The sequence below is a fragment of the Vibrio sp. R10-SG3-ISO3 genome (genome assembly GCF_059834225.1).
Window position 1 is genome coordinate 1 of record NZ_JCBDHE010000043.1, and the last position, 57,671, is coordinate 57,671.

The 57,671-nt window shown below is 49.0% G+C and carries 49 protein-coding genes and 1 other RNA gene (1 of these 50 running past the window's edge); 19 read left to right on the forward strand and 31 right to left on the reverse strand.

What is annotated here, in order from left to right:
• Positions 1–274: 274 nt before the first annotated feature.
• Entirely contained in the window at positions 275–2,179 is a 1,905-nt protein-coding gene (gene htpG, locus AC6R1A_RS11870; protein WP_500633587.1) for a molecular chaperone HtpG, read from the reverse strand.
• A gap of 287 nt (positions 2,180–2,466) precedes the next feature.
• On the opposite strand from htpG, the gene AC6R1A_RS11875 reads away from it, so the two are divergent.
• From AC6R1A_RS11875 to AC6R1A_RS11885, 3 genes are read left to right on the forward strand one after another with little or no spacing between them, the layout of a single operon-like run.
• Positions 2,467–3,321, forward strand: a complete 855-nt coding sequence (locus AC6R1A_RS11875; protein ID WP_500633586.1) for a winged helix-turn-helix domain-containing protein — start codon at positions 2,467–2,469, stop codon at positions 3,319–3,321.
• Positions 3,322–3,330: 9 nt separating this feature from the next.
• Positions 3,331–3,846 carry a regulatory protein ToxS gene (locus tag AC6R1A_RS11880; protein ID WP_500633585.1) on the forward strand — a complete coding sequence of 172 codons (516 nt, stop codon included), beginning with the start codon at positions 3,331–3,333 and terminating at the stop codon, positions 3,844–3,846.
• 41 nt (positions 3,847–3,887) lie between these two features.
• On the forward strand, positions 3,888–4,166 hold the full coding sequence (locus AC6R1A_RS11885; RefSeq protein WP_487903508.1) for an Rdx family protein: 279 nt from the start codon (positions 3,888–3,890) through the stop codon (positions 4,164–4,166).
• A 41-nt stretch (positions 4,167–4,207) separates the two neighbouring features.
• Here the strand turns inward: AC6R1A_RS11885 and yfcE are convergent, their stop codons facing one another.
• From yfcE to AC6R1A_RS11910, 5 genes are read right to left on the reverse strand one after another with little or no spacing between them, the layout of a single operon-like run.
• A complete protein-coding gene (yfcE, locus tag AC6R1A_RS11890; protein ID WP_500633584.1) occupies positions 4,208–4,753 on the reverse strand; it encodes a phosphodiesterase in 546 nt (181 codons plus the stop codon).
• 45 nt (positions 4,754–4,798) lie between these two features.
• A complete protein-coding gene (locus tag AC6R1A_RS11895; RefSeq protein WP_487903715.1) occupies positions 4,799–5,209 on the reverse strand; it encodes a CBS domain-containing protein in 411 nt (136 codons plus the stop codon).
• The gene (locus tag AC6R1A_RS11900) at positions 5,206–5,556 is read right to left on the reverse strand and encodes a P-II family nitrogen regulator (RefSeq protein ID WP_334551262.1); all 351 of its coding nucleotides are present in this window, start codon (positions 5,554–5,556) and stop codon (positions 5,206–5,208) included. Before AC6R1A_RS11900 ends, AC6R1A_RS11895 begins: the two co-directional genes overlap by 4 nt.
• Entirely contained in the window at positions 5,546–6,340 is a 795-nt protein-coding gene (locus AC6R1A_RS11905; RefSeq protein ID WP_334551264.1) for a DUF1538 domain-containing protein, read from the reverse strand. The genes AC6R1A_RS11900 and AC6R1A_RS11905 overlap by 11 nt, the downstream gene beginning before the upstream one ends.
• Positions 6,337–7,071, reverse strand: coding sequence for a DUF1538 family protein (locus AC6R1A_RS11910; protein ID WP_334551266.1), 735 nt, complete (start codon positions 7,069–7,071; stop codon positions 6,337–6,339). Before AC6R1A_RS11910 ends, AC6R1A_RS11905 begins: the two co-directional genes overlap by 4 nt.
• Before the next feature lie 223 nt (positions 7,072–7,294).
• On the opposite strand from AC6R1A_RS11910, the gene AC6R1A_RS11915 reads away from it, so the two are divergent.
• Entirely contained in the window at positions 7,295–8,215 is a 921-nt protein-coding gene (locus AC6R1A_RS11915) for a TIGR01777 family oxidoreductase (protein WP_500633583.1), read from the forward strand.
• A 24-nt stretch (positions 8,216–8,239) separates the two neighbouring features.
• Positions 8,240–9,067 carry an SDR family oxidoreductase gene (locus tag AC6R1A_RS11920; RefSeq protein ID WP_500633582.1) on the forward strand — a complete coding sequence of 276 codons (828 nt, stop codon included), beginning with the start codon at positions 8,240–8,242 and terminating at the stop codon, positions 9,065–9,067.
• A 298-nt stretch (positions 9,068–9,365) separates the two neighbouring features.
• Here AC6R1A_RS11920 and dnaJ read toward each other — a convergent pair whose 3' ends face one another.
• From dnaJ to grpE, 3 genes are all read right to left on the reverse strand, one after another.
• Positions 9,366–10,508, reverse strand: coding sequence for a molecular chaperone DnaJ (gene dnaJ / locus AC6R1A_RS11925; protein WP_500626178.1), 1,143 nt, complete (start codon positions 10,506–10,508; stop codon positions 9,366–9,368).
• 196 nt (positions 10,509–10,704) lie between these two features.
• Positions 10,705–12,615: a molecular chaperone DnaK gene (gene dnaK / locus AC6R1A_RS11930; protein WP_500626179.1), complete on the reverse strand. Its 1,911-nt coding sequence runs from the start codon at positions 12,613–12,615 to the stop codon at positions 10,705–10,707.
• 266 nt (positions 12,616–12,881) lie between these two features.
• Positions 12,882–13,478 carry a nucleotide exchange factor GrpE gene (grpE, locus tag AC6R1A_RS11935; RefSeq protein WP_334551275.1) on the reverse strand — a complete coding sequence of 199 codons (597 nt, stop codon included), beginning with the start codon at positions 13,476–13,478 and terminating at the stop codon, positions 12,882–12,884.
• A 142-nt stretch (positions 13,479–13,620) separates the two neighbouring features.
• Between grpE and nadK the strand changes: the two genes are divergently transcribed.
• The 3 genes from nadK to bamE all read left to right on the forward strand — a co-directional run bounded on the left by nadK (position 13,621) and on the right by bamE (position 16,884).
• Positions 13,621–14,505 carry an NAD(+) kinase gene (nadK, locus tag AC6R1A_RS11940; protein ID WP_334551276.1) on the forward strand — a complete coding sequence of 295 codons (885 nt, stop codon included), beginning with the start codon at positions 13,621–13,623 and terminating at the stop codon, positions 14,503–14,505.
• A gap of 161 nt (positions 14,506–14,666) precedes the next feature.
• Positions 14,667–16,331: a DNA repair protein RecN gene (gene recN / locus AC6R1A_RS11945; RefSeq protein WP_334551278.1), complete on the forward strand. Its 1,665-nt coding sequence runs from the start codon at positions 14,667–14,669 to the stop codon at positions 16,329–16,331.
• 193 nt (positions 16,332–16,524) lie between these two features.
• Complete coding sequence (bamE, locus tag AC6R1A_RS11950) at positions 16,525–16,884, forward strand: outer membrane protein assembly factor BamE (protein WP_334551279.1); 360 nt, start codon at positions 16,525–16,527, stop codon at positions 16,882–16,884.
• Positions 16,885–16,956: 72 nt separating this feature from the next.
• Here the strand turns inward: bamE and AC6R1A_RS11955 are convergent, their stop codons facing one another.
• Together AC6R1A_RS11955 and AC6R1A_RS11960 are read right to left on the reverse strand one after the other, a co-directional pair.
• The gene (locus tag AC6R1A_RS11955) at positions 16,957–17,313 is read right to left on the reverse strand and encodes an RnfH family protein (RefSeq protein ID WP_500633766.1); all 357 of its coding nucleotides are present in this window, start codon (positions 17,311–17,313) and stop codon (positions 16,957–16,959) included.
• Positions 17,303–17,746 (reverse strand): SRPBCC family protein, encoded by a 444-nt coding sequence (locus tag AC6R1A_RS11960; protein ID WP_500629248.1) that lies wholly within the window; start codon positions 17,744–17,746, stop codon positions 17,303–17,305. The genes AC6R1A_RS11955 and AC6R1A_RS11960 overlap by 11 nt, the downstream gene beginning before the upstream one ends.
• A 117-nt stretch (positions 17,747–17,863) precedes the next feature.
• On the opposite strand from AC6R1A_RS11960, the gene smpB reads away from it, so the two are divergent.
• The 4 genes from smpB (at position 17,864) to AC6R1A_RS11980 (ending at position 20,943) form a co-directional block, all read left to right on the forward strand.
• Complete coding sequence (gene smpB, locus AC6R1A_RS11965; RefSeq protein ID WP_500633765.1) at positions 17,864–18,349, forward strand: SsrA-binding protein SmpB; 486 nt, start codon at positions 17,864–17,866, stop codon at positions 18,347–18,349.
• 67 nt (positions 18,350–18,416) lie between these two features.
• Positions 18,417–18,784: a transfer-messenger RNA gene (gene ssrA / locus AC6R1A_RS11970) on the forward strand.
• Positions 18,785–19,114: 330 nt separating this feature from the next.
• A complete protein-coding gene (locus tag AC6R1A_RS11975; protein ID WP_500633764.1) occupies positions 19,115–20,476 on the forward strand; it encodes a type II toxin-antitoxin system HipA family toxin in 1,362 nt (453 codons plus the stop codon).
• Positions 20,461–20,943, forward strand: coding sequence for a helix-turn-helix transcriptional regulator (locus AC6R1A_RS11980; protein WP_500633763.1), 483 nt, complete (start codon positions 20,461–20,463; stop codon positions 20,941–20,943). The genes AC6R1A_RS11975 and AC6R1A_RS11980 overlap by 16 nt, the downstream gene beginning before the upstream one ends.
• Before the next feature lie 16 nt (positions 20,944–20,959).
• Here AC6R1A_RS11980 and recQ read toward each other — a convergent pair whose 3' ends face one another.
• Positions 20,960–23,140: a DNA helicase RecQ gene (gene recQ / locus AC6R1A_RS11985; RefSeq protein ID WP_500633762.1), complete on the reverse strand. Its 2,181-nt coding sequence runs from the start codon at positions 23,138–23,140 to the stop codon at positions 20,960–20,962.
• Positions 23,141–23,357: 217 nt separating this feature from the next.
• Here recQ and AC6R1A_RS11990 point away from each other — a divergent pair, with 217 nt between their 5' ends.
• Together AC6R1A_RS11990 and AC6R1A_RS11995 are read left to right on the forward strand one after the other, a co-directional pair.
• The gene (locus tag AC6R1A_RS11990; RefSeq protein ID WP_500633761.1) at positions 23,358–25,091 is read left to right on the forward strand and encodes a sodium:solute symporter family transporter; all 1,734 of its coding nucleotides are present in this window, start codon (positions 23,358–23,360) and stop codon (positions 25,089–25,091) included.
• Positions 25,092–25,391: 300 nt separating this feature from the next.
• Positions 25,392–26,348 (forward strand): L-threonylcarbamoyladenylate synthase, encoded by a 957-nt coding sequence (locus AC6R1A_RS11995; RefSeq protein ID WP_500633760.1) that lies wholly within the window; start codon positions 25,392–25,394, stop codon positions 26,346–26,348.
• A gap of 23 nt (positions 26,349–26,371) precedes the next feature.
• Here the strand turns inward: AC6R1A_RS11995 and AC6R1A_RS12000 are convergent, their stop codons facing one another.
• Together AC6R1A_RS12000 and AC6R1A_RS12005 are read right to left on the reverse strand one after the other, a co-directional pair.
• Complete coding sequence (locus AC6R1A_RS12000) at positions 26,372–27,340, reverse strand: ion channel (protein ID WP_500633759.1); 969 nt, start codon at positions 27,338–27,340, stop codon at positions 26,372–26,374.
• A gap of 111 nt (positions 27,341–27,451) precedes the next feature.
• Entirely contained in the window at positions 27,452–28,345 is an 894-nt protein-coding gene (locus tag AC6R1A_RS12005) for a LysR substrate-binding domain-containing protein (RefSeq protein WP_500631494.1), read from the reverse strand.
• A gap of 103 nt (positions 28,346–28,448) precedes the next feature.
• Here AC6R1A_RS12005 and AC6R1A_RS12010 point away from each other — a divergent pair, with 103 nt between their 5' ends.
• Together AC6R1A_RS12010 and AC6R1A_RS12015 are read left to right on the forward strand one after the other, a co-directional pair.
• Complete coding sequence (locus AC6R1A_RS12010; protein WP_500633758.1) at positions 28,449–29,699, forward strand: D-amino acid dehydrogenase; 1,251 nt, start codon at positions 28,449–28,451, stop codon at positions 29,697–29,699.
• Positions 29,700–30,022: 323 nt separating this feature from the next.
• Positions 30,023–31,567 (forward strand): alanine/glycine:cation symporter family protein, encoded by a 1,545-nt coding sequence (locus tag AC6R1A_RS12015; protein WP_500629239.1) that lies wholly within the window; start codon positions 30,023–30,025, stop codon positions 31,565–31,567.
• 142 nt (positions 31,568–31,709) lie between these two features.
• On the opposite strand, the gene guaA is transcribed toward AC6R1A_RS12015, so the two are convergent.
• Together guaA and guaB are read right to left on the reverse strand one after the other, a co-directional pair.
• Positions 31,710–33,263, reverse strand: coding sequence for a glutamine-hydrolyzing GMP synthase (gene guaA / locus AC6R1A_RS12020; RefSeq protein WP_500633757.1), 1,554 nt, complete (start codon positions 33,261–33,263; stop codon positions 31,710–31,712).
• A gap of 111 nt (positions 33,264–33,374) precedes the next feature.
• Positions 33,375–34,838: an IMP dehydrogenase gene (gene guaB, locus AC6R1A_RS12025; RefSeq protein WP_500633756.1), complete on the reverse strand. Its 1,464-nt coding sequence runs from the start codon at positions 34,836–34,838 to the stop codon at positions 33,375–33,377.
• 245 nt (positions 34,839–35,083) lie between these two features.
• Here guaB and xseA point away from each other — a divergent pair, with 245 nt between their 5' ends.
• Positions 35,084–36,415 carry an exodeoxyribonuclease VII large subunit gene (gene xseA / locus AC6R1A_RS12030; protein WP_500633755.1) on the forward strand — a complete coding sequence of 444 codons (1,332 nt, stop codon included), beginning with the start codon at positions 35,084–35,086 and terminating at the stop codon, positions 36,413–36,415.
• Here xseA and AC6R1A_RS12035 read toward each other — a convergent pair.
• The 12 genes from AC6R1A_RS12035 to AC6R1A_RS12090 all read right to left on the reverse strand — a co-directional run bounded on the left by AC6R1A_RS12035 (position 36,402) and on the right by AC6R1A_RS12090 (position 48,562).
• The gene (locus tag AC6R1A_RS12035; RefSeq protein ID WP_334551304.1) at positions 36,402–36,638 is read right to left on the reverse strand and encodes a zinc ribbon domain-containing protein; all 237 of its coding nucleotides are present in this window, start codon (positions 36,636–36,638) and stop codon (positions 36,402–36,404) included. The two genes, xseA and AC6R1A_RS12035, sit on opposite strands and share 14 nt — an antisense overlap.
• A gap of 424 nt (positions 36,639–37,062) precedes the next feature.
• Positions 37,063–38,547: a ribosome biogenesis GTPase Der gene (gene der / locus AC6R1A_RS12040; RefSeq protein WP_500631499.1), complete on the reverse strand. Its 1,485-nt coding sequence runs from the start codon at positions 38,545–38,547 to the stop codon at positions 37,063–37,065.
• Between the two features lie 149 nt (positions 38,548–38,696).
• Positions 38,697–39,857, reverse strand: a complete 1,161-nt coding sequence (gene bamB / locus AC6R1A_RS12045; protein ID WP_500633754.1) for an outer membrane protein assembly factor BamB — start codon at positions 39,855–39,857, stop codon at positions 38,697–38,699.
• An 8-nt stretch (positions 39,858–39,865) separates the two neighbouring features.
• Entirely contained in the window at positions 39,866–40,480 is a 615-nt protein-coding gene (locus AC6R1A_RS12050; RefSeq protein ID WP_334551310.1) for a YfgM family protein, read from the reverse strand.
• Between the two features lie 61 nt (positions 40,481–40,541).
• Entirely contained in the window at positions 40,542–41,810 is a 1,269-nt protein-coding gene (hisS, locus tag AC6R1A_RS12055) for a histidine--tRNA ligase (RefSeq protein ID WP_334551311.1), read from the reverse strand.
• Positions 41,811–41,841: 31 nt separating this feature from the next.
• A complete protein-coding gene (ispG, locus tag AC6R1A_RS12060; protein WP_334551312.1) occupies positions 41,842–42,960 on the reverse strand; it encodes a flavodoxin-dependent (E)-4-hydroxy-3-methylbut-2-enyl-diphosphate synthase in 1,119 nt (372 codons plus the stop codon).
• Positions 42,961–42,968: 8 nt separating this feature from the next.
• Positions 42,969–43,976 carry a cytoskeleton protein RodZ gene (gene rodZ, locus AC6R1A_RS12065; protein ID WP_500633753.1) on the reverse strand — a complete coding sequence of 336 codons (1,008 nt, stop codon included), beginning with the start codon at positions 43,974–43,976 and terminating at the stop codon, positions 42,969–42,971.
• A gap of 345 nt (positions 43,977–44,321) precedes the next feature.
• Positions 44,322–45,446, reverse strand: coding sequence for a dual-specificity RNA methyltransferase RlmN (rlmN, locus tag AC6R1A_RS12070; RefSeq protein WP_487901679.1), 1,125 nt, complete (start codon positions 45,444–45,446; stop codon positions 44,322–44,324).
• Positions 45,447–45,579: 133 nt separating this feature from the next.
• Positions 45,580–46,011 (reverse strand): cysteine desulfurase sulfur acceptor subunit CsdE, encoded by a 432-nt coding sequence (gene csdE / locus AC6R1A_RS12075; RefSeq protein ID WP_500633752.1) that lies wholly within the window; start codon positions 46,009–46,011, stop codon positions 45,580–45,582.
• Between the two features lie 14 nt (positions 46,012–46,025).
• Positions 46,026–46,832 (reverse strand): tRNA cyclic N6-threonylcarbamoyladenosine(37) synthase TcdA, encoded by an 807-nt coding sequence (gene tcdA, locus AC6R1A_RS12080; protein WP_500631505.1) that lies wholly within the window; start codon positions 46,830–46,832, stop codon positions 46,026–46,028.
• Positions 46,833–46,972: 140 nt separating this feature from the next.
• Positions 46,973–48,076: a murein transglycosylase A gene (gene mltA, locus AC6R1A_RS12085; protein ID WP_500633751.1), complete on the reverse strand. Its 1,104-nt coding sequence runs from the start codon at positions 48,074–48,076 to the stop codon at positions 46,973–46,975.
• 69 nt (positions 48,077–48,145) lie between these two features.
• Positions 48,146–48,562 (reverse strand): DUF2850 domain-containing protein, encoded by a 417-nt coding sequence (locus tag AC6R1A_RS12090; RefSeq protein WP_334551322.1) that lies wholly within the window; start codon positions 48,560–48,562, stop codon positions 48,146–48,148.
• Between the two features lie 190 nt (positions 48,563–48,752).
• Between AC6R1A_RS12090 and argA the strand changes: the two genes are divergently transcribed.
• Both argA and AC6R1A_RS12100 read left to right on the forward strand, forming a co-directional pair.
• The gene (gene argA, locus AC6R1A_RS12095) at positions 48,753–50,090 is read left to right on the forward strand and encodes an amino-acid N-acetyltransferase (protein WP_500633750.1); all 1,338 of its coding nucleotides are present in this window, start codon (positions 48,753–48,755) and stop codon (positions 50,088–50,090) included.
• Positions 50,091–50,364: 274 nt separating this feature from the next.
• Positions 50,365–50,541, forward strand: coding sequence for a hypothetical protein (locus AC6R1A_RS12100; protein ID WP_334551325.1), 177 nt, complete (start codon positions 50,365–50,367; stop codon positions 50,539–50,541).
• Positions 50,542–50,609: 68 nt separating this feature from the next.
• Here the strand turns inward: AC6R1A_RS12100 and recD are convergent, their stop codons facing one another.
• From recD to recC, 3 genes are all read right to left on the reverse strand, one after another.
• Positions 50,610–52,709, reverse strand: a complete 2,100-nt coding sequence (gene recD / locus AC6R1A_RS12105) for an exodeoxyribonuclease V subunit alpha (protein WP_500633749.1) — start codon at positions 52,707–52,709, stop codon at positions 50,610–50,612.
• Between the two features lie 2 nt (positions 52,710–52,711).
• A complete protein-coding gene (gene recB, locus AC6R1A_RS12110; RefSeq protein ID WP_500633748.1) occupies positions 52,712–56,359 on the reverse strand; it encodes an exodeoxyribonuclease V subunit beta in 3,648 nt (1,215 codons plus the stop codon).
• 373 nt (positions 56,360–56,732) lie between these two features.
• Positions 56,733–57,671, reverse strand: the 3' end of a protein-coding gene (gene recC, locus AC6R1A_RS12115) for an exodeoxyribonuclease V subunit gamma (protein ID WP_500633747.1). Its footprint extends 2,520 nt past the window's final position; only the last 939 of its 3,459 coding nucleotides appear in the window; the start codon falls outside the window, past its right edge — the gene reads right to left on this strand; the stop codon is at positions 56,733–56,735.

The window sequence follows — 57,671 nt, forward strand, 5'->3', positions numbered from 1 at the left end:
ACAAACACGGTTTACAATAGATACTGTCATAATAAACAGTAAAACAGGCGTGCACATTACACGCCTGTTTGATCGGTTTCAAGTTGGCATTCTATCATACAATTTAGGCGCAACGCGCCTATTACGACTAAAGAATGCTTAAACACTCACATTCGCCTGCAACATCATGAGTTTTTATGCATTTTGAGTGCAAGGTCCTCACCATTTCCTGCAGGTTCGAACCAATAGACGTAAAAAGCCCGCAAGATACGGGCTTTTGCACGACGTTATGCCATTATCCTTTAGTCAAAAGGGTATTGATGGCGCCAAGGAACTGCGACGGGTCCGCCATCGAACCACGCTCTGCCAGCATGGCTTGACCAAGCAGTACCTCGACCCAACGGCCAAAGGCTTCCTCATCGGCCTCATCCGCCATACGCTTAACCAGCGCGTGCTCTGGGTTAAGTTCAAAGATGTACTTCACTTCTGGCGCGGCTTGACCTGCGGCTTCCAGCAGTTTGGCCATCTGTGTCCCCATTTCGAAATCATCGGTAACAACGACCGCTGGCGTCGATGCGAGTTTAAAGGTGGTGCGAACCTCTTTCACGCGATCGCCTAAGTAAGCCTTAGTGCGCTCGACAACCGACTTAAACTCTTCCTCGGTCTCTTTTTGTTTCTCTTTCTCCGCTTCGTCTTCGAACTGGCTAAGATCGAGACCCGCTTTCGTAATGGACTGGAACTGCTTACCATCGAACTCAGTTAAGTAGTTCATCAGCCACTCGTCGATGCGGTCATACATCAAGATAACTTCAATGCCCTTGGCTTTAAACTGCTCAAGGTGAGGGCTGTTCTTCGCCGCCGCGTAGCTGTCTGCGGTGAGGTAGTAAATCTTATCTTGGCCCTCTTTCATACGCTCAACGTAAGAAGCGAGGTCAACCGTTTGCTCTGCCGAGTCCACTTCCGTGGACGCAAAACGCAGCAGACCGGCTACTTTCTCTTTGTTCGCCATGTCCTCAGCTGGGCCCTCTTTGAGCACCAAGCCAAACTCTTTCCAGAATGACTGATATTTCTCGCTGTCATTCTTAGCCATGCGTTCAAGCATGGTCAAAACACGTTTGGTACACGCATTACGCAGGGATTGAGTCACCTTGTTGTCTTGAAGAATTTCACGTGACACGTTGAGTGGCAAATCGTTGGAATCGATCAAGCCGCGTACAAAGCGCAGGTATGACGGCATGAATTGCTCAGCATCATCCATGATAAACACACGCTGCACATACAGCTTAAGACCCGATTTGTGGTCACGGTTCATCATATCCCAAGGTGCTTTTGATGGAATGTAAAGTAAACTGGTGTAGTCGTTTTTACCTTCCACTCGGTTGTGGCTCCACACCAGTGGATCGGCAAAATCGTGCGATACGTGCTTATAAAACTCTTGGTACTCTTCCTCTGAGATGTCCGACTTATTACGAGTCCATAGTGCTTGCGCTTTGTTGATCTGCTCCCACTTCTTCTCGTCGGTCTCTTTGCCTTCGTCATCACGAACGGCCGTTTGGATTGAGACTGGAATACCGATGTGATCGGAGTATTTGCTGATCACATCGCGTAAACGCCATTCGTTTAGGAACTCTTTACCCTCTTCACGCATATGAAGAATGATATCGGTACCACGCTGTTCTTTTACGATGTCTTCGATGGTGTACTCACCTTCACCTGCTGAGTGCCATTGCACCGCCTGTTCGGCAGCCAGGCCAGCTGCGCGAGTGCGCACGGTCACGGCATCTGCGACGATAAAGGCGGAGTAGAAACCCACACCAAATTGACCGATTAATTGCGAATCTTTGCTTTGCTCTTCCGACAGCTTAGAGAAAAACTCTGCAGTGCCCGACTTAGCGATCGTACCTAGGTGTTCAATCACGTCATCACGACTCATACCGATGCCGTTATCGGAAATGGTCAGAGTGTTTGCCTCTTGATCAAAAGAGAGCTTCACTCCCAATTCGGCGTCACCTTGATATAAATCGGGATTGGACAAGGCTTGGAAACGCAGTTTATCCGATGCGTCTGAAGCATTAGAAATCAACTCACGAAGAAAGATCTCTTTGTTTGAGTAGAGAGAATGGATCATCAGGTGAAGCAGTTGTTTGACTTCAGACTGAAAACCACGAGTTTCTTTGTTATTCGTTGCTGTTTCGCTCATGATAACTCCACATTTGGTGCTTTTTATTCCAAGGCCACCTGCCTGTTCGCAGGAATATTGGCGCTAAATCTGACAGTTAAGATGAGGGTGGAGAGTGTAAATTCAAGGTCAAAAAACATAAAAACAGTGTTTTTTTGGTTTTATTTTGATTATTCTTACACATCTAAAAATGAATAAATCATAAAGAGACGCCAAGATTTGCGCGGTTTTGTTCAATCAGCACAGCTTGGTGGCGAATGGATGCGCATTACGTTACTTGAACCTTTTTATAGAAATGGCCAACCTCAATGAGCAACATAGGTACTAAGTTCAACCTCGCGAACCGCTTCACGTTTGACCCAAACACCAACTCTCTGACCGATAAAGAGAGTGACAACGAGGTGATTCGTCTGGGCAGCAATGAAAGTCGCATTCTCCTTTTATTGGCAGAAAAACCCAATGAAGTTGTCTCCCGCAACGAGCTGCACGATTTCGTCTGGCGAGAGCAAGGGTTTGAAGTTGACGACTCTAGCCTTACTCAAGCCATTTCTACACTAAGAAAGCTATTGCAAGACTCCACCAAGTCGCCTCAATACGTTAAAACAGTGCCTAAACGCGGCTACCAGTTGATCTGTCCGGTTGAAAGAGCGTTGCCTCAAGTCACCAGTGACGATCTCGACGAGATGGACGACAGCCAAGATACTAACTTTTCAGGGTTCGACACCAACGAGAATGTAACAGCGTCATTGTCCCAGACCGTTGACACCACTGCCGGCACGGTGGACACCAAGAAACCTAAAACCAACAACAAGCCCTTGATGATGGTATTGCTTGTCATTACCGTCATGCTGCCTATCCTTGCCATCCTGCTAGCAAAACCGGCGCAAACGCAGTTTCGTGAGCTGACAGTGGTCGATAGCACACCGGTGAGAACGCCGCTGAACCACCCAGATTTAAGCGTGTGGATGCCCTCTATCGAGCAGTGCGTCAAACGCTACAACGAAACACGCCAAGGGGATTTAGCGCCTGTAGAGGTGATCGCTACGGGTGGTCAAAACAATCAGTTAGTCTTGAACTACATTCACTCTCTTCAACAATCAGGTGAAAACATCACCTTGCGCATTGTTGCCGAGCAAGACGATCTCTCTCGAGTATGCCAGTAGGAGTTACCCATGAATCATAGAATCGCCGCTGGCCTCGCCATTATCTCTGCTGCGTTAAGTAGCTGGCTCTACTGGGGCAGTGATATAAAAATTGAGAAAATCCTCACCTCAAGTGAATGGCAATCGAAAATGGTCACCCTAATTGACCAAATGCGCCATGAACAAGATATCGGTCCTTTGCGTAAAGTGGACGTGGTTTCAAACGTTAAATATTTACCGAATAACACCTACATCCGCGTCTCTACCGTCCGCCTTTTTCCAGACACCGACTCACTGGAAAGCATCATCAATATCTCGGAAAGCGGTAAGTGGGACATCAGTGACAATTACTTGCTGATCTCTCCAAGTGAGTTCAAAGATGTCTCGTCTGCGCAAACGCGAGACTTTTCCGAGCAGCAGTTAGAGCTTATCACACAGATCTTCAGGATGGATGCTCAGCAAAGCCGCCGCATAGATATTGTCAATGAGAAGACCTTGCTTCTGACCAGCCTCAGCCACGGCTCGACGGTGCTGTTCACCAATTAATACCTCTAGGGAGCTTCGGCTCCCTTCTTTGTGGAGAACATATGCTAAAAGCACACATTGATATTTACTACTGTCGCCAATGTAATTGGATGCTGCGTGCCACTTGGCTCAGCCAGGAGCTACTGCACACCTTTAGTGAAGAGATCGATACGCTGTCGTTACACCCAGACACCGGTGGCCGATTTGAAATTCACTGCAATGGCGTGATGGTGTGGGAAAGAAAGCGCGATAGTGGCTTCCCAGAAGCAAAAGTGTTGAAACAACGAGTGCGCGACATCATTGATCCACAAAGAGATTTGGGCCACAGTGATACCAAGTAGCCCAAAAAGGTGTACTAGCCTTATTCTCACATATTCCGTGTTTAAAGCTGACAGCTCACGATGCACTCATCGTCAAAAGTGACGGTTTTCAGCTCGCCATCGTCATAAAGTCCGTAGCTAGGCGAAAAACCGTTACGAGGGAAGGTCACCGAACCTGGGTTAAAGACGAAGTGTTCACCATCTCGCTGCGCCACTGGGATGTGAGTATGACCATGAACCAGCACATCATTGGGGCTTAGAGCTGGACGCTTGTCCGCGTTGTACAGATGACCGTGGGTTAAAAACAGTCGAGTGCCCGACTCCAAGACCAGCCAGGCGTAATCGGCCATAATAGGGAAATCGAGCAACATCTGATCCACTTCACTGTCGCAGTTGCCACGCACGGCAATGATCTGCGCGGCAAACTCATTGAGCCGACTGGCAACCTCAGCCGGGTTGTACCCCTCAGGAATCGGGTTTCTTGGTCCGTGATTCAGTATGTCCCCAAGCAGCACCAAAGTCTTAGCACCCGATGCTGAAAAGGCTGATAACAGTGCTTCGGTGGCAGGAAGGCTGCCGTGTATGTCTGACGCGATAAAAATAGTCACCTAATGCTTACCCTTAACGTAAATAAGGCTATTGTACGCACTGAGCTACACATCGTCATCATTGAGCATGCCGTTAATCACAATGTTGTTGTAACTGACCATCCCAATAATCTGGCCATGCTCGATCACAGGGGCTCGGCTGATACCAAAACGCTCAAAGAGGCGCGCGCAATATTTCACATTCATATCAGGGCTGACGGAGAGTGCAGGCTTGGTCATAATTTCATAGATGTTCGTCCGCTCTGCCGAGCGATTCTGCGCCAACACTTTTTTCGCGATGTCGTTCATCAGCACAATGCCGTACTCATCCCCTTCATGCCGCTTATCAACCACCAACGCTTTGACTTGGTGTTGGCGCGCAAGCTGGATTCCCTCTTTGACGGTCGTTAAGCCATCAATGATGACATAAGTATTGGCCATCACATCCCGCACTTGCACTCTATCATGACTATTCATAACTCATCCTCCACCACTTTGGTCAATGTTTCTACTTGGTGGGCGACCCCCACCGCATCTTCAATATCAATTTGAATCGCGATGCCTTGTCCAGAGGTTTGATCAAACTCTCCAACCTCGTTGATCGTCTCCAGTATGTGTCGCGATAAGTGCTCCTCGACCACAAACAACAGCACATCCTTTTGCACATCGAGCGTCAGACCAAAAAAGGTTTTCTTCTGTTTTAATCCTTCGCCACGGGCATTGTTAATAACCGTGGCCCCCGTAGCGCCCGCAGTTCGCGCCGCATCAAGCACCACGTCGGTTTTGCTGTCTTCGACAAACGCAATAATGAGTTTAAAGCGCATTAGTTTCATCCTCCTGATTGGCGCGTTTATTCAGCCAATCTGTCATTTGTGCATAGCCCATGACTGAAATAATGGGGAATAAGCTGGCAAAGGCGATAAGGCCAAAGCCATCGATCATTGGGTTTCGGCCCGGTACGGTAGAAGCAAGTCCAAGACCAAGCGCGGCCACCAAAGGTACGGTGACCGTTGAGGTCGTTACGCCGCCAGAGTCGTAAGCCAATGGGATAATCAGCTTAGGGGCGTAAAAGGTTTGAATCACCACCACAATGTAACCAACGATGATGTAGTAGTGGATAGGATCGCCAACCACAATTCGGTAGCTACCAAGCGAGATACCAAACGCAACCCCAAGCGCCACCGCGATACGCAACCCATTGACACTGATACTGCCCGCCGAGACTTGATTAGCTTTGATGGCAACGGCGATCAGTGACGGCTCTGCAATAGTGGTACTAAAGCCGATAAAAAAGGCAAACAAGTAGACCCAATAGTAGTCAAACCACTCTAGTGGTACGGTTAGGTTGTCTCGAAACTGATCGATAAAGCTGGGCGCCGTTAATTGAGTGGCCATCGTCTCGCCAAGCGGAAACAACGCAAGCTCCAAACCAATAAGAAACAGAGATAAGCCGAGAATGACATAGACAAAACCGAGCAATACCTTAGCAAGGTTGGTGACCGGGCGTCGTAACACGGCAAACTGGAATCCGAAAATAATGGTCGCAATCGGCACCACATCGGTGATGGTACCAAGCAGAGTATGAAAAAAGTGTTGCCATTCCATCATGCCACCACCATGCCGTATACCATGACAAACATCATCGGCAGCAATGAGGCAAACGCAATCAAGCCAAACCCATCGATCATGGGGTTACGTCCTTTGATCGCGCTTGCAAGCCCAACCCCTAGTGCCGTGACGAGAGGAACCGTAATGGTGGAGGTCGTAACACCGCCGGAGTCGTAAGCGACGCCAATGATGCTCTCCGGCGCAAACATCGTCAGTACCACTACACCAATGTAGCCACCAATGATCAGATATTGAATGGGCCAACCTTTTAAAATTCTCAGCACACCCAACATGATCGCAAAGCCCACCGAGAGGGCGACGGTGTAGCGCAAGCCATTGGCGTAATCATCCATCGCCTCCGGCCTGTCGGCAATCATCCCTCCTTGCGCCGCTACTTGCGCGGCTTCTGAAGCAACAGCCGTCAGAGCAGGCTCAGCAACGGTGGTCCCAAATCCTAAACAGAAAGAAAACAGCAGCAACCAAAAGACACTCCCTTTGCGCGCGAACGCTTGCGCCATGGATTCACCGATGGGAAACAGCCCCATCTCTAAGCCAAAAATAAAAAAACTCAGCCCAAGTACCACCAACACGAGTCCAAATACGATTGAAGGGAGGTTGGGAAGTGGCTCTTGCAAAACGACCAATTGGAAAAAAGCAATTACAGCGATGATGGGCAGTAAGTCACGTAAGCTGCCCATTAAAGAACGAAATAGTGCCCTTATTGCTTCCATACTCTCTCCGCTGCGAGGAAATCCACACTATTTATCATGGCAAAGGAATTCATCCTTAAGTGTGATAAATCTGGCATCTCTCACGATAGAACGCACGAATGTTTCATTTTGTGAGTTGGCGAGTGAGCCAATAAGCAAAGATGCGGTCAAACCGAGTGAAGAGCGATCTATTTATGCTTGAGATCGCTATAATGATTCGAGAAATCAAAAAGAAGGGACAGCAATGAAAATTTTGCTCACCGGAGGAACCGGGTTTATTGGCAGAGAGCTGCTTAAGCAGTTGACCACTCATGAAGTGACAGTATTGACCCGATCTCCCTCGCGCGCTCGGCAAGTCCTCGCCCACCTAAAACAAGGCAATCTCTCCTTCATCGACAGTTTGGACGACTTTCATGATCTCAATCCCTTCGACGCCGTCATCAATTTAGCCGGAGAGCCCATTGCCGACAAACGCTGGACTGACACCCAAAAATCCTTAATTTGTGAAAGTCGCTGGCAGCTGACAGAGCAGTTGGTCGCCTTGATTCACGCAAGCACCGCGCCGCCCTCGGTATTTCTCAGTGGCTCTGCGGTGGGATACTACGGTGACCAACAAGCGCATCCGTTTGACGAAAGTCTGCAAGTGCAAAGCAATGACGATTTCGCTCATCAAGTCTGTGCACGTTGGGAACAGATTGCTCTGCGCGCACAATCTCAGCACACGCGAGTGTGTTTGATGAGAACAGGTATTGTACTTGGTCCTGATGGTGGGGCACTAAAGAAAATGCTGCCCCCCTATCGCCTCGGATTAGGCGGCCCAATAGGTACTGGCAAGCAGTATATGCCTTGGATACACCTGATGGATATGGTGCGTGCCATTGTCTACTTGTTGGATACCGAACATGCCCAAGGCGTGTTCAACTTCACTGCGCCTCACCCTGTCACCAATACTCTGTTTAGTCAGACGATGGCTCGTTGCCTGCGACGGCCGCATGTACTTTTTACACCGGCATGGGTAATGAAGCTGATGATGGGCGAGAGCGCGACCTTGCTGTTTGATAGCATCCGCGCGAAACCCAAAAAGCTCACCGAACTGGGCTTCACCTTCCAATACTCACGACTTGAACCCGCCCTCAAGCACCTTTTGCAGCCCGTAGGGCGCTAACAACGGATCATAAATACGAAAAACATGACTCAATACATTTTGATTACAGGCTGCTCGAGCGGCATAGGCCATACAGTTGCCCACGCCCTTCATCAGCGAGGATACCAAGTCATCGCGTCTTGTCGCCAAGCACAAGACGTCGAGCGATTAAAACAAGAGGGGTTGTTGTCGGTGCAACTGGATCTCTCTGATCCACAAAGTATCGAAGCAGGCTTTCATGAAGCCTTAGCATTAAGCAACGGCCGACTTGATGCTCTGTTTAATAATGGGGCCTACGGTCAACCTGGGGCATTGGAAGATCTCCCGACAGAAGCCCTGCGCGCCCAGTTTGAAAGCAATTTTTTTGGCTGGCATCATCTTGTTTCTTTGGCTCTACCGATAATGAGAGCGCAAGGCGCTGGGCGAATCGTACAAAACAGCTCGGTACTTGGCTTTGCAGCGATGAAATATCGCGGTGCATACAACGCCTCCAAGTTTGCTCTTGAGGGCTGGACAGACACACTCAGACTTGAACTGGCCGACACCAACATTCACATCAGCCTCATCGAACCAGGCCCCATAGAGACGCAGTTTCGCGCCAACGCCTTGGTGGCATTTCAACGCTGGATCAAGGTGGAAGAGAGCGCGCATCGTGCGCACTATGAGCAACAATTAGCAAGACTTGGCAACGATACTTCAAGCAACCGCTTTGTTCTTCCCGCCTCTGCCTGCATTGCGCCTGTGGTTCATGCTTTGGAGTCCGAAAAACCCAAAATCCGCTACAGAATTACCACGCCAACGCGAGTGCTTTGGTGGCTAAAACGTCTACTATCGAGCCGAGCCTTGGATCGACTATTGAGCAAGGCTGCATAAAAAATCGTCTGTATGTAATTTAATCGTAATATTGAGACAGTAAGATTTAAATCGTTGCCTTCGTGCCACTGACGAACTCCCATCGTTTTGGGTTTGGCCACATAAAAATTCATTATTACAGCGTTACATTCGGATAAGACTATGTCATTAAACCAGTTGAACTGGCTGAGTGTCGGTGTTGCGCTAACGTTACTGATGTTTTTGTAACACCTTCGCTTGCACATTCTAAAAAAGGTAGGATAACCCTTCGGTTTCCTACCTTTTTTGCTGTGTTACCGCTTTGAATTCAGCTTGTGCGTTAGCTGGTCAAGTCATCGAAAAACTTCTTCACACCATTGAAAAAGCCTTCTGATTTCGGCTTGTGCTTGGTCGCCGCTTCACCACCGCAAGACTCTTCAAACTCTTTAAGTAGCTCTTTTTGACGGGCACTGAGGTTCACTGGCGTCTCTACCACAAGCTTGACAATCAAATCGCCAATACCACCACCACGAACACCTTTTACGCCTTTGCCGCGCATACGGAACATACGACCAGTTTGCGTCTCCGTTGGCACTTTAAGGTTCACTCGGCCGTCCAATGTTGGGACTTCCACCTCACCACCGAGCGCTGCCATAGCAAAGCTCACAGGCACTTCACAGTAGAGGTTATTACCATCACGCTCAAAGATGTGGTGTTCTTTCACGTGTACTTGTACATACAAGTCGCCCGCTGGTGCGCCCATCTCTCCCGCTTCACCTTCACCTGAAAGACGAATGCGATCGCCAGTATCCACACCGGCTGGGATCTTAACGTTAAGGGTTTTGCTTTTCTGTTTACGACCTTGACCATGACACACATTACATGGGTCTTTAATGATCTTGCCTTTACCGTGACAGGTCGGACAGGTTTGTTGAACCGCAAAGAAACCTTGGCGCATCTGAACTTGGCCATGACCATGACAAGTACCACATGTTTCAGGTGATGTGCCTTTCTTCGCGCCGCTTCCTTCACAGCTGTCACAATGGACTAACGTAGGAACTTCAATTTCTTTCGACACACCACGTACGGCTTCTTCAAGCGTCAATTCCATGTTGTAGCGTAAATCAGCGCCACGCTGAGCGCGAGCTTGACCGCCGCCACGACGACCGCCACCAAAGATGTCACCAAACACGTCGCCAAAGATGTCACCGAAATCGGCACTACCGCCACCGAAGCCGCCGCCTCCCATACCGCCTTGTTCAAAGGCTGCATGGCCGTACTGGTCATAAGCGGCTTTCTTCTGTGGATCGAGCAGAACTTCGTACGCTTCTTTTACTTCTTTAAACTTATCTGCAGCGCTGTCATCACCCTGATTACGGTCTGGGTGGAATTTCATCGCTAGGCGTTTGTACGCCTTTTTGATATCACGCTCTGATGCATCGCGGCTTACGCCTAATACTTCGTAAAAATCACGTTTTGACATGTTTCTCGTCACCAAATTTATTACTGCAAACGGTCAACACCGCTTGGTGTTATATCTACCTAACTAATGGCTCTGGATTTTAGCGATCCCACACCAAAAAGACACTTTTAGTTAGATGGACATAATGTACAAACATACGGGCGTAAGAGTCTCCTCAAACGCCCGCATCATAGTTAAGTTAAGTCCGAATCAAGAATTACTTCTTGTCGTCTTTGACTTCTTCGAACTCTGCGTCAACCACATCGTCTTGAGCGTCGCTGCTTGCTTGCTCGCCACCTTGTGCTTGCGCTTGAGCTTGCTGCTGAGCGATTTCCATCAGTTTCTGAGCCGCAGTCATCAGTGCTTGAACTTTCGCGTCGATCGCTTCTTTGTCTTCGCCTTTACGTGCTGTTTCTAGCTCAGAAATCGCAGCTTCAATCTTCTCTTTCTCGTCAGCTGGAAGCGCATCACCCGCTTCTTCTACTTGCTTACGAGTACCGTGAATCATTTGGTCCGCTTGGTTACGTGCAGTCGCTAGCTCTTCGAACTTCTTGTCCGCTTCTTTGTTCGCTTCTGCTTCTTGAACCATTTTCTCGATGTCTTCATCGCTTAGACCACCAGACGCTTGGATAGTGATCTTCTGCTCTTTGCCAGTCTGCTTGTCTTTCGCTGACACGTGTAGAATACCGTCCGCATCAAGGTCGAAAGTCACTTCGATTTGTGGCATGCCACGTGGCGCAGGCTGAATGCCTTCTAGGTTAAATTGACCTAGAGACTTGTTGTACATCGCTTGCTTACGCTCACCTTGAAGAACGTGGATGGTTACCGCGTTCTGGTTGTCTTCCGCTGTCGAGAAAACTTGGTTCGCTTTGGTTGGGATAGTGGTGTTCTTCTCAACCAACTTAGTCATTACGCCCCCCATTGTCTCAATACCTAGAGACAGAGGTGTAACGTCAAGTAGCAGTACGTCTTTCACGTCACCCGCAAGTACGCCACCTTGAACAGCAGCACCCATAGCTACGGCTTCGTCAGGGTTTACGTCTTTACGCGCTTCTTTACCGAAGAACTCTGCAACTTTCTTCTGAACCATAGGCATACGAGTCTGACCACCGACTAGGATAACGTCAGTGATTTCGTTCACTGAAAGATCCGCATCCGCTAGTGCGACTTTTAGTGGCTCAAGTGAACGTTGAACAAGGTCTTCAACTAGAGATTCTAGTTTCGCACGCGTCACTTTCACATTCATGTGCTTAGGACCCGTCGCATCCGCTGTCACGTATGGTAGGTTTACGTCAGTTTGAGAAGTCGAAGAAAGCTCGATCTTCGCTTTTTCTGCCGCTTCTTTCACACGCTGCATCGCTAGAGGATCTTTCTTAAGATCGATGCCTTGCTCTTTCTTGAACTCTTCAACGAGGTAGTTGATAAGGCGGTTATCAAAGTCTTCACCACCTAGGTGAGTATCACCGTTGGTTGCAAGAACTTCGAACGTTTTCTCACCTTCAACTTCATCGATTTCGATGATAGAGATATCGAACGTACCACCACCTAAGTCATAAACCGCGATAGTGCGATCGCCGCCTTTCTTGTCTAGACCGTATGCCAACGCTGCCGCTGTCGGTTCGTTGATGATACGTTTTACTTCTAGACCTGCAATGCGGCCTGCATCTTTGGTTGCTTGACGCTGAGCATCGTTAAAGTAAGCCGGTACAGTGATGACCGCACCTGTCACTTCTTCACCCAGGAAGTCTTCCGCTGTTTTCTTCATTTTCTTCAGAACTTCAGCAGAAACTTGAGGTGCTGCCATTTTCTGGCCTTTCACTTCAACCCAAGCGTCACCGTTATCAGCCTTAACAATCTTGTATGGCATGATTTCGATGTCGCGCTGAACTTCTTCGTCTTCAAAACGACGACCGATCAAACGCTTGATTGCAAATAGCGTGTTTTCAGGGTTAGTAACTGCTTGACGTTTCGCTGGCTGACCAACCAATGTCTCGCCGTCTGTGTAAGCAATTACCGATGCAGTAGTACGTTCACCTTCTGCGTTTTCAATCACGCGTGGTTTGTCGCCGTCTAATACAGCAACACAAGAGTTAGTAGTACCTAAGTCAATACCAATGATTTTACCCATCAGGCTATCTCCGAATAAATTCTATTTTCGTTGTGCTATATCCCCTATGTGGGGATGGAGAATCGGGTTTCAACCCTTGCTCACAAACAAAAATAATCATGTTTGCTTCTCTATGCCCCTTAGATAAGGTCTGGAATTACCTTTTCAAGGGACAAAATGAAAAAAATCGTAATTTTTGTTTAGAAACAACAAAGCGAGGCCGAAGCCTCGCTTTGCTCGCTACTCTATCGCGCATAATGTCGCGATTATTTCGCTACCATTTCGGTTTACTTCGCTACCATCACCATGGCAGGACGAATCACGCGTCCGTTCAACTCATACCCTTTTTGCATCACAAACATCACCGTGTTCGATTCATGATCAGGGCTTTCCTGAATGGACATCGCTTGGTGCTGCTCAGGGTTGAACGCTTCACCTTCTGGGTTGATCTCTTTCAAACCAAACTTAGACACGGTATCGACAAACGTTTTGTGCGTCAGTTCAACACCTTCAAGAATCGGCTTGACTGCTTCATTCTCACCGTCTGCCGCTTGAATCGCACGCTCTAGGTTATCAATCACCGGTAACAGCTCTTCAGCAAACTTATTCAATGCGTATTTACGTGCTTTGTCGATCTCGGTTTCCGTACGGCGACGCATGTTTTCGACTTCTGCTTTCGCACGCAATACACCGTCTTGCTGTTCTTGAATTTTCGCTTCGCTTGTCAGTAGCGCCGCTTCTAGTTGAGCAATCTTCGCGTCTTTTTCATCACCCATCTCTTCAAGCTCAGCTTCCACTTCTTGTGCTGCCGCTTCGGCTTTTTCCGCTTCTTCGATGATTTGATCAAGCTCTTCTTCTTTAATCTTGTTTTCTTCGTTGCTCATGGTCTCTCCAGAATTCAATGTTCTTTGTACTTAACGGCTCAGTTTGCCACCACCAAATACAAAAAATTCGCACAATTAGCTAACTTGCCATTATTATGGGGATGTAGATTGTCGATTCAAGCCTATTTAGCGCGGAAAACTTATGAAAAAACCTTTTGAAGTGATCGCTATCATTGGTAAGCCCAGAGATCAGCAGGCTATCCAAACGCACCGAGAACTGTACACTTGGTTAAAATCAGAAGGTTATCAGGTTCTTATCGATGATCGCCTCAGCGAGATCTTAGATGACCTACCGCAACAAGATTTCGCCAGTTTGATTCGGCTGGGTAACGTCGCAGACTTGGCGATTGTCGTTGGTGGTGACGGCAACATGCTAGGCGCCGCTCGTGTGCTGTCGCGCTTTGACGTGCGCGTCATTGGTGTGAACCGCGGAAATCTCGGCTTTTTGACGGACTTAAATCCCGAAGACTTTCAAGCGGCGCTGAAAACCGTGCTAGCGGGAGACTACATTGAAGAAGAGCGCTTTTTACTTGAAGCGGAAGTCCATCGTCATGGCCAAGTTAAAAGCCACAACGCTGCGCTAAACGAAGCGGTACTTCACCCCGGGCAAATTGCGCACATGATTGAATTCGAGGTTTATATCGATAATAGCTTCGCGTTTTCTCTGCGTGCGGATGGCATCATAGTCTCAACGCCGACCGGCTCTACGGCTTATTCTCTCTCTGGGGGCGGACCAATTCTGTCGCCTAGTCTCAACGCTATCTCGCTTGTCCCTATGTTTCCCCATACCTTGTCGAGTCGACCTTTGGTCGTTGACGGAAAACGGCGTATCAAGCTACTGGTGTCGCCTGATAACCGAGGCACACAGGAAGTCAGTTGTGATGGCCAAGTATCGTTGCCCGTCTCACCGGGGGATGAAATCCATATCTATCAAAGCCCGAACGTCCTGAAACTTATCCACCCGACGGAATACAGCTACTATCATGTGCTGAGAAACAAACTGGGCTGGTCAAGCAAGCTTTTCTAACAAGCGGCCCTAAATAGAGATGAACACTTGAAAGGTTGATGTACACACATCAACCTTTTTTAATCGCCCTCACAAAATTTGTTGCCACCATCTTTACTGTATAAAGAAACAGTATATACTGTTTTCTTATACAGTATTGTTCATTTAAACAGGTGCTAAAAATGCTGGCTCATCTAAGTGTGAATAATTTTGCGATTGTAAAATCTCTACAACTTGAACTCTCTAAAGGAATGACAACCATCACAGGTGAAACGGGCGCAGGCAAGTCCATTGCGATCGATGCGCTCGGCTTATGCCTTGGTGGCAGAGCGGAAGCCAGCATGGTTCGCCAAGGTGAAGATAAAACGGAAGTCAGTGCCGCGTTCTCACTAGAAAACAATATTCACGCAACACGATGGCTAGAAGATAACGACCTGCTCGATGGGAGCGACTGCATTTTGCGTCGTATCATTAGCAAAGAAGGCCGCTCACGAGCCTTCATTAATGGTAGCCCAGTCCCTCTCTCTCAGCTCAAGTCGCTCGGACAACTGCTGATCAATATTCATGGCCAACACGCGCATCATCAATTGATGAAACCTGAGCACCAACTCGCCATGCTCGATCAGTACGCTGGGCATATACACTTGCTCAAAAGCACTCGTAATGCTTACCAACTCTGGCGTCAGGCGGACATTCATTTCAAGCAACTTAAAGAAAATAGCGCAGCTAACCTTGCGCAAAAACAGTTGCTTGAATACCAAATTAAAGAGTTAAACGAACTCTCTCTAGGGGAGGAAGAATATGAAGAGCTCGAACAAGAACACAAACGCCTCTCCAACAGCGGAGAGCTCGCCACCACCTGCCAACAAGCCATTGAGCTTATTTACGAAGGTGAAGAAGTTAATGCGCTTGGTATTCTCCAATCAGCCAGTCAGTCCTTGATTCAACTTGCAGAACTCGACGATAAGTTGGCTGCACTGCCTAATATGCTGGCGGAAGCCCTGATTCAGATTGAAGAAGCCAACAATGAGCTTCGCAACTACCTCGACAATATTGACGTTGACCCTGCGCGCATGGCTTATGTAGAAGAGCGATTCTCCAAAGTGATGTCTATCGCACGTAAACACCATGTGATGCCTGAAGCTTTATATCAACATCACCAAGAGTTGTTGGCACAAATCGACGCGCTAGACTGCTCCGATGAAAAACTCGAGCAACTGGAAAATGAGGTGAGCCAGACTTTTGCAACTTTTGTCGAGCACGCAGAAAAACTGAGTAAATCACGTTCACGATACGCCAAAGAGCTCAACAAGCTGATTTCAGCCAGCATGCACGAGTTGAGTATGGAAAAAGCGAAGTTTTGTATCGATGTGGTCAGTGATACGGCGCATCCTTCACCACTTGGCCTCGACCAAGTATGCTTCTTAGTCTCAACGAACCCCGGCCAACCACTTCAACCGATTGCCAAAGTGGCGTCTGGGGGGGAACTTTCACGCATTTCCCTAGCCATTCAAGTCATTACCGCGCAGAAAGTCGACACACCAAGCCTCATTTTTGATGAAGTGGATGTCGGTATCAGTGGGCCAACCGCCGCTGTAGTCGGTAAAATGCTGCGAAAATTAGGCGAATCTACCCAGGTTCTCTGTGTGACTCACTTACCGCAGGTTGCCGGATGTGGTCACCAGCAACTGTTTGTTGCCAAAAACACTAAAGCAGGTAAAACGGAGACACAGATGCGTGTTCTCGATCGCAATCAGCGCATTAGCGAGCTTGCCCGCTTGTTAGGTGGAAGTGAAATTACCGACTCAACCTTAGCCAATGCAAAAGAGCTCCTAGTCGCCGCTTAGGGTGACTCAACAATAGATCGCGCTCAGGTTAGGTAGCCAAAGTTCCCTAGCTCAGGAATTTTGGCTCGAATTTGCAACCTAATTCAAAAATCATGGTCTGAAACAGTTCAAATGCCGATGAGCTTTTTACATTACAAGCAAGCTTGTTTATTATCGGCTCAGTTTTAGAACCCTCTGCAGTAAGAATACTCGTATGCAACTAACTAAGTGGCTTATCGCATTACCACTCGCGATCACAACCCTGACTGGCTGTTCATTATTAGAGAAGCTGGTGTATCGCATTGACATCAACCAGGGCAACTATGTTGAGCAAGAAGCGGTAGAAAAACTTAAATTCGGTATGACCAAAGAGCAAGTACGTTATGTGATGGGCTCACCGATGTTGGTTGAAAATGGCTACCCTGACACTTGGTACTATATTTACCATCACACAAAAGGCCACCATGACTCGATTCAGAAAAACTTAGTGGTCAACTTCAATGGCAATGGTCAGTTGGTTGATGTGACTGGCGACTTCACCGCCAGTGACGATTTTTTTGAAAGTATCAATTAATAAAGTGCCTATTCGTTGAGGCGCTATTCGCGCAAAAACGTAAAACGCTGACAAGATGTCAGCGTTTTTTGATTAGGCCTGTTCTTTCCTAAGCGGGTTCTTTTTGCCCCCTGTCACTGGATCTGCGCTTCCGGCCGCTTTGGCTTGTTCTGCTCGCTTGCGTCGGATCTCTTTCGGGTCCGCTAATAAAGGTCGATAAATTTCGATTCTATCTTTGTCTCGGACAGTCGCATCCAACTTCACATTGCGACTAAACACCCCAACTTTATTTATTGTTAGGTCAATATCGGGATAGCGTTCCAAAACGCCAGATTGCTTGATGATTTCCTCAACCGTCATCGACTTGTTGACCACCAAAGTGTAGACCCGCTGCTCATTGGGTAGCGCATACACCACCTCAACATGGATCATATCAGACTCAATACTCATAGCAGTTATAAACCTGTTTCGCTCTTGCGGTAAAAGCATTGACCATATTGCTCGTCAACTCATTGAAGATTTTACCAAAGGCCATCTCAATCATTTTGCTGGAAAACTCAAACTCTAACTTAAGCTCTACTTTACAGGCTCGCTCATCCAGCGGTGTAAAATACCACCCCCCTTTCAAGGTTTTGAATGGGCCATCGACCAAATTCATGATGATCGCCTCGCCAAAGCGCAACGTGTTTGAGGTAGTAAATGTCTTGCTGATACCCGCTTTAGACACATCGACCGACGCTACCATGGCATCCTGGCTCTCTTCAATCACTCGAGAACCGGAACAGCCTGGAAGAAACTCGGGATAACTCGCCACGTCATTGACCAACTCATACATCTGCTCTGCGCTAAAAGATACCAGCGCTGAGCGACTGACTTGCTTCATATTGACTCCTTACGACTAAGCTTGGGCATCAAGCTGGCGATAATTTTACTTTTATTTGCACTCAGCGCAAACAAAGGGATTTGCTAAGCACTCAACCCTCTTTATAATGACCGTATTATGGCAAAGAAAAACTCAAAACAAAAAGCGGGTAGCAATACCATCGCGCTCAATAAAAAGGCTCGCCACGAATACTTCATCGAAGATGAGATCGAAGCAGGTCTAGAGCTACAAGGGTGGGAAGTGAAAGCCCTTCGCCAAGGTAAAGCCAATATTTCAGAAAGTTACGTATTTATGCGTAACGGTGAAGCCTTTGTGAGTGGAATGACGATCACTCCTCTAAATCAGGCATCGACACACGTAGTGGCGAACCCTACTCGTGTGCGAAAACTACTTATGAGCCGTCGAGAGCTCGACAACTTAACCGGACGCATCAACCGTGAAGGCATGACGCTTATCGCCTTGTCTCTCTACTGGTCTAAATCTTGGGTCAAAATGAAAATCGGCGTAGCAAAAGGTAAAAAGCTACACGACAAACGTGATGACATCAAAGCTCGCGACTGGCAGCGTCAAAAAGCTCGAGTAATGAAAAGCGCGCTGCGCTAATCTTAACCACTTAAACGCATAGTGCTAGACAGGCATCACTAATCTGGTACTATGCACCAACAACCTTGGGGCTGATTCAGGATTCGACGGGAATTTTGCAGTCTAAGGTGCATGCCGAGGTGCGGTAGGCCTCGTTAACAAACCGCAAAAAAATAGTCGCAAACGACGAAAACTACGCACTAGCAGCTTAATACCCTGCTGAGAGCTCTCTCGCCCTAGCTTCCGCACGTAAGACGGGGACCAACGAGGGATCAAACCCAAACGCGCTAGCCCGGATTCTCCCACCTGAGAGATGAACGGCGAATTATAATTCAGGTTAGTCATTCATTCGCGTGTCGGTTCGCAGGTGGGTGGCGAAATTAAAGATCGACTAAGCATGTAGTACCAAAGATGAATGATTTTCGGACGCGGGTTCAACTCCCGCCAGCTCCACCAAACGTTTGGAAAGGCGGTAAGTTATTGACTTACCGCCTTTTTTTGTTTTTATTTTTCGTTCGTGTACCACTTGTACTAAAAGTTGGTACTAAACATACACTATCTAAAGATATCCTCGTCTGGTATTTGGCAATTAACTCGCCCCTATCGCAGCTTTCATAGCTAAAAAAATCCATTCTGCTCATCAATAATTTTGACTTACGTTCTATGAGTAATCATTTACTCATAAATAGTCTAACTGCATATTAATGAGTAAAATTTTACTCACAACTTGAAAGTAAACGACTTTACGAGTAAAATTTTACTCATTGATAAGTAGAGGTGTTGTCAATGGAAGAACTAACCATACAAGCTTTTATCAGAGGTGAATGGATAGATATCGGTATCATCTCATTCCCTAAAAGTAGCCGACATAATTTCCGAGTGACTGAACTCAACTACCTCAGCGACTATGCGCTAGAACATCACGATAAAGATGACTTTCACGCTGTTTCACTAAACCACCCTGTCTCATTCTTTTTTAATGACATGGGTAAACCTGGATGGTTAACGTTTCTAGACGATATTATGCCTAGTGGTGCTAGTAGACGATACTGGGTCAAACACCTAGATATTGACGACCTTAGTTCTGATGAACAAGACTATGTTTTGCTCAAGTTTGGCACAATGTCGCCTATTGGTAACTTAAGAGTAAAAGACTCTCTTCCTGAGCGCTACGAAGTAGCAGACAACCTCTACTTCTCTGTTGATGATGTTAAAAATCGAGCTGGTGATTTCCTCGACTATGCACAGCAAAGAGGGGCCGCCGCGGGTGGTGCGACAGGGGCTGGAGGTGAAGCGCCAAAACTGATCCTCCGATGCGGTTTCGATCATGGATCGGGCAGCGAAAAAATATGGATTGATCCATACCAAGATGACAATAGCAACCACGACTTACATTACTTAGTAAAGTACCCTAGAGGCTCAAGAAGCACCATCGACTGTAATATTCTAAGAGCTGAGTTCTACTTCTACCACGAGCTAACAGAAATGGGAGTTGAAACGATCTCCACCGACGGCATGCGCTTGGAGGAAGGATTAAACTACCCTTCCTTGTGGCTTCCTCGATTTGATGTTCAAATTATTGAGCAACAAATCGAGAGGTTTGGCATGGAATCTGTGTATTCCATTTTGAACAAAGGCGCTGGAGTCACGCTTGATCACGAAACAACAATCCGAACTCTCATAGAAAAAATCACTGAAAGCAATATAGTTAAACACCAAGGGTATAGGTTTGATACTCAAGCTTTCGTCATTGAATGGGTGAAGAGAGATCTGCTCAACATATTGTTTGGTAATAGTGATAACCATGGCAGAAACACTTCATTCTTAAAAGGTGATGGAGTCATAAAGCTTGCTCCCGTTTACGACTTCGCACCAATGAAAGCTGATCCTGAAGGCATTCCAAGAACAACAAAATGGAAAGCCCCACTAGAGGTTGGCGGAACTTACGACTTCGTAGGAATAGCGGACACCTTATCTGATCTCGTGCCAAAAGAAGTGTTATTACAAGAGCTAGAGGTTACAGCAAGTAAATGCATTGACTTAAAGCAGAGACTAGCATTACGAGGAGTGCCAGAACAAATCTTAGAGATGCCAGCCGTTGGACTTAATCATATATCAGAAAAGCTCACTAAATGGGGGCTACTATGAATCAGCCAAGCAATAAAGAGTCCGTACAAGATACAGTTGCTCGTCTAAGAGCAAAGCGAAATCAATATCAGCCCAAGACTGGGACGAATGCAACTCATTCGACCAAAGAACGATCGCAACTCAATACTCCGACGAGATCGAAAACCTCAAAAAACGCCAAAGCAGTCAGTGCAGCAGAACGCAAAACAGAGGCAAACAAAATCATCAAACACTTATTGCTTGGAGAGCTAACACAAGGCCAAGCGTTGAAAAGCTTACGCGTTAATATACTGGGACTCAAACAGGATGTGTTCGCAAGACTTGTCGATGTCTCAAGAAAAACAGTCTCAGATATAGAGAATGATCGGGGCAGCTACAACACTGAGATTCTCAACAAGGTGTTCAAACCATTTGGCTTAAAAGTCGGACTGATCCCTACTTCTGTCAGTACGTTAAAATCGCTGATAGATGATAAACAAGCAGACTAAATTAGGCTTATGATGCTCACTGAGCCTCAACGGCTTGTTGGCTTAGCTTATGCTTCATATGACCGAGTACGTAGCGCAGCGTGCCATAGTCGTATTGTTCATTGAACGCTTCAAACAAAGGCTTTAACTTGTTTTCATTGATGCTGTTAAGCGCAGTCGCTTTCTGTTCAATGTCGCTGAGCGCATCAGGGCTAAGTTCCACTAATTGTTCGAGTTGGCACGCCCCGCTCTCAATGGCGGCGCTGAGGTGACTCTGTATCGTGGTCTCGGCCAGTTGACGGTGGGCAGCGACACTCGCAACCGACGCCATCTGGTGAAAGAGCTCAACCGACTGTTGCTCGGTATCGTTCAAGCGGCGCAGCTCAACGGGTTTGTCTTCCATTACGGCTAACAGCGCTTCACCATATTGACTCACTTTGGTATCACCAAACCCTGAAATATGACGAAGCTGATCCAATGTTTGGGGTCGAGCTTTGGCCATGGCTTTCAAACTGACATCTTGACAGATGACATACGCTGGCACGTTTTGCTCTTTCGCTAAGCGAGCACGTACGGCTTTCAAAGCAAGAAATTGATCCGTATCTGAAGGAGACAACGACTCTGCGGCGCTCGATTTCGTCGATTGGTTCGACTTCGCTTTGCGCAGTGCGCGCAACTGGACACTCTGCTCGCCTTTTAAGATGGGACGACATTGCGGCGTGAGCACTAAACGGTTGTACTCACCTTCCACCCGTAGGTAATTCATCGCGATGAGTTGACGAAAGACGCCTTTCCATTGATTGGCATTGAGCTCGGTGCCAATCCCAAAGGTAGACACCTTGTCGTGACCAAATCGTTCAATGCGATCGTCGCGCTTGCCTAACAAGACATTGATAAGATATGTGACACCAAAACGCTGCTCACATCGGTATACCGTCGACAACGCCTTTTGAGCCGCCTCTGTGCCATCCCAAGTGGTTGGCGGCGTCAGGCAGTTGTCGCAGTGGCCACACGGCTCCTTCATCTGCTCATCAAAGTAAGCGAGAAGGGTTTGCCTGCGGCACGTCACCAACTCACAGTAACCAAGCAGGGCATTCAGTTTTTGAATTTGCACTTGTTTATAGGCGTCACCACCGTCTGAGTTTTCTACCATCTGGCGCTGCATCACCATATCTTGCATCCCGTAGGCCATCCAAGCATTGGCGGGTTCGCCATCTCGGCCCGCGCGACCCGTCTCTTGATAGTAGGACTCCAAGCTTTTCGGTAAACTCAAGTGAGCGACAAAACGCACGTCGGGTTTATCGATGCCCATACCAAACGCAATGGTCGCGACGATGATCACTCCTTCCTCACGCAGAAAACGTTGTTGATGCTCATTGCGCTTTTCAACCGACATTCCGGCATGATACGCCAATGCGGTTCGACCTTTGCTCGCTAACCACTCTGCTGTCTCTTCCACTTTTTTACGCGATAGACAGTAGACGACGCCCGCATCGTTCGCGTGATGCGCAGAGATGAATGACCACAAGTCATTCTTTGCATTGCTTGGCTCACTGACGTAGTAGCAAATATTGGGGCGATCAAAACTGTGGACAAACACTTGGGCCGATTGAAGCGCTAGCTGACTGATGATCTCTTGCTGCGTACGCTTATCAGCCGTTGCGGTAAGTGCAATGCGCGGCACGTTCGGAAAGCGTTGATGTAAAACAGAAAGCTGTTGATATTCTGGTCGGAAATCATGTCCCCATTGGCTCACACAGTGTGCCTCATCAATCGCAAAGAGCGATACGCGGCACTCGGAGAGCAAGTCGAGGGTTTGCGGCATCATCAAACGCTCTGGGGCGATGTAGAGAAGCTGAATCTCTTCACGTCGAATCTGATCTTCAACTTCACGCTGTTCATAGCGATCTAATGTGGAGTTGAGGTAGGCAGCGGCCACACCGACTTGCGCTAATGCATCAACCTGATCCTTCATCAAGGCAATCAACGGCGACACAACCACCCCCACGCCTTCTCGCACAATGGCTGGGATTTGGTAGCAGAGCGACTTTCCCCCGCCCGTCGGCATCAAGGTGAGCACATCACCGCCTTCAACCAACGTCTCGATGATCGATTGTTGCTGATGACGAAAATGATCGTAACCAAATACAGAATTGAGTACCTCTAACGGGGTCGGGCGATGCACGGCGAATATCCAAAGTTTGAAAGACAGTACCACTATCCTACCTCAATAGGCGCATCAATTCAGAGGAGATAACTGAGGTGTCTGCGGGCAACATCACCGCTTTCCATACTTACGTGCAGCCGTTTCATTCACTTACTTGACTCAGCAAATATGATCCAGCTCTCCCAATGCAGGTTAATCTTGTCGTACAATATGAAGTGAAACGTGATTTTAAAAAACTTCACTCCCTCTTTTATAGTTAGGTTCCCTTGTGACACATCTCGACTGGTTCGTACTTGCGCTCTATTTCGTTTTCTTACTGATCGTGACCAACGCGTTCAAACGCCACGCTTCCAATGCCGACGGCTTTATTAAAGGCAATGGCGCAATGACGTGGTGGATGGCGGGCGCCACCGCCTTCATGACGCAGTTTTCGGCATGGACATTTACTGGCGCGGCAGCCAAAGCGTTTGAAGATGGTCTCAGCATCATGTTTGTCTTTTGGGGCAATGCGTTAGGCTTTTTTGTTTCAGCGCTCTTTTTTGCGTCGCGTTACCGCCGCTTAAGGGTTGCTACGGCGATGGATGTGGTACGTCTGCGTTTTGACAAGTTGTCTGAGCAAGTCTTCACTTGGTCGAGTTTTCCCATCACACTGATTGGCGCAGCGATTTGGCTTAATGGATTGGGCGCCTTTTTGTCGGCCACCTTTGGCATTAGTATCGACATCACTATCGTCTCTATTTCTCTGCTGGTCACCTTTATTGCCCTCACCGGAGGGGTTTGGACGGTCTCTGCGACCAATGTGATCCAACTGGTGCTGTTGGTCACTATCACCATGGTCGTTGGGGCCACTGCGGCCAAGCACGTCGTGAGCCTACCGGTTGAATCTTTGTCAAACACCGTCATGGGCGAGAGCATGCACACCTGGCAGATTTTCATTGCTTGGGTGGCCATCATGCTGCTGAAACAAACCCTAACCACGAATAATGCCCTCAGCAGCTATCGATTCCTCACCACCAGCAATGAGAAAGAAGCATCACGCTCGGCGTTGCTGGCTGGCGCGCTGTTTCTCGTCGCACCGCTGCTTTGGTTTGCCCCGCCTTGGTTTGTTGCTTCACTCAATATTGATTTGGGCTTGAGCTACCCAGAGCTCGGAGGTGGAGCCAACAACGCCGCCTACCTTTACTATATCGAACACTACATGCCACAAGGGCTATTAGGGCTGGTGATGGTGGCGATGTTAGCGGCGACCGTGTCTCCGATGACCACTGCGCTCAATCGCAACGCCGGCATTGTGGTCAACAATGTCTATCTTTCCCTAATCAATCCGCACGCGAACAGCGAACAACAGATGCGTCTGGGTAAAATCGCCACAGTCCTGACCGGTCTGTTGGCTTGCGGCGTAGCGCTGTTGTTTGCTCGTATCGAAGACTACAGCCTGTTCGACATCATGATGATCTTCTCTGCTTTGCTGCACATGCCGATGTCGATTCCCTCGCTATTGGCCATACTCAACTTACGTACGCCACCTTGGTCTGGCTGGGCAACGGTTCTGGTCGGCATTCTGGTTTCCGCTTGGATGCATTTTGTGTTCGATGTTCATTGGCTTGAGCCTTTCATCGGCCCGCTCAATCATAGAGAAAGCGTTGATATGATGGTGGTGTGCAGTCTCTTGGCACATGTTATTGTCACTGGTGGTTTTTTCCTTTCTACCGCTTTGATGACCAAACGCCCCTATTTCAATCACACCGTGAGTGAGCGAATCCACACTCCGATTTCCACGCAAGAACAAACGCCGATTGATCACGCCAACGGCATTTTTATGGGGAAAGCAATGACGGCGCTGGGCATCATCGTGGCGCTGTTTGCTGTCACCACTGACAACTTTGCCGACGGCACGATTTTCGTCGCGATCGGTGGAGCGATATTGGTATGCGGTTTTGCCTTGATGTCGATGTCTCTGCGTTTGCGAAAACTCGATTCAGCTCACGCTGCTGAGTGTTAATTACTGGCGCTCTCCATTTAAGCAATCACGTGCTTATCTCACGGTGTAGAGTTCGGCTGCACCTTTTTTGGGGTTGTGGGTTGTGGGTTGTGGGTTGTGGGTTGTGGGTTGTGGGTTGTGGCAAGATTTGATGGAAACCTTACACAGAATCAAGCACTTCGCAAAACGAGGTTCGCCTAGCAATGTAAAAAGGAAAATAAGCATCGCAAATTTGAAAAAGATAGCTAAAATGTGCGTTTGCTTTGATTTGGTCAGAGCAAACATGCCTATGTAACCGTCCGTTTTTCTGAGGAAGTGACATTGAAAACGCTACATCTTTCCGCACAAAACCAAAACGATATCGAACAAGCGAAGTCGCTTCTTGCTTCTGGCGAGTTGGTGGCTATTCCGACCGAAACCGTTTATGGACTCGCGGCAGATGCCACCAACCCAGAGGCGGTAAAGAAGATTTTCGCGGCGAAAGGCAGACCGGCAAATCACCCGTTAATCGTACACATTGGCCAAGTGCAGCAGTTATCCGATTGGGCGACGGAGATCCCAGAGGAAGCGTACACCATTGCTAATGTCTTTTGGCCTGGTCCGGTTACCCTGCTACTAAAGAAATCGCCACAAGCTAATTCTGTTGTCACGGGCGGTCTAGAGACCATTGGCGTTCGCATGCCGGCACACGACGTGTTTAACGAGCTGCTCTCTAGCGGGCTGGCCGTTGCCGCCCCATCCGCTAACCCTTATAAGAAACTGAGTCCAACCTCAGCGTCGCACGTACTCAAATCGCTAGGCGGTTATATCGCTGCGGTGCTTGATGGCGGAGATTGTGCTCATGGCCTTGAGTCAACGATTGTCGATCTCACGCAACGTCCATTTCGAATCCTTCGCGCAGGTCCCATTAGCGCGGCGCAATTGTCACACACATTAGGTGAAGAAGTGTGTTCGCCTCAAGCGCATAATGTCGCCGTCCCGGGTAACGTGACCAGCCATTATCAACCTAACACCTCAGTGAAGTTGGTCGACATTGATCATCTACCGGAAGTAAAGGGAGAGGTGGCTTTGCTGCACTACTCACCGTTACCTACGGATTTGAATGTTCGCGCAATGAAAATGGCGGATAACGTGGCTCAGTACGCACACGATCTGTACCGCGCGCTTGATGATGCTGACCAATGGCACTGCGATGAGATTTGGGTAGAAACGCCACCTCGCGGTGACGAGTGGGTCGCGGTGCACGACCGCCTTGGCCGTGCACAATCCAAGCTGTAATCAGTACAGGCTGCGCTAGCGGGTCATTTTTTTACAAACACCACCACAAACAGGGCCATGGTGAAACTGCCTAAAAAGGCCTCAAGCGCAGCAATAAACCTCGCAACACCAACCGGTGAGATGTCACCGTAACCGAGCGTGGTAAAGGTCACCACACTGAAATAGAGTGAGTTAAAAAACTCCAACAGATAAAAACGCCAGCCCGTCACCCCTTCGTAAATCGGATGCGCCCCTGTGGTATCAAGAAAGAAATAGGCCATCGCGCACACCATGATCAAAAAGATCGAAAATAGCACCACGCGCACGGGGTCTTCGCCATAGCCGCAAAACAGATCAACCGCTTTGGATATACACCGTTTGGTACTGAATTTGGGTAACTGATAGCGACGAAAACGCATCTCACGTTTAAAGAAGTCTCCCGCCATCTCAAACAGTCCTTGTTTTTCGCACTGTTTACGAATGTTACGACACACCTCTTCCGCCTCCTGATAGAGACTGGCGGTGAGCGTTCTATCGTGCTTTTTCTTTGCTTGCCTGGCATCGAGTTCTTGTTTTAGGAAGCGTCCCCACTCGACATTTTCTAGCTTGGCACGCCCAAGATCTGCGCCCAATAAATTGCATTTATCCAATTTCGCACAGTGCAGATTGGCGCCGAGCATCTTGGCTTTCATCAAAGAAGAGCCGCGAAGATCTAAGCCGAAAAAATGCGCATCGGTGAGGTCTGCTCGATAAAAATCGGCCTCACGACAAAGATACCCGTCTTTACTGCCTCGATTGACCAAGTCTACATCCGTCAAATCGGTTTTCGCTAACTGAAAGCCATCCAGTGGCTTGCCCTCTGCGGCCCATTGCTCCACTTGCTGTTTGATGTCGTCGTTACTTTTATCGATGTTCGGATCATGCCAATAGCACAGTCCTGACTCACCACTAATTTGATCGCAGCACCAACCATCTGGATTACGATAGCTGCATAACTGCTCATTCGAATTCATACATGCCGCTCCCTCACTCTGCCAACAAAGGGCTATCCCGTTGACTTTTTAAGTGTAGAGCCAATAAGACGCAGCGCCTGATTAATTAGCGATGGTGACCGTCACCGTGGTTTACTCACCCACATCGCACTGCGCTCTTAACCACTGTTTGAAGACCCGCGTGTGTGCGTTGTCCACATGGGTCAACACAAAGTACCCCGCGCCAGCAGGGATGGGCTCATAAGGTGCGACTAACCTTTGCATTGAGATTTCATCGCCCAGCAATGCCATACGAGCCAAAGCAACACCCACGTTCGCCTCTGCTGCCGACATCGCCATATCGGTGCGATTGAAAAAGTGACCACGTTGGCAGTCAAAATCCATCCCTTGCTGCTTAGACCAATAGCGCCACTCATGATCTCTAACGGCCCCTTGCCAAAGCATCGCATCATGCAGCAACGTCACCCGCGACCACACCTCATTGGACGAATGCGACGAAAAATGCTGCTGATAGTAATGGGGGCTCATCACAGGGAGCAGTGACTCCGCCATTAACAGTTCAGCGCGATCATCTTTGTAGGGGATCGGACCATAGTCGATCGCAATATCAAAGTCCTTATGCTGGCTATCCACCAATGCGCCCTCGGCAAAGGTGTGAACCTGAATCGTCGGGTGTAAACGATAAAAGCTCTCTAAACGAGGGACGAGCCATTTAAACGCGAAAGAGGGAGTTAGCTTCAGACGAATCTGCGCTGCTTCGCCGGAGGATCTCACTTGCGCGGTCACGTCTTCAATGGCTAACAGATGCGGCGTTACCCCCTCGATCAGTTTTTTCCCCTGCTCGGTTAAGCGAATCCCGCGCGGATGACGTTCAAAAACACTAAAACCCAAATGTTGTTCAATGGACTTTACCTGCTGACTGATGGCTCCCGGCGTGAGGTTTAGACGACTTGCTGCTTGGCTTATCGTCGGGTACTGCGCGACTTGGCACAGTAAATGAACACCTTGAAATAACATCTGGGTCATGAGCGCGCTTTTAGTTTTTCTAAATGATGTGTTTAATTTTTATCGATTGTTACGTAAATGTAAATCGCAGATTCTTAGCCAAAATACCAATGAGGAGAATGATGTGAAGGTTGTGGTGATGGGCAGTGGAGTCATCGGACTCACGAGCGCTTGGATGCTCAATCAAGCAGGATGTGATGTGACGGTTATCGATCGTCAATCTCGCGCAGGCGAAGAAACCAGTTTTGCCAACGCAGGGCAAATCTCTTATGGCTACTCTTCTCCTTGGGCCGCTCCCGGCATTCCGCTCAAGGCCATCAAATGGTTATTCGAGCAACATGCGCCGCTAAAGATCAAACCTATGGTGAGCCGCGAGCTATTCATTTGGATGACGCAAATGCTGCGTAACTGCCAGCTAGAGCGCTATCGAGTGAACAAAGCCCGCATGTTGATGATAGCAACTCGCAGCCAGAAGAGCTTAAAAAAGCTCAACCAAACGCACAAGCTCGATTATCAAGGACGCCAAAAAGGCACACTGCAACTGTTTCGTCATACTCAGCAATTGCAAGCGGTAGAAAAGGACATGGCGCTGCTTGCCGAGGCAGGCACTCGCTTTGAACTGCTCGATGCTAATCAGTGCCTTAACCAAGAGCCCGGTTTGGCTCATATGCAGGGTGAGCTGGTCGGCGGCCTCTATTTACCGGACGATGAAACCGGTGACTGCCACCTTTTTTGCCAAGAGCTCCAGCGTCTGTGTGAAGAAGCTGGCGTGCAGTTTCATTTCAATACCCGTATTCAACGTCTAACTGCGTCTCAGCAACGTGTCTGCGCCATTCACACCGATGCCGGTGATTTCACCGCCGATACCTTCGTTGTCGCAATGGGCAGTTACAGCAAGGCATTGTTAGAGCCAATAGGGCTAACCCTCCCGATATACCCCGTCAAAGGCTATTCGCTTACCTTACCTGTCAGCGATGATCAGTATGCCCCCTCTTCCACCATTATGGACGAGACCTACAAAGTCGCCCTAACGCGCTTTGATGACAGAATACGCGTGGCGGGTATGGCTGAATTGGCTGGCTTTGACGGTAAGCTAACGGCCAAACGCCTGGCGACGCTCAATCATGTCGTCAGCAACCTATTCCCTCGCGGTGCCTCTTTTGAGCATGCACAATATTGGAGTGGGTTTCGCCCAATGACGCCCGATGGCACGCCGATCATTGGCCCAACACCACTGAGTAACCTCTTCACTAATACTGGTCACGGTACGCTAGGATGGACGATGGCGTGTGGCTCCGCCGAAATATTAACCGACCTTGTCACCGGAGATCGTCATCAATACCCGCAACTGAGCATGAGCCGCTACGGCAAATAGTAGCATTCACTAAATCAACCGGCATTATCAGCATATTTAACAAATAGAATTTGCACTTTTCCATAAAACGCATCGACCACCAGATGCGTTTTACCATTCTCAGTTTTGGCACGAGAAGACTAAACGATGAAGTTTTAACCTATCATTTCTCTTCTGATTGGAATTTTGTGGATGGAATCACGCCAAACAAGATTAATAGATAAATGATTTAACATTAAGGTTACAAAAAGGTTAATATGCTGTTCGAAATTAAACACAACCCCCCTTTAAGCGATATGCCGTTTTGTCGCTAAAGGGACTCAACAACTAACAGGGAAATTCATATGCAGTCATTTGTTGATTTTATGAATGGGATTATCTGGAGCCCGGCACTGATTTACTTGTGCTTGGGCGCGGGTTTGTTCTATTCAATCATGACTCGATTTGTACAAGTTCGACACTTCACCGAAATGTGGCGTTTGCTTCTGTCTGGAAAAAGTTCTTCTAAAGGCATCTCTTCATTCCAGGCTCTGGCCGTTTCACTCTCTGGTCGTGTCGGTACAGGTAATATTGCCGGTGTCGCTGCAGCGATCGGTTTTGGCGGCCCAGGTGCTGTCTTCTGGATGTGGACAGTCGCATTTTTTGGCGCGGCAACCGCGTATGCAGAATCGACACTGGCGCAAATCTATAAAGAAGAAGATAACGGCGAATTCCGTGGTGGTCCGGCTTACTACATCGAGAAAGCAATGGGTCAGAAATGGTATGCGTGGATTTTCGCAGTCGCGACCATTTTTGCGTGTGGCTTCCTACTTCCTGGTGTGCAATCGAACAGCATCGGTAACGCAGTCGAGGCAGCATTTGGCTCAGGTGACATGATCGAAACGGCCATCGGCACCTTCAGTTTCGCGAAAATCTTCACCGGCACACTGATTTCTATCATTCTTGCGTTCATCATTTTTGGTGGTGTAAAACGCATTGCGAGCTTCACTCAGATTGTCGTGCCTTTCATGGCATTGGCGTACATCGTCACCGCTTTCATCATCATCCTACTGAACATTGGTGAAGTGCCACGCATCTTCTCAATGATCATCGGTGATGCATTCACGCCGATGGCAGGTGTGGGTGCCGCGATTGGCTGGGGTGTTAAACGTGGTGTTTACTCAAACGAAGCGGGTCAAGGTACAGGGCCTCATGCGGCCGCAGCGGCAAGTGTTGAGCACCCAGCTCAGCAGGGACTAGTGCAATCTTTCTCTATCTACATTGATACTTTGCTTGTTTGTTCAGCCACAGCGTTCATGATCTTGATCACTGGCGCGTATAACGTTCACGGTGCAGAGGGCTTCATCATCCAGAATGTCGCGGCTGATATCGCGGCGAACGGCCCAGTGTTTACTCAAATGGCGATTGAAAGTGCACTGCCAGGCATCGGCAAACCGTTCATCGCTATCGCGCTGTTCTTCTTTGCCTTCACGACGATTCTGGCTTACTACTACATCGCAGAAACCAACGTTGCGTACATCCGTCGCCACTTCAAAGTTGACGGCTTGATGTTCATCCTTAAAGTCGCGTTGATTGCCGTGGTGTTCTACGGCACCGTCAAAACCGCAAACCTCGCATGGGCGATGGGTGACGTCGGTGTAGGTTTGATGGCGTGGTTAAACATTGTCGGTATTTTGATCATCTTCTTTATGTCAAAACCTGCCCTAAAAGCACTGAATGACTACGAAGAGCAGCAAAAACAAGGTGTTGAAGAGTACACGTTCAACCCAGTGAAACTTGGCATCAAAGGCGCTGACTACTGGGAAGAAAAATACCGCAGAAAAACAGGACTCGATCCGAAAGCAGAAGCGGAATCAAAAACCAAAAGCGTTGAGCAACCTTCAACCTAATCGATAAATAAAAAGCAGTGGACGACCGTTTCGGTCATCAATAGAGGCAAACCAAGGTTTGCCTCTATTTTTTGCTTGGCAGCTCATCCAAAGACGAAAAAAACCAGCCTGATAGGCTGGTTCTTAACATTAATCGGAAAAATTATTCCCACTCAATCGTCGCTGGCGGCTTACCTGAGATGTCGTAAACCACGCGAGAAATGCCGTCTACTTCGTTGATGATACGGTTAGAGACTTTACCAAGGAAGTCATACGGTAGGTGTGCCCAATGCGCGGTCATAAAGTCAATGGTTTCGACTGCACGCAGTGACACAACCCAGTCGTACTTACGACCATCACCCATAACGCCTACGGAACGAACTGGTAGGAATACCGTGAACGCTTGAGACACTTTGTGGTAAAGGTCAGCAGCATGAAGCTCTTCAATGAAGATCGCATCCGCACGACGCAGTAAATCACAGTACTCTTTCTTGATTTCACCAAGTACGCGCACACCAAGACCCGGTCCTGGGAATGGGTGGCGATATAGCATGTCGTAAGGTAGACCTAATTCTAGACCGATCTTACGCACTTCATCTTTAAACAGCTCACGTAGTGGCTCAACCAAGCCCATCGCCATATCTTCAGGTAGACCACCCACGTTATGGTGAGATTTGATCACGTGCGCTTTGCCCGTTTTTGACGCCGCAGACTCAATCACGTCTGGGTAGATGGTGCCTTGCGCTAGCCATTTCGCGTTTTTCAGCTTCTTCGACTCTTCATCAAACACGTCAACAAAGACGTGACCGATGGTCTTACGCTTCTCTTCAGGATCCGACTTGCCTTCTAATGCGGTGAGGAAACGCTCTTCTGCGTCGACTTTGATGATGTTTAGGCCAAATTTATCGCCAAACATATCCATCACTTGTTGACCTTCGTTTAGGCGTAGCAGACCGTTATCAACGAAGACACAGGTTAACTTGTCGCCAATTGCGCGGTGAACCAACATCGCCACAACCGAAGAGTCAACACCGCCGGATAGACCAAGGACAACTTCGTCGTCACCCACTTGCTCTTTGATGCGAGCAACCGCATCTTCAATAATGGATTCAGAGGTCCATAGACGCTCACAGCCACACACGCCAAGAACAAAGTTCTCAAGCATTTGTAGGCCTTGCTTGGTGTGTGTCACTTCAGGGTGGAACTGCACGCCGAAGTATTTTTTCTCTTCATTGGCCATCGCCGCGTAAGGACAGGTGTCCGTTTCGCCCACTTTGACGAAGTCTGCTGGAATCTCAACAACCTTGTCACCGTGACTCATCCAAACATCTTGGGTTAGGTCTAGGTCTTTAAATATTGAAGATTCATCTGACACTTTGACTTGCGCATAGCCAAATTCGCGTTCATTGGAACCGGCAACTTTACCACCTAGCTGCTCTGCCATTGTCTGCATGCCGTAGCACACACCGAGCACTGGCACGCCAGAGTCAAATACGTATTGAGGAGCACGTGGAGAGTTCTCTTCGGTGACGCTTTCTGGTCCACCAGATAGGATGATACCGTCTGGGTTGAACTCACGAATATCTGATTCTTCAACGTCCCAGCTCCACAGTTCACAGTAGACACCGATTTCACGTACACGACGTGCGACAAGTTGGGTGTATTGCGATCCGAAATCGAGGATCAAGATACGTTGGTCATGAATATTTTTGGTCATTTGAGCAGTCTTTTTAAGCTGGGTTAAGAAAACGAGGCGAGTGTACCCGCCTCTCTTCAATGCTTCAAGGAAAAAGCAAACGTTTTCGTCGAGGGTTTCTTGTCTAAGAAATTAACCGCGACGGTAGTTTGGTGCTTCCTTAGTAATTTGAACATCGTGGACGTGAGATTCCGCCATCCCAGCACCAGAGATACGAACGAACTCAGCTTTGGTACGCATGTCTTCAATCGTCGCGCTGCCCGTTAGGCCCATGCTTGAGCGTAGACCACCCATTTGCTGGTGAACGATCTCTTTTAGGCGGCCTTTGTACGCGATACGTCCTTCGATGCCTTCAGGGACAAGCTTGTCTGCGGCATTGTCCGTTTGGAAGTAACGGTCAGAAGAACCTTGAGACATCGAGCCCAATGAACCCATACCACGATAGGCTTTGTAAGAACGACCGTTGTAAAGAATCACTTCACCCGGAGCTTCTTCAGTACCCGCAAACATCGAGCCCACCATCACACACGATGCGCCAGCAACGATAGCTTTACAGATGTCGCCTGAGAAACGGATACCGCCGTCAGCGATAACGGGAATACCGTGTTGATTTGCCACTTCCGATGCATCAGCGATGGCCGTTACCTGAGGGACACCCACGCCCGTTACGATACGAGTGGTACAGATAGAACCTGGGCCGATACCAACTTTCACTGCGCTAACGCCTGCATCGATAAGGGCTTTCGCACCGGCACCCGTTGCTACGTTACCGCCAATGATATCGAGATTAGGGTATGCCGCGCGAGTTTCACGGATACGGTTAAGAACACCTTCAGAGTGGCCGTGTGAAGAGTCGATCAAAAGCACGTCAACACCCGCTTCAACCAATGCCGCAACACGCTCTTCGTTACCCGTGCCAGCACCCACTGCCGCACCAACACGAAGACGACCGCGCTCATCTTTACACGCGTTCGGTTTACGTTCTGCTTTGTGGAAGTCTTTTGCGGTGATCATACCTGTGAGTTGGAACTCATCGTTAACCACCAACACTTTTTCAACGCGCGCTTCGTGCATCTTCTCTTGCACTTCAGCACGAGTTGCCCCTTCTTTTACTGAAGCAAGGCTCTCTTTTGGCGTCATCACTGAAGAGACTTTCTTAGTGAGGTCGGTAACAAAGCGCACGTCACGACCGGTGATAATACCGACCAGCTCTTTGTTCTCTGTGACAACAGGGAAGCCTGCAAAGCCGTGCTTGTCTGTCAGTGCAACCACATCCGCGATGGTCGCTTCAGGGTTAACGGTAACAGGGTCAGTGACCACACCCGCTTCAAATTTCTTAACTTTACGAACTTCTGCCGCTTGCTGCTCAATCGACATGTTCTTGTGGATAAAGCCAATGCCACCTTCCTGCGCAAGAGCGATAGCCAGACGGGCTTCCGTCACGGTATCCATAGACGCAGAAATCATCGGAATATTAAGAGTGATATTTTTCGTCAACTGAGTGCGAAGATCAGCTGTGTTTGGGAGAACGGTGGAGTGTGCTGGCACAAGCAGTACGTCGTCGAATGTCAGCGCTTCTTTGGCAATTCTTAGCATTTGCAATATCTCACAATTAGAGGAGTAAAAAGAACAATCCAATCTCATCGTTTCGCATAATGAGGGCAACCTATTCACACTAGAGTGTGCGAGAACAATGTTGCATTTGGATTAGATATTGCGGACGGATTATACGGTCAACGCAAACGCTTGGCTACACATTTTTCTACTTTTTATTTGCAATCACCCCCTTGCTATGTATTATATTGCCGCTAATTTCCATACCCACGTCCATGGGATTAGCTGTGCCTGCATCCACCAATCAAAACATTTTCACTGTCTCTCGCCTCAACGCAGAAGTTCGCCTGCTGCTTGAAAACGAAATGGGTATCGTTTGGTTGGTCGGAGAGATCTCCAACTTCTCTGCCCCGGTGTCTGGTCACTGGTATCTCACCCTTAAAGACTCCCGAGCTCAAATCAAATGCGCGATGTTTCGCGGCAATAATCGTCGTGTCACGTTCAAGCCGGCTAACGGCAATCAAGTATTAGTCAAAGCGCGTCTCTCGTTGTATGAACCTCGCGGCGACTATCAGTTGATCATTGAAAGCATGCAGCCGGAAGGCGATGGCCGACTCCAGCAAGAGTTTGAAGCGCTTAAAATGAAGCTAGCTGCTGAAGGCCTGTTTGCACAGACTAACAAGAAGCCGCTGCCTGAGCATCCGAAACGGGTTGGCATCATTACCTCGAAAACCGGTGCGGCGCTCTACGATATTCTGGATGTACTGAAGCGACGTGACCCTTCACTGCCGGTGATTATTTACCCGACATTAGTACAAGGTGACGATGCCGCGATTCAAATCGCGCAAGCCATTGGCTGTGCCAACAGTCGTAACGAATGTGATGTCTTGATCGTCGGTCGTGGCGGGGGCTCTCTAGAAGACTTATGGTGCTTCAACCACGAGGTCGTAGCGCGAACGATTGCGGCGAGTCAAATCCCGATTATCAGTGCGGTTGGACATGAAGTGGATGTGACCATCGCCGATTTCGTCGCCGATATGCGCGCGCCTACCCCCTCGGCAGCCGCTGAGCTAGTGAGCCGCGACAACAGCCATAAAGAGCAAGCGCTCGCTAGTCGTGAGCATAAACTGCTCAGTACGTGGCGCCAGAGAGTGTCTGAGCAACAACGCAACCTGACTGGCCTGCTGCATCGTCTCGAACGTCAACATCCCACTCATCAACTTCAACGTCAGAGCCAGCAGTTAGATGAACTCGACATTCGCCTCAAGCGAGCGATGGATAATGGATTGCGCAGTGCAGAGCAACGAGTCGAGCGACTGCACTACAAACTCAACCTGCATAGCCCTGCACATAAACTCGCCAATCAACACGCAAGCATGATCCGTTTAGAGCAACAACTGATCGACGCGATGAATAAACGTTTGACCTATCAACGCCATCAACTCGCGTTAGCGGCGGAAACGTTAGATGCGGTCAGCCCACTGGCGACATTAAAACGTGGCTACTCGATCAGCCAAAACGCACAAGGCGATGTAGTGACCTCCACAAAGCAAATGAAATCAGGTGACACCTTAGTCACCCGTTTAGCCGACGGCACCCTCTTTTCTACGATTTCTTAGAGTCAATAGGACGGAACTCAAATCGAATCGCTGATTTCGATTTGAGTTCGTTGCACTGATTACAAAAATAATTTGCCGCGCCGCACGCTTGCAGCTTCTCTAATTCACTGTCGCACTGTGGGCACCAACCGATCTTGTTGTAATCATGTTGGCACTGTGTGCAGTGGTAGTGGCCATTCCACTCCAGCTCTTGCTGACAACTTGGGCATAGATTGGTGTTCATGATCTGTGTTACCTTTTTAATTTAGCTTAAACTAATATACAAAAATCCCATCTCCAACTCAATATCACACCGACTGGCTTGCTCTCATCGCTCTATGCTTCTATAAATGATCATAATAAGATCATCGGCAAAAGCCGCTGTGATCAGCGATCTCCCCCTAAAAGAACATTTATATAACCACACACCGAAAGCATAAGTTACATATGCTGCATTTCAATTTTAAAAAGCACAATTAACCAATAAAGATTAAAAATACACACTACAACCAGACTTAATAAAATGATCACTCATCCAAATACACAGTATGTAACTCGAAAATGAGTGGAAAAGAGGGATAGGCTCTTTGGTGGAGCCCATTGATGACATAAAAAAACGCCTTAGCAAGCTAAGGCGTTTTGACCATCATGTGATTATTCAGATAGGGCTACTTCTTACGGTTTTTCACCATGCCCATTAAGCGTTTGCGTTTACGCTCTTGTGATAGGGTCATCTTGCTCGATTTACCTTCATACGGGTTTTCACTGTTCTGGAAAGTAATTCGAATCGGTGTGCCCATAATCTCAAGCGATTTACGGAAGTAGTTCATCAAGAAGCGCTTGTAAGAGTCTGGAAGCTCATTCACTTGGTTGCCGTGAATCACCACGATCGGTGGGTTGTATCCACCAGCGTGGGCGTATTTTAGCTTCACACGACGTCCACGTACCAAAGGTGGCTGGTGATCGTCGGTTGCCATCTTCATGATTCGAGTCAAAACAGAAGTACCCACGCGAGTGGTGGCAGACTTGTACGCCTCTTGAACCGATTCAAACAGGTGACCTACACCCGTGCCATGCAACGCCGAAATAAAGTGAATGCGTGCAAAATCAACGAAGCCTAAGCGGCGATCCAGCTCTTTCTTGACGTGCTCTTTCACGTCCATATCAAGGCCATCCCACTTATTGACCGCAATCACGATCGAGCGTCCAGCGTTGAGCGCAAAACCGAGTAGGCTTAAGTCTTGGTCTGATATGTTTTCACGCGCATCAATGACCAGAAGAACCACGTTTGCATCTTCAATTGCTTTCAATGTTTTCACCACCGAGAACTTCTCAACGGTTTCATTGATGCGTTTACGACGACGCACACCAGCGGTGTCAATTAGGACATATTCACGGCCATCGCGTTCCATCGGAATGTAGATAGAGTCACGAGTGGTACCCGGCATATCGTACACAACCACACGCTCTTCACCCAGAATACGGTTAGTGAGTGTCGACTTGCCAACGTTAGGTCGACCGATGATCGCCAATTTAATCGGCTGATCTTGTAGGCGTTTAAACTCTTGTTCCGCCTCTTCCTCGCTGTATTCCAGTTTTTCTTCTTCATCAATGAAGTCAGTGAGGTCTTCAATTTCGCCGTTGGCTTCTTCAAGCAACTGCTCAGCAAACGGGTTAAGCGCACGGTCAATCAGTGCGCCAACACCACGGCCGTGAGCGGCAGCGATTTGGTACATGTTGTCCATACCCAGTTGCCAAAACTCAGCGCTGGCCGCTTCGGCATCGATACCGTCGACTTTGTTTACCACCAGCATCGCTGCCTTTTCAATCTTACGTAGATGAAGGGCAATGGCTTCGTCCGCCACAGTCAGACCCGCACGGCCGTCCACCATGAATAGCACAACATCCGCTTCATCAATCGCGGCGAGTGACTGCTGAGCCATTTTGGTTTCAACGCCCTCTTCCGTGCCGTCGATACCGCCAGTGTCTACGACGATAAATTCATGTTCACCAAGTTTCGCTTGGCCATATTTACGGTCGCGAGTTAAGCCAGGGAAATCCGCCACTAACGCATCACGCGTACGCGTTAGTCGGTTAAACAACGTCGATTTACCAACGTTTGGACGCCCTACAAGAGCAACAACAGGTACCATAACAACCTCTACAATCTTTTTCTCATATGTAGTTATAGGTAAGGACTGATGACGAAACCAATTTTTACCTATAACTACGTAGCGTTAACAATAAAACGGCTCCCAACTGAGTAACCAGCTAGGAGCCGAATGTGAATTATATCACATGATTATGGGTTGATCGTCTGTTTCTTTACATCGCCATTGCGAGTAACCGTGACAAATCCACCCGGCACAGCGATAGGTGAGACCGCGAAACCGCTGTCATCTAATTGCTGCTGAGCAACAAATTCGCCGGTACGTCGATCAATCCAGTGCAAGAAGCCTAGACTATCACCCACGACTACGTAACCATTGAGCATAACTGGCGCCGTTAGCAAACGGTGCTCAAGCTGATCATTGCTCCAAAGCTCAGTACCGCTGCGCGCATCAACCGAGACAATGTGGTCTTTATCTGTCACCAAGAATAAACGACTGCCTTCACTCGCCATATCAGTGGATGAAGAGTAGTTACGCTTCCAGCTTGGTGTGCCTGAACGCAGATCAATCGCGGTCAACTGCCCGTTGTAACCGACAATGTATAGAGTGCTGCCCAAAATCAGTGGTGAAGCATCAACATCCACCAAACGATCGATTTCGGTCGCCCCTTGCGGTGTACCAATGGGTTGCTGCCAAATCAATTGACCACGCTCGACAATCGCTGCCGCCAAACGACCGTTCGCCGTTCCCCAGAAAACGCCACCAGACACCGTCACTGGCGCGCTGTTACCACGCAGAGTCAGGTTCGGCACTTCAGTGCTGATGGTCCATTTGCTCTCGCCCGATTCTTGATCCAGAGCGATCAGCACACCGTCACTGGTATGAACAATCACTAAGTTACTGTCTACTGCAGGGGCAGCAAGCACTTCACCTTTGACAGCGGTCTGCCAATTGAGCGCACCGGTTTCTTCATCAAGGGCAATCACCTGACCATTTTCACTGCCAATAAACAGCTGACCATAACCGGCGGTAATACCACCAGATAATCGTGCAGAGCCCTCTTTTTCCAGGTCCGCTTGCCAAATCGCTTTGCCCGTTTCAGGGTTGAGTGCTTTCACCACACCATCACGACTGGCAACAAACACTTTATCGTAGGCGTATTCGGGTGAAAGTTGCGAGTAGTACATGCCCACACCTTTCCCTGCCGACGCACTCCATGCGCTCTTGGTCGTGAACTCATTGTCCACAACCGGTGTCGGCGCCATGATAATGGTATCTTCCTCTCCAGCACACCCTGCAAGCAAGCCAAGAACCAGCGCCGTAGAGAGTGCTTTATTGAGCATTGTCTTCATGCGCATCCTTACTTAGCGAGATCGTCCAGCTTCATTTGCAGAGCCTGACTTGGCTCGCCAGACTGTTGAGCTTGGGTGTAGGCGGCATATGCCCCTTCTTCATCACCCTTGAGTAAAAGAATATCGCCTTTCAACTCTTCTACGCGCCCCATCCAACTTTCGTCGTTGATGTTAGCCAACTCTGAGATCGCCGCATCAAAGTCTGTTTGCTGAGCTTGAATACGCGCAATTCGGTAGTGAAGGACACTCAGCAGCGCTTGGTCTTTAGTGGCCGATTTTGCCCACTCGAGCTGTGCTAGTGCTTCATCCAAATTACCTGCATCAACCTGAGCTTTCGCCAATTGCATCGCCGCCAATACCGCGTATTGCGACTCGCCATTCGCCTCAATAAACCCTTGCACGTTAGCACTGGCATCTGCGCCTTTGGCTGCCAACTCTTGAATCACTGTGGTGTAACTCTCAGAGGCCGCTTCCTGAGCTGCTGTGACGGAGTCTTGGTAATAACGCCAGCCAAACAGACCACCCAAACCAATGACGGCACCGAAAATGACCGCTTTGCCATTTTCTTTCCACCAATCTTTAATCGCTTCTACTTGTTGTTCTTCAGAATCGTAGAGTTCCACTTCCTGTCCTCTTAAAATCGAAAAAAGTGGCGCATAAAGGTCGCCACTTCCTATTATCGGGTTATACCAACTGCGCTAATTTGCTCGCCACATCGGCATGGCTGATGGTTTCTTGTGTACCACCAATCAGATCTTTCACGACGACCGTGCTGTCTGCGACTTCATTCTCGCCCAGAACCAGCGCCACCGCTGCACCCACTTTGTCCGCACGCTTGAATTGCTTCTTAAAGTTACCGCCGCCAAAGTGATTCATCACTCGCAGGCCTGGTACTTGCTCGCGCAACTGCTCAGCCAACTTCATTCCAGCCATCATGGTGCCTTCACCCGCGGTGACCATGTAAACATCGACGCTGCGACGCACATCGGTCAACTCAAGGGTTTCTAGCATCAGAACCAAACGCTCAAGGCCCATAGCAAAACCAACCGCAGGCGTTGCCTTGCCACCGAGTTGCTCAACCAAGCCGTCGTAGCGACCACCACCACACACCGTACCTTGCGCACCTAGGCTTTCCGTTATCCACTCAAATACCGTGCGGTTGTAGTAATCCAAACCACGCACCAAACGCTCATTGACTGTGTATTCGATACCTGCTGCGTCGAGAAGTTCACAAAGGCCGGCAAAATGTTGCTTTGAGTCTGCGTCTAAGTAGTCAGACAGACGAGGGGCGTCACCGAGTACCGCTTGGATTTCTGGGTTCTTGGTATCCAAAACTCGCAGCGGGTTAGTGTGCATGCGACGCTTGCAATCGTCGTCCAGAATATCCATGTGCTGAGTGAGAAACTCGATTAACGCTTCGCGGTATTCAGCACGCGCGTCAAGAGAGCCAATCGAGTTCAACTCTAGACGTACATGTTTATCAATACCAAGCTCACGCCACAGACGCGCCGTCATCATGATCAGCTCTGCGTCGACGTCAGGGCCATCGAGGCCAAACACTTCGACACCACATTGGTGGAATTGACGGTAGCGACCTTTCTGAGGACGTTCATGACGGAACATAGGGCCCATATACCATAGGCGCTGCTCTTGATTGTAGAGCAAGCCATTTTCAATTCCGGCGCGAACACAACCCGCCGTGCCTTCTGGGCGAAGGGTTAAGCTGTCACCATTGCGGTCTTCAAAGGTGTACATCTCTTTTTCAACCACATCGGTGACTTCACCAATCGCGCGGCTAAATAGATGAGTCATCTCAACAATCGGCATGCGCACTTCGTTGTAACCGTAAGCGCTGATTACGTTTTTCACTGCGGTTTCAAGTTTTTGCCACAGTGGAGATTGAGTTGGGAGACAATCGTTCATGCCTCGGATTGCTTGAATTGTTTTTGCCACAATAATTACCGTAATCGTTGGTTGAGAGTTATTACTCTTGTACTTTTACATCAATGCGATTTTGCGAATCCATCAACGCGGCTTTAGCGCGGATCTTCGCTTCGAGTTGACTCACGAGATCGTCGTTATCAAATCGCTCTTTTTGACGTTTGCCATCTTCATAGAAGGCACTTTTCTTGTTACTGCCCGCCAAGCCCAAATGCGACACTTCCGCCTCACCGGGTCCATTGACCACACAGCCAATAATTGAAACATCCATCGGTGTGATAATGTCTTCAAGACGCTGCTCTAGCGCATTGACCGTACCAATCACATCAAATTCTTGGCGAGAACAACTCGGACACGCAATAAAGTTGATCCCGCGAGAGCGGATGCGCAGCGATTTTAAGATATCAAAACCGACCTTGATCTCTTCAACTGGGTTCGCCGCAAGCGAGATGCGCAGCGTATCGCCAATCCCTTCTGCCAGCAGCATGCCGAGTCCAACCGCAGATTTGACTGAACCCGCACGCGCGCCGCCTGCCTCAGTAATACCTAGGTGTAGTGGCTGATCGATTTTTTTCGCCAACAGTCGGTAGGAATCCACCGCAAGGAAAACATCGGATGCTTTGACACTCACTTTAAACTGATCAAAGTTGAGGCGATCTAAGATATCAACATGACGCATCGCCGATTCCACCAAGGCTTCTGGGGTCGGCTCGCCATATTTCATCTGGATATCTTTTTCCAAAGAACCGCCGTTCACGCCGATACGAATTGGAATGTTTTTATCCCTTGCACAATCGACGACCGCACGAATGCGATCTTCTTTACCGATGTTACCTGGGTTGATACGCAAACAATCGACGCCGTATTCCGCAACCTTGAGTGCAATACGGTAGTCAAAGTGAATATCCGCCACCAGCGGAATCGACACTTGCTGCTTGATCTGCTTGAAAGCCTCGGCAGCATCCATTGTCGGCACCGAGACGCGGACGATATCCGCACCCACATTTTCCAGGGCACGAATTTGCGCCACGGTGGCGTCAACGTCTGTAGTACGAGTATTGGTCATCGACTGCACCGCAATCGGCGCACCGTCACCAATAGGTACGTCGCCCACATAGATACGAGTCGAGGGGCGACGTTTGATAGGAGATTCGTGTTGCATAGTAATGTCTAAGGTAAGGTGAATCTTGCTACTTTGCCTGAAGTATACCCAGAAAGGTCGACAGGTTCACTCGCTAATGTCATTGAAACGTTTTCTGGTGCACCTAAAATCACGCTGTAAGGAGACTGACCATCCAACTCAACCGACTCGCCACCTTTTTTGATGCCGGTCACGAGGGTTTTACCACTAGCGTCTTTCACCTGAACCCAGCAATCATCGCTAAAGCTCATCTCTAGACGGTTCGTCACTGCAACCGCCGTATCCGTTGTGCTCTCTTGCGGCGCATCAGCTTGTTCTGTTGAGTCTGATGCGGTCACTGTTTCAGCTGGGGACTCTAGCGCACTCTCTTCACGGATGATTTCAGTCTCTGACGACATCTCAGTTTGCGTGTTTTCGATCGTCTCAATACTGCTCACATCGGAATCTTCACTAAGGATAGGTTCCATCGTTTCTTGAGTCTCTTGCGAAGGCTCATCTGGCATCGCCTCATCAAGCGAAACAAAGTCCAAGGTATCACTGCTGCTTGGGTCTGCACTCTGCTGCGTGGTTTCCTGCGCCGAAGATTGGCCCAAATCCAACATGTCATCCTGCTGATTTTGCCACCACCATAAGGAAGAGATCCCGGCAATCACGGCAAAAATACCCCACGTCAGAATCATAATGCGGCTGTCGTGCTTCTCTCGCTTGGTTTTACGTGAAAAGCTCTGCATTGATTGCTCTTTATGCTGAGCGGTGCCGCTGTGATCGAGCGCCGCCAATACGACTGACTCTTTTAGCCCCACTGCCTTTGCGTACGAACGAAGGTAACCGCGGGTAAAGGTAGCGACTTGGTCAGATTCGAAGTCATTTTTTTCCAAGTTTTCGATGATGGAGAGGCGAAGACGAAGCCTATCGGCAATCTGCTTTTGCGTTAATCCTAACTGCTCGCGCTTTTGCTTAAGTAGTGTACCCGCTTCAATATGTTCTTGTGGTTGATTGGTTTCTGTCGTTTCTGTCGTTTCGTGTTCGGCAGTCATTATGAATTCATCTCTTTTAAGTGCAGGGCCTCTTCCGCGCGTGCTTTTCGTTATTCATTATTGGTAGCAATGGGGCAGAATTGGCGAAGTATCCGGGCAGCTAACTCATCAAAGAGGCAATATACGCCATCAAAAGTGTGAGGAAGCCACCAAAAGCATTAACTTTCAATTCTAATCTATATCAGAGATGAAACAACATGACAAAAGGTGATAATTCACAGCCAGCTCAAGGTTTTTCCTTAAATTGACATTAAGACGCAACATCTGATTACAAATTGTCGATAAAAAAGCCAGAGCAAAGCTCTGGCCTCCGGATTCATGTACATTTAAGTATTCAATATGCGGTTAAACGGCTTTCACCTCGATGGTTTCACCTTTGGCCGCTTTTAACATGGCAGTACGTTTGGTGCGGTCAATGACATCGCCGACCAACTGTCCGCACGCCGCATCAATATCATCCCCACGCGTCTTACGCACGGTCACGGTGTGATCGTACTGCATTAAGGTTTTCTGGAAGCGATCAATGCGAGAGTTGCTTGGCTTCTTATAAGGCGATCCCGGATACGGGTTAAATGGAATCAGGTTGATTTTACATGGTGTATCTTTCATCAGCTCTGCCAATTCACGCGCATGGTCCATATCGTCGTTAACGTGATCCAATAGCACGTACTCTACGGTCACCTTGCCACGGTTGGCATTGGAAGAAGCAATGTAGCGGCGCACAGACGCAAGAAAATCCTCGATATCCCATCGGTCGTTAATCGGCATGATTTCACTGCGCAATTTATCGTTCGGCGCGTGCAAAGAGATCGCCAACGCCACATCAATCTTACCTGTCATCTGATCAAGGCCAGAGACGACACCCGATGTGGAGACAGTAACACGACGTTTAGACAAACCAAAACCGAGATCATCTAGCATAATCTCTAAGGCTGGAATGAGGTTTTTCATGTTCAGCAGAGGTTCACCCATGCCCATCATCACGACGTTGGTAATCGGGCGACGACCGGTCTCTTTTTCTAAGCCGATCTCACGGGCAGCTCTCCATACCTGACCAATGATTTCTGAGACTTTGAGGTTGCGGTTGAACCCTTGTTGAGCCGTCGAGCAGAACTTACATTCCAGTGCACAGCCCACCTGAGAAGAGACACACAAGGTCGCGCGATCGTCTTCAGGAATGTAGACCGTCTCGACATCTTGATCGCCCACCTTCATTGCCCACTTGATGGTGCCATCAGAAGAGTGTTGCGCCTCAGCAACTACCGGCGCTTTGATCTCACAGCGCGCGTGCAGTTTCTCGCGTAACTTTTTGTTAATGTTGGTCATGTTGTCGAAGTCATCGACACCAAAATGGTAGATCCACTTCATAACTTGATCGGCGCGAAATGCTTTTTCACCTAATTCTTCAGCGAAAAATTCACGCAAGCCCTTGCGATCGAAGTCGAGTAGATTGATTTTTTCAGTGCTCATGTAACCTCACAAACGACAGAACATTAATTAAGGGCGCGAATTGTACAGCCTTTATTCAGCGACAACAAGCGTTGTAAAGCCCTGTATCTCCTAAGGCGTTAATTCCACTTTGTTTATTAATTGAACACGCTATTTACGCCGCGGTGATTTGCTTAATTTGCTCCACAATCGCTTTCAGCCCATTGCCGCGCGAAGGACTTAGATGCGCGATAAGTCCAAGCTTTTCAAAGTACTCATCCATATCAAAATGTTGGATTTGCTGCGCTGTTTTGTGGTTGTAAGCCGCCATCACGAGGGCAATTAAACCACGTACAATACGAGCGTCAGAATCGGCACAAAAGGTCCACACACCGTCATGCTGCTCACAGATTAACCACACTTGGCTCTCACAGCCTGACACCGTCACTTGTTCACTTTTCAGCGCATCTGGCATCACGGGGAGTTGCTTACCCCACTGAATCACTTGTCGGTAGCGATCTTCCCAGCCTTTTAATCCTGACATAGTTAGAATGACGTCGTCCGCCGTTATCGTCTGGCCAAACACTGAGGATGGTGCTTCACTCATTTCATTTCCACTCATTAGCGATATTTCTGAATCAATTTTTCCACAATACGCGAGACCGCCACAAAACCAAAAGTGGCCGTCACCACCGTGGCGGCGCCAAAGCCACTGGCGCAATCCATTCGCTTTGGCCCTTCTGCCGTTGACTTCACCCCACACACGCTGCCATCGGCTTGCGGGTACTTCAACTGCTCAGTGGAAAAGACGCAATCGATGCCAAACTTACGCTGCGGATTTTTAGGGAAATTATGGTGCCGGCGCAAGGTATCTTTGATCTTTTTCGCTAGCGGATCTTGAATGGTCTTGGTTAAGTCCGCGACTTGAATTTGAGTCGGGTCAACCTGGCCACCCGCACCGCCCGTCGTAATCACTTTGATTTTGTTGCTGCGGCAGTAGGCGAGCAACGCAGCTTTTGCTTTGACGCTATCAATCGCATCCAACACATAATCAAACTCTTTGCTGAGGTACTCATGCTGATTGTCTGGCGTAATGAAGTCATCAATTAAATTGACTTTGCATTCTGGATTGATGAGTTTGACGCGCTCTGCCATGACCTCAATTTTGCTCTGCCCAACAGTGCCAGACATCGCATGAATCTGGCGATTAATGTTGGTCACACAGACATCATCCATGTCAATCAAGGTCAACTCACCAATTCCTGTGCGAGCCAACGCCTCTACAGCCCAAGAGCCAACGCCGCCTATTCCGATAACACACACGTGCGCCGCGCGCAGAATCTCCACTTCACTCTGTCCGTAGAGTCGGCGTGTACCGCCAAAGCGTTGGTTATAGCTGTCCGAGGCGGGGGTATCAAGTTGGCGCATGGCAAGGCTTCTCCGCTACAAATTTGGTGATGAGTAAATAGAAAGAGTGCGATTTATACGCACTCTTGTTTCAAATGTCTAGAATTGGCCAAGCCAACGCTTAACTAGCTGAAGGGAAAGATACCCCTAACCAGCGGCCACTATTCTCGCTTCTCTGGCGGCATGGCCCATGGTGCTTCAGTCGCGCTGCCTTCTAATCCGAGTTTCCACACCCGGCCAAAGTGTTTGTAATGGCCCGCCTCAATACCGGCTCTCGGCCCCATGCCGTGGTACAGATCAAGGTGATTCTGTTTCACTGCGCCACCAGTATCGAGTACGATCAACAAGCGAAGTTGATGAGCACCACTCCAGCTGCCATCAGGGTTGAGCAGTGGCACTTCAGCTAAGATAGGCGTACCCATTGGAAAGAGAGTGCGATCCCCTGCCACCGACGCCATCGCCAATAACGGGATACCTGCCGAACCGGTCACCGGCGCATCGGCGCGGGGCTCAAAGAAAACAAACGATGGGTTTTGCTCTAACAGCTCACGTACCGTGGCTTCATCGTTGGCCATCACCCACTCTTTGATCGCTTTCATCGACATGTTTTCGCGAGCAACGAGTCCGCGGTCAATCAGAACTCGACCAATGCTCACATACGCTTTGTTGTTTTTACCGCCATAGGCAAAGTACTCCAGCGTGTCGTCATCTTCAAAATGGACAAAACCGCTGCCCTGAACTTCCATCAAAAAGGGGTCGATAAGATTCGCGGCATAGCCAAGTTCGAGCCCTTGTCCTTCCAATGCGCCTGCATAGATTTGCGCGCGAGTTGGGCAGTCTTGGCTGCACTCAGGTTTGCCATACACTGGGTACTTAAAGACATCATTCGGTTGATGACGAAGTTCCATCACTGGTGAAAAATACCCGGTAAATAGCACGTTACCCTGCTTATCCCCGCCCCCTAATTGCGCTGCCTGAATGCCGTATTGGCCAAGCTCTGTCGGCTCGCCACTGAGTAAAACCCACTCGTTGAGCTTGTCATAAAGCGGTTGATAGAGCGAAGCCATACTTGGTGAGTTGATGACCACTTGCTCCGCCTGACGATGAAATTCGGTGAAATCTCGTGGTTTGTCGGACACCACTATATCGGCTGAATTGAGCACATTGGTCAACTCGCCATCGAGATACTGCTGAGCGCGATCGGTTGGCTGGGCACAGCCAAACAAAACACCGGCCGCAAGCAGAGGTAAGATTTTTTTGAGCACGTTGGTTTTCCCTTATTGTCGTTGGCGTTAAGCATGGCAAAGTGCCTGGCCGATAGCAACGAAAAAGCGTTAGCGAATGTTATGCTGGTATTTGGCGTCAAGACGATAGATAGGTTGATAATGAGGCTGTGAAATCAACTTCATTTCAGAGAACTCTTGATTGAGGATCTGAAAGCGCTTGGTGTCATCACCGAAACGGTATTCAAAGAACTGACCATCAAAGGCAAAATTGGTATCCACGACCCGCCCGTTGATCACGACACCATTTTCATTAAGGACGAAACGATCCGTCGCATACCCCGCGACATTTTGCTCAATCCAAGTACCGTAAAGGAAAGACTTAGGATAAGTGACCTGTAAGTAATATTGATAGAGCTGCGTGCCCAGCAGCGCAACCACTAACGCAAGTCCGGCAGCCATCAAAAAGAAGCTGCGCTCTTTCAGTTTGTTTTTTATCGCGCCGTTTGCGTCGATGTTACTCTTCATGAATGGGTTCCAAACTTGCTCTTAATAGTAAGTCTTAGACCAAAATGCGCACTTTGGCGAGTCTAGCCAAGGTCACTGTTTGCTTTCCATCTCAAGAAAATCCGCTCGAGATAAGAAAAGCACTTGCCGAAACAAGAATAAAATTGCAATATTTCCACATACTAATTCACTTGTAACTTTGGACGCTTCTGTGAAAATTCGAAATACCGCCCTTGTGAAAGGGTTCAGACAATCGGCACCTTACGTCAATGCTCACCGCGGTAAAACCATGGTAGTGATGCTCGGAGGCGAGGCCGTCGCAGATGCAAATTTTCCGAATATTATCAGTGATCTTGCTCTTCTTCATAGCCTGGGCGTGAAAATCGTCGTCGTCCATGGAGCAAGGCCACAAATTAACGACATTTTGCAGCACAATCACAGCGACACCCCCTATCACAAGGGAGTACGAGTGACGCAAGAAACCAATTTGAGCTACGTGATGCAAGCCGCCGGTCAACTGCAACTGGCCATCACGGCGCAGTTTTCCATGAGCATGAGCAACACGCCGATGGCGGGAACACAGCTCAACGTCGTCAGCGGCAACTTTATTATTGCCCAACCGTTGGGCGTCGATGATGGTGTGGACTACTGTCACAGTGGCCGCATTCGCCGTATTGATGTCGAAGGCATCAATCGCATGCTCGACCATGGCTCCATTGTGCTACTTGGCCCGATCGCCAGTTCAGTGACTGGCGAGTCATTTAACCTACTCTCGGAAGAGTTGGCTACACAAGTCGCCATCAAGCTCAAAGCCGATAAGCTGATCGGTTTTTGTTCTGAGCAAGGGGTCATTGATGCCAATGGCAATGTCGTGGCAGAGCTGTTTCCTAAAGATGCCGAGGCCATTTTGTCCTCACTGGAAACGGAAGCCAACCCTAGCAGCGACGACACCTCTGGGACACTGCGTTTTTTGCGTGCCGCCACCAAAGCCTGCCGCGCTGGAGTGCCACGCAGTCATTTGGTCAGTTATAAGGTGGATGGCGCGCTGATCCAGGAACTCTTCTCGCTTGATGGTATCGGTACCCAGATCGTTCATGCCAGCGCTGAGCAAGTGCGAATGGCGGACATCAATGACATCGGTGGGATACTCGAGCTGATTAGGCCACTGGAAGAGCAAGGCGTACTGGTCAGACGCTCTCGTGAACAACTAGAGCAAGAGATTCATCAGTTCACCATCATAGAAAAAGACGGCTTGATCATCGGCTGTGCGGCGCTTTACCCCTACCCGCAGGAAAAAATGGCCGAGATGGCCTGTGTCGCGATTCATCCTGAATATCGTGATGGTAACCGCGGCCTGCTGTTACTTAACCACATGAAACTGCAATCCAAAGCACAAGGAATTGAGAAGATTTTTGTATTAACCACTCACAGTTTGCACTGGTTTAGGGAGCAAGGTTTCTTCGAAATGGGCGTTGAGTGCCTACCATCTCAAAAACAGAATTTGTACAACTATCAACGCAAATCAAAGATATTAAGCATCAAACTTTGATTTTTTACTGCCGTTTTTCTCATTAGGAATGAAGGGGGAAACGGCAGTTGCCAAGATTTTCAAAACTAAATTATTAGCCATTTTAATAGTTTAGCCACCGAGCTATCGATTTTTATCGATAAGCACTTTATTTAATATATTGAATTGGTTAATATTTGCGCTCCCGATTCAGGGGCTCTATGGACTTACCTTCACTTACGACCTGAGAGAACTCGGCGTAAGTCGCACGGATTGCTTGAAGTAGATAAACACGATACTAAGAGCATATAACTTGATGAAAACCATCATCTGTAACTCGATTCAAAGTTTTTGGGATATGGCAGACAACGAACTGTTAGCCGGGCTCGACGTACATTGTGTCTTCCCAGTCACAGAAGGGTTGAAGGCGTTTATCCTCAATTACCAAGAAAAATACGCGATTCGCAGCATCTCATTTACGCAAGCGCTGTAACCGACGGCGCTCGACGCTGCCCAAGCGCAGCCAGCAATCAGGGACGATTGCTCATCCCTTCTCTCACCTTACTCTTTTTCCTTCAAGCGCTGTGTCAAACCACTGGCCCGAACCGTTCGCACTTTTATACCTCTTGCCATCACCGACTCATCCACATATAGACTTAAACGTGATTTAGCGCGAGTGACGCCAGTATAAATGAGCTCTCGAGTTAAGATAGGGCTAAACTCCGGTGGTAAAATCATCAAGGTATGATCAAATTCACTGCCCTGCGATTTGTGAATCGTCATCGCGTAGGCGGTTTCATGTTCAGGCACACGGCTCGGTAACACCGCCTTGACACTGCCATCTGGCAGTTCAAAAAAGACTTTCAGCTTGTGCCCTTCTTCGTCAGGATCACGAATGCACAAACCAATGTCTCCATTGTAGAGGCCTAACGCGTGATCGTTGCGCGTCACCATCACGGGCCTACCGTGGTACCAAAGCTCATCTTGTACCTGAATCAGCTTGCGCGCAGCCAAAGCGCGCTCAATACGGGCATTGAGCCCTTGCACACCAAAGTCCCCTTCTCGAACGGCGCACAACAAACGACAACGTGAAAATGCCGATAACGCGTTGCGAGCGAGCGTATTGAGATCTTCCTGCGCCTGATTCGCCTCATTTAACAGCGCAAGGTAGCCGCGATACTCTTCCACCAGAGATTTTATCAGCAGTTGGTAGTGCTCTGTGTCGATAGGGTATTTGGCAATATCCTCAAACCCTTGCCGCCAAACTTGCTCAACCTTGTTTACGCCTCCCGAGTTGATGGCTTTGGCCAATTGACCAATCCCCGAACGCGCATCAAATCGATAACTCTTTTGCAGCATGCAGAGACTGTCCGCCATCCCTGATTGGCTGGCGCTTGCTCCATGCGCGAGTGAATCAAACCCTGTCAGTTGGGCGAGTAGTTTGCCCTGCAAGGCGCTATATCCCTCTTGATGGAAAGAGCAGATGTCCCCCAATACCGCGCCCGCTTCCACTGACGAAAGCTGATCTTTATCGCCAAGTAAAATCAGCCGAGCCCGCTTGGGCATCGCATCCACCAGCTTATGCATCATAGAGAGATCGACCATCGACGCCTCATCGACGACCAAAATGTCCAAATGCAGAGGGTTATCGTGATGATGGCGAAACTCGGCGCTGTCTGGAATCGCGCCAAGCAAACGGTGAATGGTGCTAGCTTGTGTCGGTATGGCCGCTTTCAACTCTGGACTCACCGCCAATTGCTCCACCGCTTGGCCAATCGATTCAGTCAAGCGCGCGGCGGCTTTTCCTGTCGGCGCCACCAATTTGATGGTTGGCACATGACCATGGGTGTGATCTTGTTTTGCTTGCTCAATCAAGGCAGCAAGTAACTTGGTCACGGTGGTCGTTTTGCCTGTACCGGGTCCACCAGAAATCACAGCAAATCGACGAGTGAGCGCCACCGCCGCCGCCACCTTTTGCCAACTGACGCATACCGCTTGGGGAACGAGCTTATCTAAAGCAGACAACTCAGCCACGGTTTTGGCCTGCTGGAGTATTTGGCCTATGGCAACCCAATCGAGCTCATCAGGCGCAACCACATCTAGATGGTCACACACTAATTGCTGAATCATGACGGGGGTCACTGACTGATTTTTTCTCAAATCATCAAATAGATAGCGATAATTCCTCGCAAATAGATGGTCAAGAAGCTCAGTCAACTTCGCTTGCTCATCAGGCTTTAGGATCATAGGTAACCCAAAGCTCAATAAGCGTTCGGATAAGGTCGTTTCATAATGCCAGAAACGGTGCAAGTAGAGTCGCTCACCATCGAACATCAAAGGCAGCGGCTCACCCGCACTCCCCACCCACGACGAATTCACTAAATGGGCAGCCCAATCAAATGTATGTAAGATCTGATTGAGATTCAGCGCTGCCTCGCCATACAAACCGAGCTTGTGTGCCAGATCCGCCTTTTGACCATTGGCGTCAAAAAGGGGTAAACAGATATTGCCTTTCGCCTGCTCTGCGCTGGTCAATCCAGCGATAAACGCCAGGTGGTCATCGTTAGACTGCTGATGGATAAAACGCGCAAATTGGTAGTCCAACTGGCGAATCATGCCTTTTGCTGCCAAGAGTTGCAGCTGTGAAACAAGTAGCGCCATGTCTAGATCAACTCCCCTTGGCCCGCTGGGTTAAATTTGGTTTCAATCGGCTTACCCTCTATCAATCGATCTAAATCCTCCAACATGGCTAAGCTCGGTTTCGCCGAAAAAATGCCGTGTTCGCTCTGGCCATCCATACCGCGTAAAAAGAGATAATAGACACCGCCAAAATGGTGTTGATAGTCGTAATTCGCTAAGCGGCTGCGCAAGAAACGGTGTAGGGCTAAGGCATAAATCTGATACTGGAGATCGTAGCGATGATCGGCCATCGCTTGGTTAAGGGCCTCACCGTGATAATCACTGACGTCACTGCCAAGGTGATTCGACTTCCAATCCAGTACGTAGTAGCGGCCTTGGTGCTCAAACACCAAGTCGATGAACCCTTTTAACATGCCGCGCACTGTTTGGAAGCCGAGCTCACCGGCGCGCGCGGACAGGGTATCGTGACGCGTGATCACTCGATTCAGGGATGGCGCGTCTAAAACGGTAATGGGCAGTAAAAACTCCATCTCCACCAAACGCTGAGATGGCCCTTTTTCATTCAGTCGCAGTGCATCACCATCCAAGGGCGTCGCTAGCACGGTATCGACCAACGATTGCAATACAGGAAGCCAGCTCTCATCCAACTGCTCCGCTTGCAATAGTGATTCGATGATGGCGCGATTGTGATCGCTATGGGCAGACTCGGTAAATTCAACATCTTCAAATAACGTATGTAAGAAAGTGCCCGGCCTTGCGCCGCGGGGAAAGGTGAAAATCGACTTTTCTGGTTCAGTGAGTGACGCTTCGTCGTGATCCTGCGCCGAGTCCACATCAAGGCGCAGTACATCCTCAAACCCTTGCGCCGCATGACTAGACGATTGTTTAACGAGACCGGAATAACTGGTGATACGCCAATAGCGGTCCAGTGGTGTGGTAAATGCTTTGGCGCCAAGTTGCGGCATCTCTGGTGGAGGAATCATCAGCGGCTGAGCGTGCGAATTTGGCAGATCCGCCACAGCAACACAAGGAAGCGACTCACTTTGCCGGCAAAGCGCCTTGGTCAAATCTGAGATGCCCCCCTCTTGGCCATCTTGCAGTAAATAACCCATCGCACTTTTGTGTACGCCCGTCGGCTCTTTGGTCGAACGACCATTACGCAGTGGTGCGGCGCCGACAAAACAGCCATATACCGCACGCGTCAATGCCACGTAAATCAGACGCAGATCTTCTGCAAGACGCTCGTTATCCGCGAGCGCCAAAGCCGCGCTTTGCCCCGTAATATCAAGCATGGTCACATCTTGCTCAGCATCGTAATACTTCGCCTCGCTCGCTTCACGATAGCTCAATGCAAACGGCAGAAAGACTAAGTCGTACTCCAACCCTTTCGATTTGTGGATGGTGACGATCTGCACCAGATTACGCTCCGATTCCAAGCGCTGAATTTGCTCATCACTGCCACCAAGCCCTTGCTCCGCATCGCTGATGGATTGCGCCAACCAACGCAACAAGCCATGATCGCTGTCGAGTTCACCACTCATCTGTTGCAATAACTCACCCATGTGCATCAGATCCGTCAAGGTTCGCTCACCGTTTTGCTCTTCTAGCAGGCGCTCTGCAATATGACGCTTGCTGATCACGCTGCGCAACATCGGCAATACGCCGCGTTGCTGCCAAAGTTGGCGGTAACCTTTAAACTCATCGATCGCGTTTTCCCACTCGTTTTCATCGTTGTTCAAGCTATCAAGTGTTGCAGCATCAAGGGCGAACAGTTCGCTGGCTAAGCACGCTCTTAACGCTCTGTCGTACTCGGGCGTCAGCACCGCTTGCAATAGACGCTGCACATCGCTTGCAACAACAGAACTGAACACACTGTCTCGATTGGAGAGATAGACACTGGCAATGCCTTGATCGGCCAGCGCTTGTTTGATCATCCGACCTTCATTCCCAGTGCGCACCAACACAGCAATATCACCGGCCTCAATCGCCTGATCGCCTTTCGCGCCTACCAACATGGCCTCATTATTAGCCGCAGCCTGAAGAATTGTCTGGATCTGGTTGGCCGTCGCACTCGCCATCGCCTCAAGGTACTCACCTTTGGGCAGCGGTTTCTCTTCAGCTTCTTGTAACCAATACGTCAACGCTGGTTGTCGTGTGCCGCTTAAAGTCCAACCTTTGCGCTCAGAACCCGGAGAGGCGTTGACGGGATAAAAAGGAATATCTTGATCGTAGATAAACGGGCTTTTCGGCACTGAAAACACTTGATTGACCGCTGCCACCATATCTGCGCTTGAGCGCCAGTTCGTGCCTAAAGTGAAATGCGACGTCACCTGTTGGCGCGCTTTAATGTAGGTAAAAATATCCGCGCCACGAAACGCGTAAATCGCCTGTTTCGGGTCGCCAATCATAAACAGACCGCACTCAGGGCGATCAAGGTAAATACGACTGAAAATACTGTATTGCAGCGGGTCGGTATCTTGGAATTCGTCGATCATTGCAACGGGATAGAGAGTGCGAATCCGCTCACGCAGTAGCTCAGTATCATCAAGGTCGATCGCCGCAGAAAGCTGAGTCAACAAGTCATCAAACGAGAGCCACTGCTTCTGAGCTTTGGCCGCTGCCAGCATTGTGCGGCAATGCTCTATCGCATGAGCCAACATCGGCGCTTTGAGATCTACCGGGTGAGCGAGGTGGGCTTCAATACGTGCAAATAACGGGTGCTCAGGCGCTTGGCCTTTCGGTGTTTTTTCAAGCAGTGCGTTTTGCGCAAACTTCTCCAGCGCCGTGGGTATCTCATAGTTTGTCGTCGCCTGGGCAGCCCAGGCAGAAACACTCTCTATCCAGGTCGGTAGCGATTTTTTACTGTAACTGCGCTTATTGACGTCTGACTCGTTGATGATCGCCTGCACCTCGTCTTGATGCGCTCGCCAAAGTGCCTTAAGTTCATCAATTTGAGCCAGATTACGCTCATGCAAATCCGCTAAGCTGCCCTGCATTGCAGGCACGCTTAACGCCAAAGGTGCACCAGTCAAATAGTTCGAAATCGCGGCTAACAGCTCATTCGGCGCCCGCCAAATTCGGCGAATTTCACCTGCCAGTTGGGGGGGTAATGGATAGAAATTACGCCGCCAATAATCTGCGACCACTTGCGCTTTTAGATGGCTTTCATCAGTGACAAATTCATTGCTAAATCGACTGCCTGACTCAAACGCATTTTGCGTCAGCATCCGCTGGCAGAAACCATGAATCGTGTAGACGGCGGCTTCATCCATCTGCCTTTCCGCTTGCAGCAATATTTGCGCAGCTTGGGCGTGATCCGTCACCGCTTCAAGCAAAGGCTCGATCACTGGGTCGCTGCTTTGGCCACGAGCAAAAGCAAGGCGCGCGTCATGAATACGCGCCCTGATCCTATCGCGCAGCTCCGCCGTGGCAGCCTCAGTAAAGGTCACCACCAAAATCTGATCCACAGTGAGCGGATGCGCGTGCCGAGTCTGCTCGTCGCCATGCCCGAGCAACAAGCGCAAATAAAGCCCTGCAATGGTAAAGGTTTTTCCTGTCCCAGCGGAGGCTTCAATCAGCCGAGCACCATGCAATGGAAAAGTCATCGTATCGAGTGCGGTCGGTGTGATATCACCACCACTAGAAAGAGTGGAACGAGACGATGCGGTCATAAAATTCTGCCCTTTAACTGTTCGAGTTCACACATTGGCTCAATCGAACATTGTATGAATTCATGGATGTTTCACCTATCACGATTCAGCTCGACAATATTAGTGCTAATACTCAATGTGATCCGGTTAATAAAACGCTATTTTATCTGTTAACCCCATAAAAATACGGGGAGTTCTGCGATCTTACTCACAGCAGCCTATAGAGTGAGTCGTTAGTATTCGCAGCACGAGTTGAGGCAGTGTGTCTGCCCATCAACCCAACAAATCATGGTCCCTCTGACCTGTGGCCGTACAGCGAACGCCCTACACTATAATGATTTTCTGGCGGCCACTTTACCTTCTGCTATTTTTACTTTTCATTTTCACTGCCCCTCTACGACACATCGGCAGCATCTTGTGCAGCGAGACGAGGTGCTTGAATGACGCGAGCAGCCAATGTACGCACTCGAGCGGCCAGTTCCTCATCCCATTGCGGCCAAATACGACGAATGTAACTGTCGTTGCCTTCGCCACTCGACATGTAGCCATCATTGAACGTATCGGCCATTTTTTTCAGCGATTTGTCTTCATCGTCCACCCACTTTCCGCGACTAAAGCCCGCTTCTATCGCCGCTAAAGCGGTACGAGGGAAATAAGGTAAAGGCTCACTCATGCCTTGGTAGTAAAGACCCACCAGCTCATTGAGTAGTGCGTACGCTTGCTCACGAGACTCTAGTGCAGGGTAGACCAGATGCTGCGCCCCTTCTTTTTTGTCATAGCCGATCAGGTGAGTGCGCAGCGCACGACCACTGGCGGCCATGGCCAAATGATCAAGCCAAGCGGAGAGATAGTCTTGAGATCGAATCCGCCCAGTACGAAAACGCACTAGCCCAGATTGGTACACTTGAGTCAACCAGCCGACCAGCTGTACGGGTTTGCCATCGCCAAGCACATCCAACGTGAGAGTGACTTCATGATCCTCACAAGGAGCTTGACACAATCCGTGCAAGGTTTTCGCTAACTCTTCACTTTGCACTCGGTTGGTTTCAAACTCAATGTCACCAAAAGCGCCAATAGGCAAACGCCCTTCGGCGCGATGCTTCGCCACACATTGCGCCATCAAGCGACTAGGATCGCGATCAGCTAATGTGTGAGCGGTCAGCAGTGTCGTAAGCAGCTCATCGCGCAACTGATAGCTTTCCAGTCCGCCCAGCACAAAGGGCTCTTCATCGTTCATCACAGGTTGCGGAGGCTCAAACGTCACCTTCAAGCGGCGGTTGAAAAAGTACTGAACAGGCAGGCGCCAAAAGCGTTGCAGCTCGACTAAATCCAA

What these genes read in the sequence shown, in the direction of transcription:
- grpE (WP_334551275.1), bottom strand. Translation starts at nt 13,478, where the DNA reads ATGAGCAACGAAGAAAACAAGATTAAAGAAGAAGAGCTTGATCAAATC.
- AC6R1A_RS11920 (WP_500633582.1), top strand. Translation starts at nt 8,240, where the DNA reads ATGACTCAATACATTTTGATTACAGGCTGCTCGAGCGGCATAGGCCAT.
- der (WP_500631499.1), bottom strand. Translation starts at nt 38,547, where the DNA reads ATGGTACCTGTTGTTGCTCTTGTAGGGCGTCCAAACGTTGGTAAATCG.
- AC6R1A_RS11885 (WP_487903508.1), top strand. Translation starts at nt 3,888, where the DNA reads ATGCTAAAAGCACACATTGATATTTACTACTGTCGCCAATGTAATTGG.
- AC6R1A_RS11955 (WP_500633766.1), bottom strand. Translation starts at nt 17,313, where the DNA reads ATGAGTATTGAGTCTGATATGATCCATGTTGAGGTGGTGTATGCGCTA.
- bamB (WP_500633754.1), bottom strand. Translation starts at nt 39,857, where the DNA reads ATGAAGACAATGCTCAATAAAGCACTCTCTACGGCGCTGGTTCTTGGC.
- tcdA (WP_500631505.1), bottom strand. Translation starts at nt 46,832, where the DNA reads ATGCGCCAACTTGATACCCCCGCCTCGGACAGCTATAACCAACGCTTT.
- bamE (WP_334551279.1), top strand. Translation starts at nt 16,525, where the DNA reads ATGCAACTAACTAAGTGGCTTATCGCATTACCACTCGCGATCACAACC.
- AC6R1A_RS11910 (WP_334551266.1), bottom strand. Translation starts at nt 7,071, where the DNA reads ATGGAAGCAATAAGGGCACTATTTCGTTCTTTAATGGGCAGCTTACGT.
- AC6R1A_RS12015 (WP_500629239.1), top strand. Translation starts at nt 30,023, where the DNA reads ATGCAGTCATTTGTTGATTTTATGAATGGGATTATCTGGAGCCCGGCA.
- recD (WP_500633749.1), bottom strand. Translation starts at nt 52,709, where the DNA reads ATGGCGCTACTTGTTTCACAGCTGCAACTCTTGGCAGCAAAAGGCATG.
- nadK (WP_334551276.1), top strand. Translation starts at nt 13,621, where the DNA reads ATGAAAAAACCTTTTGAAGTGATCGCTATCATTGGTAAGCCCAGAGAT.
- AC6R1A_RS12000 (WP_500633759.1), bottom strand. Translation starts at nt 27,340, where the DNA reads ATGAATTCGAATGAGCAGTTATGCAGCTATCGTAATCCAGATGGTTGG.
- AC6R1A_RS11975 (WP_500633764.1), top strand. Translation starts at nt 19,115, where the DNA reads ATGGAAGAACTAACCATACAAGCTTTTATCAGAGGTGAATGGATAGAT.
- AC6R1A_RS11960 (WP_500629248.1), bottom strand. Translation starts at nt 17,746, where the DNA reads ATGAAGCAAGTCAGTCGCTCAGCGCTGGTATCTTTTAGCGCAGAGCAG.
- AC6R1A_RS11895 (WP_487903715.1), bottom strand. Translation starts at nt 5,209, where the DNA reads ATGAATAGTCATGATAGAGTGCAAGTGCGGGATGTGATGGCCAATACT.
- AC6R1A_RS11900 (WP_334551262.1), bottom strand. Translation starts at nt 5,556, where the DNA reads ATGCGCTTTAAACTCATTATTGCGTTTGTCGAAGACAGCAAAACCGAC.
- recB (WP_500633748.1), bottom strand. Translation starts at nt 56,359, where the DNA reads ATGACCGCATCGTCTCGTTCCACTCTTTCTAGTGGTGGTGATATCACA.
- AC6R1A_RS11880 (WP_500633585.1), top strand. Translation starts at nt 3,331, where the DNA reads ATGAATCATAGAATCGCCGCTGGCCTCGCCATTATCTCTGCTGCGTTA.
- dnaK (WP_500626179.1), bottom strand. Translation starts at nt 12,615, where the DNA reads ATGGGTAAAATCATTGGTATTGACTTAGGTACTACTAACTCTTGTGTT.
- dnaJ (WP_500626178.1), bottom strand. Translation starts at nt 10,508, where the DNA reads ATGTCAAAACGTGATTTTTACGAAGTATTAGGCGTAAGCCGCGATGCA.
- AC6R1A_RS12035 (WP_334551304.1), bottom strand. Translation starts at nt 36,638, where the DNA reads ATGAACACCAATCTATGCCCAAGTTGTCAGCAAGAGCTGGAGTGGAAT.
- AC6R1A_RS12005 (WP_500631494.1), bottom strand. Translation starts at nt 28,345, where the DNA reads ATGACCCAGATGTTATTTCAAGGTGTTCATTTACTGTGCCAAGTCGCG.
- guaA (WP_500633757.1), bottom strand. Translation starts at nt 33,263, where the DNA reads ATGACCAAAAATATTCATGACCAACGTATCTTGATCCTCGATTTCGGA.
- AC6R1A_RS12100 (WP_334551325.1), top strand. Translation starts at nt 50,365, where the DNA reads ATGAAAACCATCATCTGTAACTCGATTCAAAGTTTTTGGGATATGGCA.
- recN (WP_334551278.1), top strand. Translation starts at nt 14,667, where the DNA reads ATGCTGGCTCATCTAAGTGTGAATAATTTTGCGATTGTAAAATCTCTA.
- csdE (WP_500633752.1), bottom strand. Translation starts at nt 46,011, where the DNA reads ATGAGTGAAGCACCATCCTCAGTGTTTGGCCAGACGATAACGGCGGAC.
- smpB (WP_500633765.1), top strand. Translation starts at nt 17,864, where the DNA reads ATGGCAAAGAAAAACTCAAAACAAAAAGCGGGTAGCAATACCATCGCG.
- AC6R1A_RS11915 (WP_500633583.1), top strand. Translation starts at nt 7,295, where the DNA reads ATGAAAATTTTGCTCACCGGAGGAACCGGGTTTATTGGCAGAGAGCTG.
- guaB (WP_500633756.1), bottom strand. Translation starts at nt 34,838, where the DNA reads ATGCTAAGAATTGCCAAAGAAGCGCTGACATTCGACGACGTACTGCTT.
- AC6R1A_RS11875 (WP_500633586.1), top strand. Translation starts at nt 2,467, where the DNA reads ATGAGCAACATAGGTACTAAGTTCAACCTCGCGAACCGCTTCACGTTT.
- rlmN (WP_487901679.1), bottom strand. Translation starts at nt 45,446, where the DNA reads ATGAGCACTGAAAAAATCAATCTACTCGACTTCGATCGCAAGGGCTTG.
- AC6R1A_RS11980 (WP_500633763.1), top strand. Translation starts at nt 20,461, where the DNA reads ATGGGGGCTACTATGAATCAGCCAAGCAATAAAGAGTCCGTACAAGAT.
- AC6R1A_RS11905 (WP_334551264.1), bottom strand. Translation starts at nt 6,340, where the DNA reads ATGATGGAATGGCAACACTTTTTTCATACTCTGCTTGGTACCATCACC.
- ispG (WP_334551312.1), bottom strand. Translation starts at nt 42,960, where the DNA reads ATGCAACACGAATCTCCTATCAAACGTCGCCCCTCGACTCGTATCTAT.
- AC6R1A_RS12090 (WP_334551322.1), bottom strand. Translation starts at nt 48,562, where the DNA reads ATGAAGAGTAACATCGACGCAAACGGCGCGATAAAAAACAAACTGAAA.
- rodZ (WP_500633753.1), bottom strand. Translation starts at nt 43,976, where the DNA reads ATGACTGCCGAACACGAAACGACAGAAACGACAGAAACCAATCAACCA.
- htpG (WP_500633587.1), bottom strand. Translation starts at nt 2,179, where the DNA reads ATGAGCGAAACAGCAACGAATAACAAAGAAACTCGTGGTTTTCAGTCT.